This is a genomic window from Enterobacter cloacae complex sp. P38RS (assembly GCF_014930775.1).
In the GTDB taxonomy this organism is placed as follows: domain Bacteria; phylum Pseudomonadota; class Gammaproteobacteria; order Enterobacterales; family Enterobacteriaceae; genus Enterobacter; species Enterobacter bugandensis.
Map to the genome: position 1 here is coordinate 680,005 of NZ_JADBRS010000001.1, position 43,441 is coordinate 723,445.

Annotated in this window: 51 protein-coding genes and 2 pseudogenes (1 of these 53 cut by a window edge); 32 read left to right on the plus strand and 21 right to left on the minus strand. The window is 57.1% G+C overall.

Going from position 1 to position 43,441, the window contains the following annotated elements; translation table 11 throughout:
- Positions 1–155, minus strand: the beginning of a protein-coding gene (paaZ, locus tag IM303_RS03305) for a phenylacetic acid degradation bifunctional protein PaaZ (RefSeq protein ID WP_192971016.1). The gene continues 1,888 nt to the left of window position 1, outside the view; the window shows 155 of its 2,043 coding nt (coding positions 1–155); the start codon lies at positions 153–155; the stop codon falls past the left edge of the window.
- 285 nt (positions 156–440) lie between these two features.
- Here paaZ and paaA point away from each other — a divergent pair, with 285 nt between their 5' ends.
- From paaA to paaY, 13 genes are all read left to right on the plus strand, one after another.
- Positions 441–1,370, plus strand: a complete 930-nt coding sequence (gene paaA / locus IM303_RS03310) for a 1,2-phenylacetyl-CoA epoxidase subunit PaaA (protein WP_041910193.1) — start codon at positions 441–443, stop codon at positions 1,368–1,370.
- 12 nt (positions 1,371–1,382) lie between these two features.
- Complete coding sequence (paaB, locus tag IM303_RS03315; protein ID WP_192971017.1) at positions 1,383–1,670, plus strand: 1,2-phenylacetyl-CoA epoxidase subunit PaaB; 288 nt, start codon at positions 1,383–1,385, stop codon at positions 1,668–1,670.
- 8 nt (positions 1,671–1,678) lie between these two features.
- Positions 1,679–2,425: a 1,2-phenylacetyl-CoA epoxidase subunit PaaC gene (gene paaC / locus IM303_RS03320; protein ID WP_192971018.1), complete on the plus strand. Its 747-nt coding sequence runs from the start codon at positions 1,679–1,681 to the stop codon at positions 2,423–2,425.
- A gap of 11 nt (positions 2,426–2,436) precedes the next feature.
- Positions 2,437–2,934 carry a 1,2-phenylacetyl-CoA epoxidase subunit PaaD gene (gene paaD / locus IM303_RS03325; protein ID WP_028013029.1) on the plus strand — a complete coding sequence of 166 codons (498 nt, stop codon included), beginning with the start codon at positions 2,437–2,439 and terminating at the stop codon, positions 2,932–2,934.
- A gap of 7 nt (positions 2,935–2,941) precedes the next feature.
- Positions 2,942–4,012 (plus strand): 1,2-phenylacetyl-CoA epoxidase subunit PaaE, encoded by a 1,071-nt coding sequence (paaE, locus tag IM303_RS03330; protein WP_192971019.1) that lies wholly within the window; start codon positions 2,942–2,944, stop codon positions 4,010–4,012.
- Entirely contained in the window at positions 4,009–4,776 is a 768-nt protein-coding gene (gene paaF, locus IM303_RS03335; RefSeq protein WP_192971020.1) for a 2,3-dehydroadipyl-CoA hydratase PaaF, read from the plus strand. Before paaE ends, paaF begins: the two co-directional genes overlap by 4 nt.
- Positions 4,776–5,564 (plus strand): 2-(1,2-epoxy-1,2-dihydrophenyl)acetyl-CoA isomerase PaaG, encoded by a 789-nt coding sequence (gene paaG / locus IM303_RS03340; protein WP_193359601.1) that lies wholly within the window; start codon positions 4,776–4,778, stop codon positions 5,562–5,564. Before paaF ends, paaG begins: the two co-directional genes overlap by 1 nt.
- Before the next feature lies 1 nt (position 5,565).
- Positions 5,566–6,990, plus strand: coding sequence for a 3-hydroxyacyl-CoA dehydrogenase PaaH (paaH, locus tag IM303_RS03345; RefSeq protein WP_192971021.1), 1,425 nt, complete (start codon positions 5,566–5,568; stop codon positions 6,988–6,990).
- The gene (gene paaI, locus IM303_RS03350) at positions 6,980–7,402 is read left to right on the plus strand and encodes a hydroxyphenylacetyl-CoA thioesterase PaaI (RefSeq protein WP_028013034.1); all 423 of its coding nucleotides are present in this window, start codon (positions 6,980–6,982) and stop codon (positions 7,400–7,402) included. The genes paaH and paaI overlap by 11 nt, the downstream gene beginning before the upstream one ends.
- Positions 7,402–8,607 (plus strand): 3-oxoadipyl-CoA thiolase, encoded by a 1,206-nt coding sequence (gene pcaF / locus IM303_RS03355; protein WP_193359580.1) that lies wholly within the window; start codon positions 7,402–7,404, stop codon positions 8,605–8,607. Before paaI ends, pcaF begins: the two co-directional genes overlap by 1 nt.
- Before the next feature lie 27 nt (positions 8,608–8,634).
- Positions 8,635–9,951 (plus strand): phenylacetate--CoA ligase PaaK, encoded by a 1,317-nt coding sequence (gene paaK / locus IM303_RS03360; RefSeq protein WP_193359581.1) that lies wholly within the window; start codon positions 8,635–8,637, stop codon positions 9,949–9,951.
- An 84-nt stretch (positions 9,952–10,035) separates the two neighbouring features.
- Positions 10,036–10,971 (plus strand): phenylacetic acid degradation operon negative regulatory protein PaaX, encoded by a 936-nt coding sequence (gene paaX / locus IM303_RS03365; protein ID WP_021241337.1) that lies wholly within the window; start codon positions 10,036–10,038, stop codon positions 10,969–10,971.
- 9 nt (positions 10,972–10,980) lie between these two features.
- Positions 10,981–11,577: a phenylacetic acid degradation protein PaaY gene (gene paaY, locus IM303_RS03370; protein ID WP_028013037.1), complete on the plus strand. Its 597-nt coding sequence runs from the start codon at positions 10,981–10,983 to the stop codon at positions 11,575–11,577.
- On the opposite strand, the gene IM303_RS03375 is transcribed toward paaY, so the two are convergent.
- Positions 11,486–12,757 carry a serine hydrolase gene (locus IM303_RS03375; RefSeq protein WP_192971023.1) on the minus strand — a complete coding sequence of 424 codons (1,272 nt, stop codon included), beginning with the start codon at positions 12,755–12,757 and terminating at the stop codon, positions 11,486–11,488. The genes paaY and IM303_RS03375 overlap by 92 nt on opposite strands.
- A 136-nt stretch (positions 12,758–12,893) precedes the next feature.
- Between IM303_RS03375 and IM303_RS03380 the strand changes: the two genes are divergently transcribed.
- Positions 12,894–13,376, plus strand: coding sequence for a glutathione peroxidase (locus IM303_RS03380; protein WP_028013039.1), 483 nt, complete (start codon positions 12,894–12,896; stop codon positions 13,374–13,376).
- A 117-nt stretch (positions 13,377–13,493) separates the two neighbouring features.
- On the opposite strand, the gene IM303_RS03385 is transcribed toward IM303_RS03380, so the two are convergent.
- Positions 13,494–14,285: a sulfite exporter TauE/SafE family protein gene (locus IM303_RS03385; RefSeq protein ID WP_032674705.1), complete on the minus strand. Its 792-nt coding sequence runs from the start codon at positions 14,283–14,285 to the stop codon at positions 13,494–13,496.
- A 109-nt stretch (positions 14,286–14,394) separates the two neighbouring features.
- Between IM303_RS03385 and IM303_RS03390 the strand changes: the two genes are divergently transcribed.
- Positions 14,395–15,189, plus strand: coding sequence for a helix-turn-helix domain-containing protein (locus tag IM303_RS03390; protein WP_028013041.1), 795 nt, complete (start codon positions 14,395–14,397; stop codon positions 15,187–15,189).
- Positions 15,190–15,242: 53 nt separating this feature from the next.
- Here the strand turns inward: IM303_RS03390 and IM303_RS03395 are convergent, their stop codons facing one another.
- Positions 15,243–15,863: a LysE family translocator gene (locus IM303_RS03395; protein WP_193359582.1), complete on the minus strand. Its 621-nt coding sequence runs from the start codon at positions 15,861–15,863 to the stop codon at positions 15,243–15,245.
- A 127-nt stretch (positions 15,864–15,990) separates the two neighbouring features.
- Positions 15,991–16,593 (minus strand): helix-turn-helix domain-containing protein, encoded by a 603-nt coding sequence (locus IM303_RS03400; RefSeq protein WP_048998449.1) that lies wholly within the window; start codon positions 16,591–16,593, stop codon positions 15,991–15,993.
- A gap of 43 nt (positions 16,594–16,636) precedes the next feature.
- Between IM303_RS03400 and IM303_RS03405 the strand changes: the two genes are divergently transcribed.
- Together IM303_RS03405 and IM303_RS03410 are read left to right on the plus strand one after the other, a co-directional pair.
- A complete protein-coding gene (locus IM303_RS03405; protein ID WP_193359583.1) occupies positions 16,637–17,332 on the plus strand; it encodes a B3/4 domain-containing protein in 696 nt (231 codons plus the stop codon).
- Between the two features lie 21 nt (positions 17,333–17,353).
- Positions 17,354–18,247 (plus strand): dihydrodipicolinate synthase family protein, encoded by an 894-nt coding sequence (locus IM303_RS03410; protein ID WP_193359584.1) that lies wholly within the window; start codon positions 17,354–17,356, stop codon positions 18,245–18,247.
- A gap of 45 nt (positions 18,248–18,292) precedes the next feature.
- Here IM303_RS03410 and IM303_RS03415 read toward each other — a convergent pair whose 3' ends face one another.
- Complete coding sequence (locus IM303_RS03415) at positions 18,293–18,730, minus strand: VOC family protein (RefSeq protein ID WP_048959105.1); 438 nt, start codon at positions 18,728–18,730, stop codon at positions 18,293–18,295.
- A gap of 186 nt (positions 18,731–18,916) precedes the next feature.
- On the opposite strand from IM303_RS03415, the gene IM303_RS03420 reads away from it, so the two are divergent.
- Positions 18,917–19,843, plus strand: a complete 927-nt coding sequence (locus IM303_RS03420) for a LysR substrate-binding domain-containing protein (RefSeq protein ID WP_045261411.1) — start codon at positions 18,917–18,919, stop codon at positions 19,841–19,843.
- A gap of 42 nt (positions 19,844–19,885) precedes the next feature.
- Here IM303_RS03420 and IM303_RS03425 read toward each other — a convergent pair whose 3' ends face one another.
- Positions 19,886–20,356, minus strand: coding sequence for a hypothetical protein (locus IM303_RS03425; RefSeq protein ID WP_193359585.1), 471 nt, complete (start codon positions 20,354–20,356; stop codon positions 19,886–19,888).
- Positions 20,357–20,649: 293 nt separating this feature from the next.
- On the opposite strand from IM303_RS03425, the gene IM303_RS03430 reads away from it, so the two are divergent.
- Positions 20,650–21,126 carry a WbuC family cupin fold metalloprotein gene (locus IM303_RS03430; protein WP_028013049.1) on the plus strand — a complete coding sequence of 159 codons (477 nt, stop codon included), beginning with the start codon at positions 20,650–20,652 and terminating at the stop codon, positions 21,124–21,126.
- Positions 21,127–21,176: 50 nt separating this feature from the next.
- Here IM303_RS03430 and IM303_RS03435 read toward each other — a convergent pair whose 3' ends face one another.
- The 3 genes from IM303_RS03435 to IM303_RS03445 all read right to left on the minus strand — a co-directional run bounded on the left by IM303_RS03435 (position 21,177) and on the right by IM303_RS03445 (position 23,002).
- Positions 21,177–21,776, minus strand: a complete 600-nt coding sequence (locus IM303_RS03435; RefSeq protein WP_193359586.1) for an NAD(P)H-dependent oxidoreductase — start codon at positions 21,774–21,776, stop codon at positions 21,177–21,179.
- 74 nt (positions 21,777–21,850) lie between these two features.
- Positions 21,851–22,444: a TetR/AcrR family transcriptional regulator gene (locus IM303_RS03440; RefSeq protein WP_048998458.1), complete on the minus strand. Its 594-nt coding sequence runs from the start codon at positions 22,442–22,444 to the stop codon at positions 21,851–21,853.
- A 90-nt stretch (positions 22,445–22,534) separates the two neighbouring features.
- Entirely contained in the window at positions 22,535–23,002 is a 468-nt protein-coding gene (locus IM303_RS03445; RefSeq protein WP_048998459.1) for a nuclear transport factor 2 family protein, read from the minus strand.
- Positions 23,003–23,105: 103 nt separating this feature from the next.
- Here IM303_RS03445 and IM303_RS03450 point away from each other — a divergent pair, with 103 nt between their 5' ends.
- Both IM303_RS03450 and IM303_RS03455 read left to right on the plus strand, forming a co-directional pair.
- Positions 23,106–23,687, plus strand: coding sequence for a TetR/AcrR family transcriptional regulator (locus IM303_RS03450; protein WP_193359587.1), 582 nt, complete (start codon positions 23,106–23,108; stop codon positions 23,685–23,687).
- Between the two features lie 99 nt (positions 23,688–23,786).
- Positions 23,787–24,188, plus strand: coding sequence for a VOC family protein (locus tag IM303_RS03455; protein WP_028013054.1), 402 nt, complete (start codon positions 23,787–23,789; stop codon positions 24,186–24,188).
- Positions 24,189–24,255: 67 nt separating this feature from the next.
- Here IM303_RS03455 and IM303_RS03460 read toward each other — a convergent pair whose 3' ends face one another.
- Positions 24,256–25,032 (minus strand): hypothetical protein, encoded by a 777-nt coding sequence (locus IM303_RS03460; RefSeq protein WP_045261405.1) that lies wholly within the window; start codon positions 25,030–25,032, stop codon positions 24,256–24,258.
- A gap of 1 nt (position 25,033) precedes the next feature.
- Positions 25,034–25,231, minus strand: coding sequence for a hypothetical protein (locus IM303_RS03465; protein WP_024908361.1), 198 nt, complete (start codon positions 25,229–25,231; stop codon positions 25,034–25,036).
- Positions 25,232–25,488: 257 nt separating this feature from the next.
- Between IM303_RS03465 and IM303_RS03470 the strand changes: the two genes are divergently transcribed.
- The 8 genes from IM303_RS03470 to IM303_RS03505 are packed head-to-tail and all read left to right on the plus strand — an operon-like array spanning position 25,489 to position 31,369.
- Positions 25,489–25,923, plus strand: coding sequence for a nuclear transport factor 2 family protein (locus tag IM303_RS03470; protein WP_041910128.1), 435 nt, complete (start codon positions 25,489–25,491; stop codon positions 25,921–25,923).
- Complete coding sequence (locus IM303_RS03475; protein WP_192971032.1) at positions 25,920–26,639, plus strand: SDR family NAD(P)-dependent oxidoreductase; 720 nt, start codon at positions 25,920–25,922, stop codon at positions 26,637–26,639. The genes IM303_RS03470 and IM303_RS03475 overlap by 4 nt, the downstream gene beginning before the upstream one ends.
- On the plus strand, positions 26,636–27,895 hold the full coding sequence (locus IM303_RS03480) for an NAD(P)/FAD-dependent oxidoreductase (protein WP_193359588.1): 1,260 nt from the start codon (positions 26,636–26,638) through the stop codon (positions 27,893–27,895). The genes IM303_RS03475 and IM303_RS03480 overlap by 4 nt, the downstream gene beginning before the upstream one ends.
- Before the next feature lies 1 nt (position 27,896).
- A complete protein-coding gene (locus IM303_RS03485; RefSeq protein ID WP_048960632.1) occupies positions 27,897–28,619 on the plus strand; it encodes a DUF1365 domain-containing protein in 723 nt (240 codons plus the stop codon).
- A complete protein-coding gene (locus tag IM303_RS03490) occupies positions 28,616–29,836 on the plus strand; it encodes a cyclopropane-fatty-acyl-phospholipid synthase family protein (protein WP_193359589.1) in 1,221 nt (406 codons plus the stop codon). Before IM303_RS03485 ends, IM303_RS03490 begins: the two co-directional genes overlap by 4 nt.
- Positions 29,833–30,318, plus strand: coding sequence for a DUF2878 domain-containing protein (locus tag IM303_RS03495; RefSeq protein WP_192971035.1), 486 nt, complete (start codon positions 29,833–29,835; stop codon positions 30,316–30,318). Before IM303_RS03490 ends, IM303_RS03495 begins: the two co-directional genes overlap by 4 nt.
- Positions 30,315–30,839 carry a hypothetical protein gene (locus IM303_RS03500; protein WP_193359590.1) on the plus strand — a complete coding sequence of 175 codons (525 nt, stop codon included), beginning with the start codon at positions 30,315–30,317 and terminating at the stop codon, positions 30,837–30,839. Before IM303_RS03495 ends, IM303_RS03500 begins: the two co-directional genes overlap by 4 nt.
- A complete protein-coding gene (locus tag IM303_RS03505) occupies positions 30,836–31,369 on the plus strand; it encodes a DUF3833 domain-containing protein (RefSeq protein ID WP_028013063.1) in 534 nt (177 codons plus the stop codon). The genes IM303_RS03500 and IM303_RS03505 overlap by 4 nt, the downstream gene beginning before the upstream one ends.
- Here the strand turns inward: IM303_RS03505 and IM303_RS03510 are convergent.
- Positions 31,366–31,824, minus strand: a complete 459-nt coding sequence (locus tag IM303_RS03510) for a DMT family transporter (protein ID WP_028013064.1) — start codon at positions 31,822–31,824, stop codon at positions 31,366–31,368. The two genes, IM303_RS03505 and IM303_RS03510, sit on opposite strands and share 4 nt — an antisense overlap.
- A gap of 4 nt (positions 31,825–31,828) precedes the next feature.
- Positions 31,829–32,263 (minus strand): DMT family transporter, encoded by a 435-nt coding sequence (locus IM303_RS03515; protein WP_028013065.1) that lies wholly within the window; start codon positions 32,261–32,263, stop codon positions 31,829–31,831.
- A 95-nt stretch (positions 32,264–32,358) separates the two neighbouring features.
- Between IM303_RS03515 and IM303_RS03520 the strand changes: the two genes are divergently transcribed.
- Complete coding sequence (locus tag IM303_RS03520; protein WP_193359591.1) at positions 32,359–33,291, plus strand: LysR family transcriptional regulator; 933 nt, start codon at positions 32,359–32,361, stop codon at positions 33,289–33,291.
- Between the two features lie 5 nt (positions 33,292–33,296).
- On the opposite strand, the gene IM303_RS03525 is transcribed toward IM303_RS03520, so the two are convergent.
- The 5 genes and pseudogenes from IM303_RS03525 to IM303_RS03540 all read right to left on the minus strand — a co-directional run bounded on the left by IM303_RS03525 (position 33,297) and on the right by IM303_RS03540 (position 36,987).
- Positions 33,297–34,325: a methionine synthase gene (locus IM303_RS03525; RefSeq protein ID WP_048998482.1), complete on the minus strand. Its 1,029-nt coding sequence runs from the start codon at positions 34,323–34,325 to the stop codon at positions 33,297–33,299.
- A 23-nt stretch (positions 34,326–34,348) separates the two neighbouring features.
- A complete protein-coding gene (locus tag IM303_RS03530; protein ID WP_048956426.1) occupies positions 34,349–35,323 on the minus strand; it encodes a DUF1852 domain-containing protein in 975 nt (324 codons plus the stop codon).
- A 196-nt stretch (positions 35,324–35,519) separates the two neighbouring features.
- Positions 35,520–35,615 (minus strand): annotated as a pseudogene (locus IM303_RS22150) (type VI secretion system tube protein Hcp); the annotation flags it as partial.
- A 21-nt stretch (positions 35,616–35,636) separates the two neighbouring features.
- Positions 35,637–35,861: pseudogene (locus IM303_RS03535) on the minus strand (DUF4926 domain-containing protein); the annotation flags it as partial.
- Between the two features lie 10 nt (positions 35,862–35,871).
- Complete coding sequence (locus tag IM303_RS03540) at positions 35,872–36,987, minus strand: DUF6883 domain-containing protein (protein ID WP_048998486.1); 1,116 nt, start codon at positions 36,985–36,987, stop codon at positions 35,872–35,874.
- Positions 36,988–37,295: 308 nt separating this feature from the next.
- Here IM303_RS03540 and IM303_RS03545 point away from each other — a divergent pair, with 308 nt between their 5' ends.
- A complete protein-coding gene (locus IM303_RS03545) occupies positions 37,296–37,835 on the plus strand; it encodes a DUF2058 domain-containing protein (protein WP_059357036.1) in 540 nt (179 codons plus the stop codon).
- Between the two features lie 7 nt (positions 37,836–37,842).
- On the opposite strand, the gene IM303_RS03550 is transcribed toward IM303_RS03545, so the two are convergent.
- Complete coding sequence (locus IM303_RS03550) at positions 37,843–38,529, minus strand: RluA family pseudouridine synthase (RefSeq protein WP_193067064.1); 687 nt, start codon at positions 38,527–38,529, stop codon at positions 37,843–37,845.
- An 89-nt stretch (positions 38,530–38,618) separates the two neighbouring features.
- On the minus strand, positions 38,619–39,224 hold the full coding sequence (gene azoR / locus IM303_RS03555; RefSeq protein ID WP_008502313.1) for an FMN-dependent NADH-azoreductase: 606 nt from the start codon (positions 39,222–39,224) through the stop codon (positions 38,619–38,621).
- Positions 39,225–39,429: 205 nt separating this feature from the next.
- On the opposite strand from azoR, the gene hrpA reads away from it, so the two are divergent.
- Complete coding sequence (gene hrpA, locus IM303_RS03560) at positions 39,430–43,332, plus strand: ATP-dependent RNA helicase HrpA (protein WP_193359593.1); 3,903 nt, start codon at positions 39,430–39,432, stop codon at positions 43,330–43,332.
- Positions 43,333–43,441 lie beyond the last annotated feature (109 nt).

The window sequence follows — 43,441 nt, forward strand, 5'->3', positions numbered from 1 at the left end:
CCATGCTCAATGGCATAGCGACGGGCGGCCGCCATGTCCAGCCCTTCGCTGGTCACTTCCCAGAGTGCTTCGCCGCTGATGGCGTGATGAATCGCGCGTTCGCGGCCCCGGCCAGACTGCCAGGTACCGGACAAGAAGCTGGCTAACTGCTGCATCGCTTATCTCCAAATGTTTCGTGATTTCACTATTAATAGTTTGATCGCGAATCATAAAAATCAAGCTGTGTTTTTAATGAATTGTTAACGTTGTGATCTGGCTGGATGAATCGCGTCGCGTAAAGGCGCTTTGTAAAAGGCATGGCGTAAAAGCCTTGCGAGCAGCATCACAAAACCGGGAAACAATTCTTGGGGTTATATTTAACCTTTGTGTAACTTTTAAAAAACAAAGTGATTCAACATTTCGCTTTAATTTGCAAACTAACGAATCATAAAGGTGATGACGTGACGCAAGAACAACGGTTTGAGCAGCGCATAGCGCAGGAGACGGCGATTGAGCCTCAGGACTGGATGCCGGAAGCCTACCGTAAAACGCTGATCCGCCAGATTGGTCAGCACGCGCACTCCGAAATTGTCGGCATGCTCCCGGAAGGGAACTGGATAGCCCGCGCGCCGACGCTGCGCCGAAAAGCGATCCTGCTGGCGAAAGTGCAGGACGAAGCCGGACACGGGCTTTACCTCTACAGCGCGGCGGAAACGCTGGGCTGCGCGCGGGAAGACATCTACCAGAAGATGCTCGACGGCAAGATGAAATACTCCTCCATCTTCAACTATCCGACCCTGAGCTGGGCTGATATCGGCGTGATCGGCTGGCTGGTGGACGGCGCGGCCATCGTCAACCAGGTGGCGCTGTGCCGAACCTCCTACGGCCCGTATGCCCGGGCGATGGTGAAAATCTGTAAAGAAGAGAGCTTCCACCAGCGTCAGGGCTTTGAAGCCTGCATGGCGCTGGCGCAGGGCAGTGAGGATCAGCGTCAGATGCTGCAGGACGCCATCAACCGCTTCTGGTGGCCGGCGCTGATGATGTTCGGGCCGAACGACGATAACTCGCCGAACAGCGCCCGCAGCCTGGCCTGGAAAATCAAACGCTTTGGCAACGACGAGCTGCGCCAGCGCTTTGTCGACAACACGGTGCCGCAGGTGGAGATGCTCGGCATGACGGTGCCGGATCCGGACCTGCGTTTCGATGAAGAGAGCGGTCACTACCGCTTCGGCGAGATCGACTGGCAGGAGTTTGACGAGGTCATTAACGGGCGCGGCATCTGTAACCACGAACGTCTGGCCGCGAAACGCAAAGCCTGGGACGACGGGGCGTGGGTGCGGGAAGCCGCGCTGGCGCACGCCGAAAAACAACGTACCCGTCAGGCCGCATAAGAGGAAATAACCATGAGCAATGTCTACTGGCCGCTGTACGAAGTGTTCGTACGCAGCAAACAAGGGTTATCGCACCGTCACGTGGGCAGCCTGCATGCCGCCGACGATCGCATGGCGCTGGAAAATGCCCGTGATGCCTACACCCGCCGCAGCGAAGGGTGTTCTATCTGGGTGGTGAAGGCGAGTGAAATTGTGGCCTCCCAGCCAGAAGAGAGCGGCGATTTCTTCGACCCGGCGGAAAGCAAGGTTTACCGCCATCCGACGTTCTACACCATCCCTGACGGCATCGAGCATATGTGAGGCAAAGAATGAACTCAGTGACTGCCTATGCCCTGCGCCTGGGCGACAACGGTCTGGTGCTCTCCCAGCGTCTCGGCGCCTGGTGCGGCCACGCGCCTGAACTGGAAATTGACCTCGCGCTCGCCAATATCGGCCTCGACCTGCTGGGGCAGGCGCGCAATTTTCTGACCTATGCCGCGGAATTAGAAGGCCCGGGCGATGAAGACACGCTGGCGTTTGGCCGCGACGAGCGCCAGTTCCGCAACGTCCTGCTGGTGGAGCAGCCGAACGGCAGCTTCGCCGACACGATTGCACGCCAGTACCTGATGGATGCCTGGAACGTGGCGCTGTACGAACGCCTGACACAGAGCAGCGACGGCCAGCTTGCTGCCATCGCCGCCAAAGCGATCAAAGAGGCGCGCTACCACCTGCGCTTCAGCCGCGGCTGGCTGGTGCGGCTGGGCGACGGGACCGAAACCTCCGCGCAAAAAATGCAGCAGGCCATCGACAGCCTGTGGCGTTTTACGGCGGAGCTGTTTGACGCCGATGAGGTCGAGCTTGAGCTGATTGACGCTGGCGTGGCGGTGGATCCGCGAACCCTGCGCCAGCCGTGGGAAAGCGAAGTGTTTGCTGGTCTGAAAGAAGCCTGTCTGCAGGTTCCCGCAGAGGTGGCGTACCGCACCGGGGGCAAGAAGGGGCTTCATACCGAACATCTGGGTCCGATGCTGGCGGAAATGCAGTATCTCCAGCGCGCGTATCCCGGTCAGCAGTGGTAAAGGAGAACGCTATGCAACGCCTCGTCGACATCGCGCCTGCGCAAATTCCGCAGATCTGGTCGCTGTTAAGCCAGATCCCCGATCCGGAAGTGCCGGTGTTAACCATCACCGATTTAGGCATGGTGCGCAGCGTGAAGGCGCAGGGGGAAGGCTGGGTGATTGGCTTCACGCCAACCTACTCGGGCTGCCCGGCAACGGAACACCTGCTGGGGGCGATCCGCGAGGCGATGACCGCGCACGGCTTCACCCCCGTGCACATCGTGCTCCAGCTTGAACCTGCCTGGACCACCGACTGGATGACCGCCGACGCGCGCGAGCGCCTGCGGGCGTACGGCATCAGCCCACCGGTGGGGCATAGCTGCCACGCGCACGCCCCGGCAGAGGTGAGCTGCCCGCGCTGCGCCAGCACCGACACCTCCCTTATCAGTGAATTTGGCTCGACGGCCTGCAAAGCGCTCTACCGCTGCAATACCTGCCGCGAACCCTTCGACTATTTCAAATGTATTTGAGGCTGCCATGACAACGTTTCATTCATTAACAGTGGCAAAAGTGGAACCCGAAACCCGCGACGCGGTAACCATCACCTTCGCGGTGCCGCAGGCGTTGCAGGAGGCCTACCGCTTCCGCCCCGGCCAGCACCTGACCCTGAAAACGACGCTGGGCGAAGACGAGCTGCGCCGCTGCTACTCCATCTGCCGCAGCACCGCGCCGGGTGAGATCAGCGTGGCGGTCAAAGCCATCGACGGTGGGCGCTTTTCCCGCTATGCCCGGGATGAGATCAAAGCGGGCATGGCGCTGGAGGTGATGGTTCCTCAAGGGCAGTTTGGCTACCAGCCGCAGGCTGAACGCGAAGGCCACTACCTGGCAATTGCCGCAGGCTCCGGGATCACCCCGATGCTGGCGATTATCTCCGCCACGCTTTCAACCGAACCCAACAGCCATTTCAGCTTGATCTACGGCAACCGCAGCAGCCAGAGCATGATGTTCCGCCAGGCGCTGGCGGACCTGAAGGACAAATACCCGCAGCGGCTGCAGCTGGTCTCCATCTTCAGCCAGGAGCGGCTGGACAGCGACCTGCTCTATGGCCGCATCGACGGGGAAAAGCTGCAGGCGCTGGCGAAAACCCTGATCAACTTCCGCCAGTATGACGAGGCCTTTATCTGCGGCCCGTCGGCGATGATGGACGACGCCGAAGCGACGCTGAAAGCGCTGGGGATGCCGGAAAAATCCATTCACCTTGAGCGCTTTAACACCTCCGGAATCCCCGTTAAGCGCGCGGTGCACGTGCAGGCGGAGGGTCAAAAAGTGACCGTGCGCCAGGACGGGCGCGACCGTGAAATCACCCTGACGGCGGACGACGAAAGCATTCTTGATGCTGCCCTGCGTCAGGGAGCGGATCTGCCGTATGCCTGCAAGGGCGGCGTGTGCGCCACCTGCAAATGCAAAGTGCTGCGCGGCAAGGTGGACATGGCAACCAACTACAGCCTGGAGCCGGACGAGCTGGCCGCCGGGTACGTACTGAGCTGTCAGTCGCTGCCGTTAACCGCCGACGTGATTGTCGACTTTGACGCGAAGGGGATGGCATGAGCGAACTGATTGTTACCCGTCATGGCCGCGTGCTGCAGCTGACTCTGAACCGTCCGGAGGCGCGCAATGCCCTTAACAATGCGCTGCTGGCGCAGCTTGCGGAACAGCTTGAGGCTGCCGCCGTGGATGCCGACATCGCCGTCTGCGTGATTTACGGCAGCGAGCGCTGCTTTGCCGCCGGGGCCGATCTCAACGAAATGGCGGAGAAGGACCTGCCCGCCACCCTGAACGATATCCGCCCGCAGCTATGGGCGCGCATTAACGCGTTTAACAAACCGCTGATTGCTGCCGTGAACGGCTTCGCGCTGGGCGCAGGCTGCGAGCTGGCGCTGCTGTGCGACGTGATCATTGCTGGCGATAACGCCCGTTTCGGCCTGCCGGAAATCACGCTGGGCATCATGCCCGGCGCGGGCGGCACCCAGCGTCTTATCCGCAGCGTCGGTAAATCCCTGGCCAGCAAAATGGTGCTGACCGGCGAGAGCATTACCGCAGAGCAGGCGCTGGGCACCGGGCTGGTGAGCGATATCTTCCCGGCGTCTCTGACACTGGAGTACGCCCTGAAGCAGGCGGCGCTGATGGCGCGACACTCTCCGCTGGCGCTGCAGGCGGCGAAGCAGGCGCTGCGGCAGTCGCAGGAGGTGCCGCTACAGGCCGGTCTGGCCCAGGAGCGCCAGCTGTTTACGCTGCTTTCCGCCACCGAAGACCGCCGGGAAGGTATCGACGCCTTCTTACAAAAACGCACCCCCGACTTTAAAGGACGCTAATTGTGGAATTTATTCTCAGTCACGTAGAACAGGGCGTAATGACCATTACGCTGAACCGTCCGGAGCGTCTGAACAGCTTTAACGACGTGATGCACCAGCAGCTTGCCGAGTGCCTGAAGCAGGCCGAGCGCGATGACACCATCCGCTGCCTGCTGATCACCGGGGCAGGACGCGGGTTCTGCGCCGGTCAGGATCTGAATGACCGTAACGTCGACCCCAACGGCCCGGCGCCGGATCTGGGAATGTCTGTCGAAACCTTCTACAACCCGCTGGTGCGCCGCCTGGCAAAGCTGCCGAAGCCGGTCATCTGCGCGGTTAACGGGGTGGCGGCTGGCGCGGGAGCTACGCTGGCGCTCGGCTGCGACACGGTGATTGCCGCCCGGTCGGCCAACTTCGTGATGGCCTTCAGCAAGCTCGGCCTGGTGCCGGACTGCGGCGGCACGTGGCTGCTGCCGCGCGTGGCCGGACGCGCCCGCGCCATGGGGCTGGCGCTGCTCGGGGACAAACTCAGCGCCGAGCAGGCGCAGGCGTGGGGGATGATCTGGCAGGTGGTGGACGACGACCAGCTCTCCGCCACGGCGCAGCAGATGGCGCTGCACTTTGCCTCGCAGCCGACCTTCGGCCTGGGCCTGATCAAGCAGGCGATCAATGCTGCGGAAACCAACACCCTCGACGCGCAGCTTGACCTGGAGCGCGACTATCAGCGTCTGGCCGGTCGCAGCGACGACTACCGCGAGGGCGTCAGCGCTTTCCTCGCGAAGCGCGCGCCTAACTTTACGGGGAAATAAGATGCTCAACATACGGACTGTCGCCGTGATTGGCAGCGGCACGATGGGCGCGGGGATTGCAGAAGTGGCGGCCAGCCACGGGCATCAGGTGCTGCTCTACGATATTTCCAGCGATGCGATATCCCGCGCTATCGAGGGGATCCGCCAGCGTCTGGCCTCCCGGGTGACGCGCGGAAAACTCTCCGCCGATGCCGGGAGCCAGATCCTCGCCCGGCTGCTTCCCGTCACGGATATCGACGCGCTCTCCGCGGCCGAACTGGTGATTGAAGCGGCCTCGGAACGGCTGGAGGTTAAAAAGGCGCTGTTTTCGCAGCTGGCGGAAATCTGCCCGCCGCAGACGGTGCTGACAAGCAATACCTCTTCGATCTCCGTCACGGCGATTGCGGCGGACATCCACCATCCGGAGCGCGTCGCCGGGCTGCATTTCTTCAACCCGGCGCCGGTCATGAAGCTGGTGGAGGTGGTGAGCGGGCTGGCAACCTCCCCGGAAGTGGCCGACGCGCTGTGCGAGCTGGCGCTGAACTGGGGCAAGCAGCCCGTGCGCTGCCAGTCAACGCCGGGGTTCATCGTCAACCGCGTCGCGCGTCCGTTCTATTCCGAGGCCTGGCGCGCGCTGGAAGAGCAGGTGGCCGCGCCGGAGGTGATTGACGCCGCCCTGCGCGAAGGCGGTGGCTTCCCGATGGGCCCGCTGGAGCTGACCGACATGATTGGTCAGGACGTGAACTTCGCGGTGACCTGCTCGGTATTTAACGCCTTCTGGCAGGAGCGTCGTTTTCTGCCCTCGCTGGTCCAGCAGGAGCTGGTGCTGGCTGGCAGGCTGGGCAAAAAAAGCGGGAAGGGCGTTTATGACTGGCAGGGCGACAGGCCCGGGGTGCGCTGGGCTGATACCGTGAACGACAGCTACAGCCCGATGCGCGTGGAAAGAAAGCGTGACAGTGTCACAGAAATTGATGATGTGTACTTGATTGAAACGCAGGGCGAAACCGCGCAGGCGCTGGCGCTGCGGCTCAACGGACCGGTGGTTGTAGTAGACCGCATCGAGCGCGACGTCGCGGTCATCGCCGCAGCCGCCAGCAACCCGCATACGGCGACGCAAAAGGCCATCCGCTACCTGCAGCAGCAGGGGCTTCGGGTGGTGCAGATTGCCGATTATCCCGGCCTGCTGGTCTGGCGCACGGTGGCGATGATTGCCAACGAAGCGCTGGATGCTCTGCAAAAAGGGGTCGCCAGCGAGAAGGACATCGATACCGCCATGCGCCTGGGCGTCAACTACCCGAGCGGGCCGATCGCCTGGGGTGAGCGTCTGGGCTGGCAGCGCCTGCTGACGCTGCTGGAGAACCTGCAGCGTCATTACGGCGAAGAACGCTATCGCCCCTGTTCCCTGCTGCGCCAGCGCGCGCTTCTGGAGAGTAGCTATGAGTCATAACGCCTGGCACAACGCCCGCGCCATGTATGAACGAGACGCCTGCGCGCAGGCGATGGGGATGGACATTGTCGATATGGACGACGGCTACGCGGTGGTGTCCATGACCATCACACCGCAGATGCTCAACGGCCACCAAACCTGCCACGGCGGACAGCTGTTTTCGCTGGCAGACACCGCCTTTGCCTACGCCTGCAACAGTCAGGGGCTGGCGGCGGTGGCCTCCGGCTGTTCGATTGACTTTCTGCGTCCGGGCTTTGCCGGGGACACGCTTACCGCCACCGCGCGGGTGAAGCATCAGGGCAGGCTGACCGGCGTGTACGACATTGAAATTCAGAACCAGCAACAGAAAACCGTCGCCCTTTTTCGCGGAAAATCTCACCGCATCGGCGGCAATGTGACAGGAGAGGCCTGATGCGTGACGCATTTATTTGTGATGGCGTTCGAACCCCGGTGGGGCGCTACGGCGGGGCGCTTTCCGCCGTTCGGACTGACGATCTCGGCGCCGTGCCGCTGCGCGCGCTGCTGGCCCGCTATCCGCAGCTCGATCTGGAGCGAATTGACGACGTGATCTTCGGCTGCGCGAACCAGGCGGGTGAAGATAACCGCAACGTGGCGCGTATGTCGTCGCTGCTGGCAGGGCTGCCGCAGACGGTGTCCGGAACCACCATTAACCGCCTGTGCGGGTCGGGGCTGGACGCGATTGGTTTTGCCGCACGCGCCATTAAGGCGGGCGACGGCGACCTGCTGATTGCGGGCGGCGTGGAATCCATGTCCCGCGCGCCGTTTGTGATGGGCAAAGCCACTGCCGCGTTCCAGCGACAGGCGGAGATCTTTGATACCACCATCGGCTGGCGATTTGTGAATCCGCTCATGCATCAGCAATTCGGAACTGACAGCATGCCGGAAACGGCAGAGAATGTAGCGGAATTGTTAAATATCAGCCGTGCCGATCAGGACGCGTTCGCGCTGCGCAGCCAGCAGCGTACCGCGCAGGCGCAGCAGAACGGCATTCTGGCGCAGGAGATTGTGTCGGTGCAGGTGCCGGGGAAAAAAGGGGCGGTCAACGAGTTCAGCGAGGATGAACATCCCCGCGCGGACACCACGCTTGAGCAGCTTGCCGGGCTAAAAACGCCGTTCCGCAGGAATGGGGTGGTCACGGCGGGAAATGCCTCCGGCGTCAACGATGGCGCAGCGGCGCTGATCGTCGCCAGCGAGCAGATGGCGCTGGCGCAGGGGCTGGTCCCGCGCACGCGGATCGTGGCGATGGCGACGGCAGGCGTGGAGCCACGTCTGATGGGACTCGGCCCGGTACCGGCCACGCGCAAGGTGCTGGAGCTCGCCGGACTCAGCATTAACGAGATGGACGTGATCGAGCTCAACGAAGCTTTCGCCGCGCAGGCGCTGGGCGTGCTGCGTCAGTTGGGATTGCCGGATGATGCCGCGCACGTCAACCCGAACGGTGGCGCGATAGCGATTGGTCACCCGCTGGGGATGAGCGGCGCCAGACTGGCGCTGGCCGCGAGTAATGAACTGCACCGACGCGGCGGGCGCTACGCGCTGTGTACGATGTGCATCGGTGTGGGTCAGGGCATTGCCATGATCCTTGAGCGTGTTTGAGCATAAAAACAATGTGAGTACCCTACAATGACAAATACAACAAAGCTTGATCCGATTGAAACGGCCTCCCTTGACGAACTGCAGGCGCTGCAGACCGCGCGTCTGAAATGGACGCTGCACCACGCCTATAACAACGTGCCGATGTACAAACGCAAGTTTGATGCTGCGGGCGTTCACCCTGATGATTTCAACGAGCTGGCGGATATCCGTAAGTTCCCGTGCACCACCAAGCAGGACCTGCGGGATAACTACCCCTTTGATACCTTTGCCGTGCCGATGGAGCAGGTGGTGCGCATTCACGCGTCATCCGGCACCACCGGCAAACCGACGGTTGTCGGCTACACGCAGGGCGACATCGATAACTGGGCCAACCTGGTGGCGCGCTCCCTACGCGCGGCGGGCGGCAGCGCGAAGGACAAAATTCACGTGGCCTATGGCTATGGCCTGTTTACCGGCGGGCTGGGCGCACACTACGGCGCCGAGCGTTTGGGGGCGACGGTGATCCCGATGTCCGGCGGCCAGACAGAGAAACAGGCGCAGCTGATCCGTGATTTCCAGCCGGACATGATCATGGTGACGCCGTCCTACTGCCTCAACCTGATTGAGGAGCTGGAGCGCCAGATGGGCGGCGACGCCAGCGCCTGCTCACTGCGCGTTGGCGTTTTCGGCGCGGAGCCGTGGACGCAGGCCATGCGTCGCGAAATCGAAAAACGCTTAGGCATTACGGCGCTGGATATTTATGGCCTCTCCGAGGTGATGGGGCCGGGCGTGGCGATGGAGTGTATCGAAACCGCCGACGGCCCAACCATCTGGGAAGATCATTTCTACCCGGAGATCGTCAACCCGAACGACGGCACGCCGCTGGATGACGGCCAGCAGGGCGAACTGCTGTTCACCACGCTGACCAAAGAGGCGCTGCCGGTGATCCGCTACCGCACCCGCGACCTGACGCGCCTGCTACCGGCAACCGCGCGCAGCATGCGCCGTATGGACCGGATCGGCGGACGCAGCGACGATATGCTGATCATCCGCGGCGTCAACGTTTTCCCGTCGCAGCTGGAAGAGGAGATCGTGAAGTTCGAACACCTTTCTCCGCACTATCAGCTGGAGGTGAATCGTCGTGGGCATCTTGATTCACTTTCCGTGAAGGTGGAGCTGAAAGAGAGCAGCTTAACGCTGACGCACGAGCAGCGTTGCCAGGTGTGCCACCAGCTGCGCCACCGCATAAAGTCGATGGTCGGGATTTCCACCGACGTGATGATTGTGAACTGCGGCAGCATCCCGCGCTCGGAGGGGAAAGCCTGCCGGGTGTTTGATCTGCGTAAAGTTGCGGCTAACGGTTAAAACACCTGGCCATCTCCCCTTTGGGGAGAGGGCCAGGGTGAGGGACTTATGCTATGATTCATCCAGGACAAAAATAACAACAGAATGAATCACATGAATAAACTCGATGCCTTTATCCAGCACGCGGTCAGCTCGGTTCCCGTCAGCGGAACGTCGCTTATCTCCTCGTTATACGGTGACGCGCTTTCCCACCGCGGCGGCGAGATTTGGCTCGGCAGCCTGGCCGCCTTACTGGAAGGCATGGGATTTGGCGAGCGCTTCGTGCGCACCGCGCTGTTTCGCCTCAACAAAGAGGGCTGGCTGGACGTCTCCCGCATCGGGCGACGCAGCTTTTACCGCCTGAGCGATAAGGGGCTGCGGCTGACGCGTCGCGCGGAGAATAAGATTTATCGCGCAGAGCTGCCCGCCTGGGACGGCAAATGGCTGCTGCTGCTTTCCGAAGGGCTGGATAAAACTACGCTCGCGGATGTGAAAAAACAGCTCATCTGGCAAGGATTTGGCACGCTGGCACCGAGCCTGATGGCCTCGCCGTCCCAGCATCTGGCGGACGTGCAGTCCCTGCTTCATGATGCCGGCGTGGCGGAAAACGTGATCTTCTTCGAAGCCCACTCGCCGCTGGCGCTCTCCCGCGCCGCGCTGCGTTCGCGGGTGGAAGAGTGCTGGCAGTTAACCGAGCAAAACGCGATGTACGAGTCGTTTATCAACTCGTTCCGCCCGCTGCTGCCTCTGCTGAAGGAGGCCGCGCCGGAGGAGCTGACGCCGGAGCGTTGCTTCCAGATCCAGCTGCTGCTGATTCACTTTTATCGCCGCGTGGTGCTGAAAGACCCACTGTTGCCGGAGGAGTTACTGCCCGCGCACTGGGCGGGGCAAAGCGCCCGACAGCTCTGCATTAATATCTATCAGCGTGTCGCGCCGGGGGCGCTGGCGTTTGTCAGCGAGAAGGGCGAAACCTCCGTGGGTGAACTGCCCGTGCCCGGCACGCTCTACTATCAACGCTTTGGTGGTCTTACAAGCGCATAAGGAGTGAAGATGCCAGTTTATCAAATTGACGGTCTGACGCCGGTGGTACCTGACGAAAGCTATGTTCACCCAACGGCGGTGCTGATTGGCGACGTAATTCTGGGTAAAGGCGTTTATGTTGGCCCTAATGCCAGCCTGCGCGGTGATTTTGGCCGTATCGTGGTGAAAGATGGCGCGAACATTCAGGATAATTGCGTGATGCACGGTTTCCCGGAGCAGGACACGGTGGTGGAGGAAGAGGGGCATATCGGCCACAGCGCCATCCTGCACGGCTGCATCATCCGCCGCAACGCGCTGGTGGGTATGAACGCGGTGGTGATGGATGGGGCAGTGATTGGTGAAAACAGCATCGTCGGCGCGGCGGCGTTCGTGAAGGCGAAAGCGGAGATGCCTGCCAACCACTTGATTATTGGCAGCCCGGCGAAAGCGATTCGCGAGCTGAGCGAGCAGGAGATGGCGTGGAAGCGGCAGGGCACGCGGGAGTATCAGGTGCTGGTGGAGCGCTGCAAGCTAACTATGCACCAGGTTGAGCCGCTGCGCGAGGCTGAGCCTGACCGGAAACGGCTGGCGTTTGACGAGAACTTAAGGCCGAAGTCGGCGATGTAGCGGTAAGGCCGTCTTTTTTCGCCATATCCATCAGTAGCGCGATGCCAATATAGTTGCTCCAGTTAAAGATATTTTGCAGCACCACCACCGCATTGCCTTTCTCTTTGTCATAGCCGATGAAGCTGGAGTAGCCGCCGATATAGCCGACCTGATAGGTGATTTTTTCCAGACCGATAAAGTCGGTGGTCCAGGCAATGCCCTGCACCCCGTCGGGGCGTTGAATATCGGTATTTCTGACTTCGTCAAAGACGCTGTCCAGCAAGGGATTGTGGGTCGTAGAGACGTGATAGCGGGCATAGGCCGCCAGATCTTCGGCGTTACTGTACAGGCTTGCTGCCGCCACCATGTTGTTGGAAAAATGCCAGTCTGGCGTCAGCTGCCCGCGCGGGATGAATTTTGGCTGATCGCCCGCGTGGCCGAGCGCCCGCTGGGGGTATCCTTTGAGCTTCTGGGGCGTAAAGCTGCTGTTAACCATGTGCAGCGGACGGAAAATATAGCGTGACGCTAAACTCTGAATATCTTCGCCGGTTTTGTGCTTCAGGATATAGCCAATCAGGGCGTAGCCGGTATTCGAGTATTGCGGCGTTTTATCTCTCGGCGCGCGCCAGTTCGCCAGATAACGCAGCACGTTATCGCTGTCCAGTTCACCGTAGAAATTATCACCCGTGCCTAAGTAGCGGATGAATTTTCCGAGCATCGGAACATCCATATTCTGGCGCGGAAGGCCGGAGGTGTGGGTTACCAGCTCCAGCAGGGTGATTTTTTGTGCATCCTTACTTAGCGGCGTTCCCGGCGGTAGCAATGTCGCCAGGCTGTCGTTCCAGTTCAGTTGCCCCTCACTCACCAGACAGGCCACCACTTCCGCCGTGATCCCTTTGCTGAGCGAGCCGAGCGCAAACAGGGTATCGGGCCTGACCGGGTAGCGGTTGACCGCATCGGTAACGCCCCAGGTGTAAAACTGAGGTGAGCCGTGATTATGGATTACCGCGACCGTCATTCCTGGAACCGACTTTTGTGCCATGTAGTGACGCACCACGCTGTCAACGTCGCCATCCAGCGATTCATGGGTGAGGAGTTCCTGGGTATCTTCCGGGGAGGACATTTGCGAGAGCGTGCCACAACCGCTGAGGAATGGGATAGCAAGCAGAAGCCAGCGAATTTTTTTTGTGATGTTCTGCATACCTGATAGCGAGTGTGGTGGTCATTGGCGCGGCGGGAATGTATCACACTTAGCCTGTTTGAATGTAAACTTTCTGTACGGAGGCCGCCGCGTGGGTGGTCATAGCGGCTTTTCGGCCTGCTTTGAGGATTTCAGCATGACACGCTTTCATCAGCTTACCGCCACCCGCCTGGATGGCAGTCTTATCTCAATGGCCGACTATGCGGGGAAGGTGGTTTTGGTCGTCAATACCGCCAGCCAGTGCGGCTTTACGCCCCAGTATGCGGGTCTCGAAGCGCTATACAAGAAATACGCCGAACAAGGGTTAGTGGTGCTGGGCTTCCCCTGCAACCAGTTCGGTAAGCAGGAACCCGGCGACGCCGATGAAATCTCAAAGACCTGTTACATTAACTACGGCGTCAGTTTTCCCATGTTCGGGAAAGTTGAGGTCAATGGCGCTGAAGCACATCCGATGTTTCGTTATCTGAAAAGCGAATTGCCTGGCGTGCTGGGTGGGCGGATCAAGTGGAACTTTACCAAGTTCCTGGTCGGACGCGACGGAAAGCCGCTCAAGCGTTTTGCACCGATGACGACGCCAGAGAAAATGGAGGGGGCAATTGTTGCGGCACTGGGAAGGTGAGTGTTTTTGTCGCCAGAGCCATCCATTTGCCGGGTATAGCCGAAATTCATTATGTCCGCTCTGTGCCAGGAGCGGACGTTGGTACAGGTAGCCCAGTAGTCGCCGCGATGGATGGGTTTACTGGAGCAGCATCGCCAGTAGCACCAGGCACAGCAGTATTACATAGATTCGTGCGTGCCATATGTCAGGTAAAGCAGGTATAACCCGACGGCTAAAAACTATTCCAGCCCAGCCCGTCAGTACCAACAGGCCTAAAATTTTCAGGCTGATAAAACCGAGAAATCCGCTCACCGGAATATTTTGCCAACCAATGACCGCATACGTCACGGCACCACACAGCGCGACAGGCAGAGAAAGCGGGTTAGAAGCGCTAATACATTCACCCATCGCATAGCCGTGTCGCCGTAATAATGGCACTGTCATCACGCTGCCACCCACGCCCAGCAATGCGGCTATCATGCCGATGATCACTCCGCCGCCCGTTACCACTGAAAGTGACAAGCGACGCGGGGAACTGCAGCTAAAAAAACCTTTGCGCAACAAACAATCGCCAATGGTTACCAGCATATAAAGAATGAACAGTGCGCGAACAATATTCTCGCTGAAGACTCCCGCCAGACAGGAACCCACGACAGCCCCGATAGCGATAAACCATAATAATGGGAACAATGTCTGCGCTGAAAGTTTGCCGGCGCGCCAGTTTCGGTAGCTGACCCAGCCCGCGTTAAAAATCATCACCGCCGTTGAGGTAGCAACCGCGATATGCATGGCGTTTCCTGCCAGCTCAGACTGCCGCAGCATCAGTTGATAAACAAATGGCACCACGACAAAACCGCCCCCAAAACCAAAGAGCACCGTGGTGATACCGGTAGTAAAGCCTGCCAGTGCAATAATTGCGATATCGTTCAAGAGAATATCCCCGACCTGAAAATGAGCGAGCAGCTTATACCGGTAGCATCCTGCTTCCCATTTGCGCAGCGCTCAATTACCTTTGTAAATCGTTCAGACGGAGACCGGTGTGCGCAACGTAAAAATTGAAGATGTCGATAAGCTCGATCGTGAAGTGGTGGCGTTAGGCAATGACTATGCGCAGGGATTTATACTGCCACAACACCAACATCGCCGCGCGCAGCTGCTGTATGGTGCAACGGGTCTCATGTACGTCTCAACCTGTAACGGAGAGTGGGTTGTTCCCCCACAACATGCAGTATGGATCCCACCCGAAACCCCTCACGCTGTCCGGTTTGTAGGTGTGACCACGCGTAGCTTATATATTGAACCAACATGCGTGACGGGATCGATTAAGTATCGACACTGTAAGGTGATCAGCGTATCGCCATTGTTACGTCAGTTGTTGCTTGATGCCGTGGATTTGCCGCTGATGTATGACAGCGCACGCGACCGTGCGCTGGTAAATCTGCTGTTACTGGAACTGGCGGAAATGCCGGTTCGCGAATTCGATATTCCGCTGCCACAACATCCGGCTCTGTTGGCTCTTTGTCAGGCGTTTTTACTCAACCCCTCAATCCATGATCCTGCTGAGCGCTGGGCCAGTACGCTGTTTATGAGCGCCAGTACCTTTCGTCGACTTTTCTTACGGCAAACCGGCATGTCATTTTCTGCATGGCGACAGCGAGCCTGTGTCGTCAGTGCGCTGACGTTGCTGATAACAGGTAAACCGGTGAATGAAGTGGCACTCACTCTCGGATACGACAATGCATCATCTTTCGCCACGATGTTCCGCCGTGTCACGGGACAGCCGCCTTCGTATTATCGGCTTGATTTCAAAAGCTTCACAGGGCACCGTTCATAACATCAGTTATGTGACCACAGCGGACGTTCTGAGCTGTGTTAGCGTTAATCAGGTTATCTTGTGCTGAGTGCAAGTTTAGCTGCAAAGCACAAAAACAATCCTCCTGTAGCTCTGTCCATTCCCCTGATAACACTGCTTTTCTTCAGTATGGCTGATGCAAAGTGCGTGGATAAAATGAGCGTGACTGACCACATTGTCCCTATTGCGACATGAATGCTGACAAGTATAAAAGTCCATACAAAGGGGGAATGTCCGGCAGGTATGAATTGAGGTAAAAAAGAGACATAGAAAATACCCATTTTAGGATTGAGTACATTTCCCAGCATTCCTTTTATAAACCAGTTCCCCGCTGAAGGATTAACGCCATCGCCGTGATTGAAAGATGAACGTGGCCGCCTCAGCAGTTGTAAACCCAGCCAGCAAAGGTAAGTCGCACCACAAATTTTCAGCATGGTATAAGCGAGCTCTGACACCGCCAGCAGCGCTCCCAGTCCCAGCGCAACAAGTGCGCCCCAGATAAAACAGCCAGTATCAATTCCAAGAGCTGCCTGAAAAGCCTTCTTTCCACCTTCAGCACATGCCGTTCGTAGAATGAGTGCCGTATCCAGGCCCGGAGTGAGGGTGAGCAGTAGTGCCGCGAGAGAGAAGGCAAGGAGAGAATCAGTAACAGACATTTTCTTTATCCGAAAGAGTGGATGTTACCCCCTTACTTTGCGCCAATCAATTAGACAAAGGCAGTTATGTGAATAAATTGTAAATTGCTTTAATGAGAAAAGCCCTGCTGGCATACCGGGCTACAACTCAGGACGCTTTCTCATGCACTGTCATGATGAATACCAATGGGTCCTTCTCCCGGTTTTCATAGAAATGAGGAACGTCCGTTCTGGCAGTTGCCGAACAGCCAGTTTTTACCTGATACACGTGATCCTGTACGCCGAGTGTGAGCGTGCCCGACTGAACATAAAACAGTTCTAGCGTTCCTTCCGCGTGGCCGGGTGACGCAAACTTTTCCCCGGGCTGCATTTCCCACATCCAGAGCTCGGTCATATCAGGGCCGCCCGATCCTGCGAGCAATCTTGCTCTCCCGCCTGTTTCACCTTGCCACAATTCTGGGATCTCATCTTCAGCAATGAGATGCACGGTCGGTTTGGCACTGACATCCACAAAATCAGCCACCGAAACCCCCATCGCGGCAGCCAGGCGACATAACAGGGCAATGCTGGGATTCGCCCGGCATCCCTCTATCTCAACCAACGCTCCCTTACTTACACCCGCCTGACGCGAGAGTTCATCAAGGGAGATTTTCTTTTGCTTACGATACAGTTTAATTCGCTGCGATACGGCTTCATTCACGGAGCTGGCGATCGAATTTGCATCGGTCATTAAATTGACTTTTTTGGTCATTGGTCATTATCATGGAATAAATTGGTCATTACAGGATTATCACGTGTTAACAGTATCTCCGTCAATTTCTCCTGAAATTTATCGTATTGCTCCCGGTTTTCGGGCGCTCAGTATCTGCATAAAAGCTGCACCAGTGCTTAATCCCGGCACTGGAGAAACGGCGCTGCGAGAAGCCTGTGAGGCGGTTCTGGCCGGTGAGCCTGCCTGGGCGGATTCTCATCTGGCGGCATGGGCCGACGTTTTTCAAAAATTTGGGGCTAAACCTAAACGCACCCCTTGCTCAGCGGATGCGTTACGCAAGCGCGTCTTACGTGACGGAACGATGCCAGCGCTCGATCCTGTCGTTGATCTTTATAATGCCGTCAGTCTCCGCTATGCCGTTCCGGTTGGTGGAGAGGATCTCTCTGCCTATCAGGGGGCGCCGCGTCTGACTGTGGCCAAAGGAACAGAACCTTTTGATACGGTCAAAGAGGGAGAGACCACCGTTGAGTATCCTTCACAAGGCGAGGTTATCTGGTGTGATGATATCGGCGTGACCTGCCGTCGCTGGAACTGGCGACAGGGGATCAGAACCCGCTTAGGCGTGGAAGCGCAGCAAATGTGGTTCATTCTGGAGAGTCTCCCGCAGATGCCGCTGGAGATGCTTCACGAAGCCGGAAAAATGCTGACCGACGGCCTGGAAAAAATGATGCCCGGTCTGTGGTTTGACGTTGCTCTCATCGAAGAACCACAGCAGTAATATCCTTCAGGAGAAACATGTATGTTTACCGGCTTGTCGGCATTTCCATTAACCCCAGTCACCGCCAGCGGCGTGGATGAAAAGGGTTTCAGCCATATCCTTTCCCGTCTTACAGACGCTCGGGTTGATTCAATGGGCATCCTGGGGTCAACCGGAAGCTACGCCTATCTCACCCGGGAGCAGCGCAAGCGCGTAGCAACGCTGGCCAAACAGCATGCAGGGAACATCCCCGTGATGGTGTGTGTGGGAGCGGTCAGTACCGATGCCATTCTGCATCTGGCAGATGATGCACAGGCCGCTGGTGCAAATGCGCTGTTACTCCCGGCGGTCAGCTACCAGCCACTCCGTGACGAAGAAGTCTTCTCACTCTTTGAGACCGTTACCCGGCACGTGTCTGTACCGGTGTGTATCTATGATAATCCGGGCACGACGCATTTTACCTTTACGGATGAACTCCACGGTCGTCTCTCATCACTTGAGGGTGTTCGCTCGGTCAAGATCCCTGGCGTCCCGAATAGCCCCGCTGCAGCAACTGAGCGGGTGAAGGCGTTACGTCAACATCTGCATCCTGGCGTAACAATCGGTATCAGTGGCGACGCTTATGCGGGACTGGGATTAAACGCCGGTTGTGAAGTGTGGTATTCCGTGTGTGGCGGTCTGTTCCCTGAGATGGCGAAACAAATCACTGAAGCCGCGGCGGCAAACGATCGTCAACGCGTTACAGCCCTGACAACCCGCCTTGAGCCATTGTGGTTGCTGTTCCGTAAACATGGCGGAAGTATTCGCGTTATTGCCGCTGCGGCTGGCGTGCTTGGTCTTACCGACATGGATTGCCTGCCTCGACCTCTGCAACCATTGTCAGCTGGCGACATCGCGGATATTGCCCATGTGATAAGCACGCTGGAGCTGAAGTGATCTCCGCAGGACTGGGTGTCTACCGGTCCTTACAGCAAAATTTTATTATTGAAGTGACTCTTCTTCGCCTGATAGCTTATCTGCATCAGGAGAATAATGCTGGCAAACGCACGCCAGTTTATGCCCGTCAGGATCGCGCAGATAGGCAACATAAAAGTCGGGGCCGTAGGCGGTTCGTATACCGGGTACGCCTTCATTTTTCCCACCCGCACGGAGGCCCGCTGCATGGAAGCGTCTGACAATGTCCGCGTTATCTGCTCTGAAAGCGAACATTGTCCCGTTTCCCGCCGTCGCGGGTTGCTGGTCAAAAGGAGGACAAATGCAGAAGCTAAATTCGTCATCCGGATGATTTTCGTTTCCCCACATTGCCCAGCTATCAGTCCAGGCGGGCAGACGTGTATAGCCCAGCACGTTAAAAATAGCGTCATAAAAGTTCACGGCGCGCTGAAAGTCATTTGTCCCTATCGTGATATAAGCCAGCACTTAAAACATCCTCTTTTCTGTTAGTCTGAACAGAGATTATCGCAAAGTAGCTATCTTCATCACCACCCAGGCCAGGATCATCGGCATACCTCAGCTGGACGCCTCGGCGATAAAAAATGTTGGCTGACGTCGCCGTGTGCCGATAATACAAAAACTGTATGATTACACCTTCCAAAAAGGGAATGTATGTCTTTACCGCCACTGTATGCGCTGCGCGCGTTCGAAGTTGCCGCACGGCTGAACTCGTTCAGCAAAGCGGCTGAAGTCCTGAATATCACGCCGGGGGCGGTCAGCAGGCATGTCCGCACGCTTGAGATGTGGTTCGACTGCGAGCTGTTTAAACGGCAGGGACCGAGAGTGGAAGTCAGCGACGCCGGGCGTATTCTGGCCGGGCAGCTTAGCGAAAGTTTCTCGAATATTGAGTGGGCCTGTCGCGCATTCAAAAGTGAAAACCATCTTCTGCGCCTCAAGGCCCCCAGCACCCTGACGATGCGATGGCTTCTCAATGTGCTTAAATCCTTTCGGGAGAATCATGCGAAGCCGAAAATCGAAATCGCCAGCGTCTGGATGGACTTCGACACCGTTGACTTCAGCCGCGAGCCCTACGATTGTGCGATCCTCCTCGGTAACGGCTATTTCGGCGAATCAACGGAGAGCAGGCTGCTGTTCAGCGAATGGCTTATTCCGGTTTGTACGCCGTCTTTGCTCGAGCCTGCCCGGCATCAGCTTCCTGAGTGCGATCTTATTCATCCGTCACCGGACCGACGGGACTGGAAGCGCTGGCTGAAAAGGACGGGCTTATTCCCCGGCCTCGACATGAGCGGTGGGATCGTGTTCGACACCCTGGAGCAGGGAAGCCTTGCGGCCATGCACGGACACGGCGTGGCGATGGCCGATCTCCGGCTCACGCTCGACGCGCTGAAAAGCGGCCTGCTCGCGCTGCCCTTCCGGGAGGCGATAGCAACAGGGGACGGTTACTATCTTGTCTGGCCGAAAAATTCGCTCAGAGGACAGAGTATTGAACGGTTGCTGGCCTGGCTTAACCTCAATTCGCCGGTCGTTCCTTCGCTGGATATCGTCTGTCTTGAGTATAATGAAAAGCGGCTGTCTTAAATTAAACAGGATATTCCTTACGGACTATCCTGTTTAATAAGTTTACGCGTAGGGTATATTCGCCATCTTTTTATATCTTTCCGGCAGTGCGCTATTCAGGTTAAGTAATTTATCCAGAATATAAAGCGCTGGCGTCCCCTTTGCGCGCTCTTCGTCGATCAGCGAAGAACGTAGCACATTGGCAGCCGAGGTCATTTTACGAAAATACTCTTCTGATTCCGGCGTCTGTATTTCACCGGACTCGGCGTAACGCACCCGCGGCCAGTCCGCGAAGTCAGGCTGGGGTAAGAGTCCGACGTCTTTTGTAATATGTGCTGAGAGTAGCTCCTCGGCATTGCCAGGAGTGTTCTGGGCAAATGAGAGCAGGTGCAGTCGATGTATAAATGGCGAAAGCGCTTCTGAACGATGACTTTCTGAGGAAAGTAAGGTGATTAGCGCAGGTATTTTTTCATCAGCGGTGCTTTTTTCTGGTGAGAGGGTTTTCAATAAATGGAATAAAACATCGAGTGTCATAGGTGCTCCATATCCGCACATTATTATTTATTGTTTTTACGTCGCTATCTGTTTTTGACAGCGGTATACCAGGGGTAAATGGATGGTATTTCAGTGCGGTTATGTTTGAAAAACGATAAATAGTTGGCATTAATGTGAGTTTTACTCAATGTGGCGCTCTGGGCTCCAACATTTCAGATCCTCTCACGGCAGCGTTTTGTTTCACAAATGCCTTAGCTTATCGGCTTTTCAGGATGGTATAACGTCGTGCAGCAATCGGCTTGCCGTTAATCGCCACATTCTCAAAGGCTTATATGAAACAAATTACTTTTAGTGACCTGCAGCAGCAAAGCGAGCAGGCCGCACATTCTCCTCGCTTACGCGCACACCGTAATTTACACCCTGACCTGAGCGACCCGGTGCAGCGCCTGGCCATTGCAATGGAACCCGGTACCTATGTCCGCCCCCATCGCCATCCGCACACGTTTGAACTGCTGACGGCGCTGAGCGGTCGCTTTCTGGTGCTGAATTTTGACGACAGCGGAAACGTGACCCGGCGCGTGGTGTTAGGCGAAGAGTGTAAAGTCCTGGAGATGGATGCCGGAACCTGGCATGCCGTGCTGTCGCTGGATAAAGGCGGCGTCATTTTTGAGGTAAAACACGGGGCGTATCAGCCCGTGCCTGAGCACGATACCGCCCCGTGGTCGCCTGCTGAGAACGCGCCAGGTACTGTAGAGTTGATGAAATGGTACGCCCAGGCGCAGGTGGGTGATAGGCGTTTTACCCTGTAATTTTCCTGTAGTGTTCCCGGCGCGCAGAAAGCGCGCCAGAACCGTATGGTTTACTGGATGCCGCCGAGTCTTTGCAGGAATTCCTCAACCTGCTCGGGCGTAGCCGTGTCTGCCTGGTAAAGGATTTCGAGCTTAACGTTCTTCAACCCGCAGAAGCCAAATACCCCTTCGATTATCTGCGTCTGAATCGCCGTCGAATAGCCGTGTTTGTCGAAGCCGGTAAGATCGCTACCGCCGGTGGCAATCAGGCGGACGGGAACATCACGTAAGTTGCCCACAATCCGGCCGTCGTCGGCCACCTTATACGCCCAGTTCAGGGTTAACACGCGATCGAACCAGCCTTTCAACAGCGCGGGAACCGACCACCAGTACACCGGGAAGACGAATACCAGCATATCCGCGCGCTCGACGCGCTTTTGCTCGCGCAGAATATCGTCGGTGAGGGCGCTCGGATCGCCGTGATACAAATCGAGATCGGCGCGGGTCATCGCCGGATTAAACCCTTCAGCATGCAGATCGGCGATCTCAATCTGCGTACCTTCCTCGCGTAATATCCCGGCAATACGAGCTGCCAGCGTATTGGATAACGAATTGTCGATCGGGTGTGCCGTCACGATCAGCGCGTTTTTAATGGCATGGGTTGCAGACATAGCGACCTCCAGATGGGGGAGAAGTGATACCTATATTACTATTGGTAACTTAGGTGTCAATCCGCCCCCGGCGATCATTTTGTGCTATTCGCGTAGGTCTCAAGCACCCCGGTCATGACGCCGCAGAGCATATCTTCTGCCACATTCCGGGCGAGCACGCCGTTGCCCGCCGAGGTGCTGAGCGCCTCCGCCGCACCAATGATGGCCGTCAGCGCCGCTTCTCCCTGAACGCCTTTCAGCACGAGGAACGGGGACAGCGCGGTACGCAGACAGTCGGCACATTCAGCCACGCACGCCTCGCGGAACGTCTGCAATGCGCGGGAGCCGGACAGCGCCGCCGCAATCGGCCCGGTTTCCGGCCCGGCGGTAATGGCGCAGTCGATATAGGCGGCGCTGAAAAAGCGGATCGTCTTGTCCAGGGTTTTGCTGTCTACCGCCAGCGTCTCCCTGAATTTCGCCAGCTGCCGATCGCTATAGTCTTGATACAGTGCCATCAGCAGCCCCTCACGATCGCCAAAGTGGTCGTAGGGGATAGGCTTGGTCACGTTGGCCCGTTCTGCCAGATAGCCAAGGGTCAACGCCTCCGTGCCTTGCTGACGCACGATCCCTCGCGCAACCTCCAGCAGCTGCACGCGGCGATCCTCTTTTCTTAAGCGCTTAACAACCATGCTTTCCTCGGTTTTGTTATCTACTCATGGTAGTTTACACGTTTTCGGCAGGCTGCTGCACCCGTTGTTCCACAGAGCGGATCCGGCACTTTATAGCCCCAGATCGCTCAGAGAAGGGTGATCGTCCGGGCGTCTGCCCAGCGGCCAGTGGAACAGGCGTTCAGATTCTTTTATCGGCATGTCGTTTACGCAGGCAAAACGACGCTTCATCAGTCCGTCCGCTTCGAACTCCCAGTTTTCATTGCCGTACGAGCGGAACCAGTTGCCGGAATCATCATGCCATTCATAGGCATAGCGCACCGCGATCCGGTTGTCCGTAAATGCCCAGAGCTCTTTAATCAGGCGGTAATCCAGCTCTTTTTTCCATTTCCGCGCCAGAAACGCCTGGGCTTCCTCGCGGTTGGTGGCGAACTCCGCGCGGTTTCGCCACTGGGTGTCCAGCGTGTAGGCCAGCGCGACTTTTGCCGGGTCGCGACTGTTCCAGCCATCTTCGGCCAGTCTGACTTTTTCGATGGCGCTTTCGCGAGTGAAGGGCGGTAATGGAGGACGAGTGTTCATAGCGATAACCTCAGTGTTATATGATGTAGACAGGTCTGTCTACTTACGCTAATCTATGCCTGAAAAATAACGCTGTCAACATCCGTTTTGAGGCTACCGAAAAGTGAAAACCGAGCACGCAGGCAACGAAGCAAAAATCAGCGTCAGGGATAAAATATTACTGACGGCGCACGATCTGTTTTATTCTAATGGCTTCAGGGCGACGGGGGTGGATACGCTGATTAAAGAGGCGAAGGTGACCAAGGTGACGTTTTATCGCCATTTTCCGAGTAAAAGTTTACTTATTCTCGCCTACCTGCACTATCGACATGAAATATGGATTAACTGGTTTGAGACCACGCTGCGTCGACATCTTGATGAAGGCGAAATACCTTCTGATGCGATATCTGCAACCCTTTATGAATGGTTTATTTCGCCCGAGTTCCACGGCTGCGCGTTTATTAATGCCAGCGCAGAAGCCAAATCCGAGGATATAGAAAGCGAAATAAAAGCGATATGCCGCGATCATAAAATCGAAACTAAAAATATGATTGCGTCGCTGACGAAGATCGCTGATGAGCGCGTCGTCAATGAAATCACGCTGCTTATTGACGGCGCCATTATTCATGCACAAATGGGCATGGATTCAGAGACGGTAATAAATGTGTTAAAAAGTGGGTTAGAGGCGTTGACCGGTCAGAAATAAGTCCTGAATCTGCCGCAAGCGGCGTGGAGCAAGTATTACGGTAGCTGGAATATCGACTCACCGAATCGGTAAGCTATTTATGCAAAGGAAACGAAAAATATGAGAACGCAGAAACGATGCCTGGGATGCGTGGCTATCGTGGTTGATGACTACGATCGCGCCATTGAATACTACACCGACAGGCTGGGTTTTACCCTCGTAGAGGATACGCCCCAACCGGGGAAACGCTGGGTAGTCGTCTCACCCAACCCGGAAAGCGACTGCAATATCCTGCTGGCTCGTGCCTCTAACGAAAGGCAGGAAGGTTTTATCGGTAATCAAAGCGGTGGCAGAGTTTTCCTGTTCCTTCAGACGGATGACTTTTGGCGCGATTACCATGCCATGAAAGCAAAAGGCGTTCATTTCTGCGAAGAACCGCGTGAGGAAGAGTACGGTACGGTGGTGGTGTTTGAAGATATTTACGGCAACCGCTGGGATCTTTATCAGAATGCGCAACCGTGAATATCACCATAAATGATGTGTCATTCGCCTTTCGTCGTGCACGCTTCCCAGCAGAGCGTACTCAACATTATGGGGACGTCTGGCTCTCGTCCCGCTGTGCCAGCGACAGCGCGCTGGCGCTGGCAGGATCGAACAGCGAGATGCTCTCAATCTGATTAAGCAAAATCACCTTGCGGAATGACATGGCGCTGCGGGGTTCAGAGTCGAGCGTAATATCATGTTCCGCATACCACCTGCTGTAATTATTCTCGATACGCAGATTCATCGTCTTCGCATCCCGGTACCCGCTCAACATTGGGATCAGCACGATATTGGCCGTTTTTTCATATTCCAGCGTCGCGGTGTGGATCATGCCGACGTAAATCCGCCGCGACCGGAGTGTGACCTGCGCCAGCTCGCCTTGCTCCATACACTGATAGAGCAGTTGTTCAATCCCGCTCGCCTGCGCAAGCCGTTTGTAGAGCTTTTTCCGGCTCTCGCCGTCCAGCCTGGCGCTCCCTGCCCAGTTAGAGCGGTAGAGGCAAAACAGAATGGCAAACGCCAGCATTACGACCACCGGCGCCTGAATGCCTAAAAAGCTCCAGTTCATAAAGTCGATTTGCCAGTCGGTGTATTTCGGTGAGGCAAAGTGAAAAGCGTTGTTGGCGGCGGAAAGGGCGAACAGCAGCAGCCAGAGCAATCCCGTGGCGATTACGCCCTGCAAAACGAAAATACAGCCGTAAAGCGCGACGAGAAAATAGACGTCCCAGCCAAAGGAACGCTTGATTTTAAAGCGGGTCGACAGGTCGCGGCTGGTGTACCAGTACCCGCAGACCATCAGCACCATAAATATCGCCGTTCCCATATCAGGCCCTCTTCAGCGTGTTGACGTGACGCAGAAAGTCCTGCCGCACCTCGTTGCTCTTGTAGTTAACCGAGGCGTTCCCGTCCTGGTCGATAATGATGCGATCGCCATCTTCCACGGCTTCAATAATTTCCTGCTGACTCATCACCTGCAGTAAGGATTCCGGGCTTGAGAATAGGGAGAGAAAGAAACGTTTCATGTCAGGCATCCTTATGAATAAAAAGGATAAGCCTGGAAGATGACGGCTGAATTTGCCTTAAGGATAACCTGAAAGTGAAAGCCGGGTGGCGGCTACACCTTACCCGGCTTATAAAAGCGTCAAATGATCGAGTTTTCAAATTGTTGATATTTATGGGTAATAAAAAATAAACTTGCACAAACTTGGACAAATAACGTTAATTGTGTAAGTTTTAATTATGCGATTACGCCACGTTGTTTACAGCCAGGATGTGACCCATGAGCACTTTGCCCTCTGTCGTGAGTCGGTTTATTGAGTACTACGCCGCACTGGATAGCCAGCCGCCGACCGCGCTGGTCGGGCTTTACCATTCGAATGCCACTCTTATCGATCCGTTCGGCGAGCACAACGGTATTTTCGCGCTTCAGCGCTATTTCACCCATCTGCTGGCAAACGTCGAGAAATGCCGTTTTGTCATCGATCCGCCACTGTGCAGCGGGAACCGGTTTGTTGTCACCTGGGTAATGCACTGGTCGCATCCGCGCATTGCCGGAGGCGAGCCGCTTGAACTACCCGGATGTTCGGTGGTGGACACCGAAAACAATCTCATCACGCGTCAGCGGGACTTCTACGATGCGGGAGAGATGATCTACGAACACCTCCCTCTGCTGGGCTGGGCGGTACGCGGCGTGAAGCGGAGGGTCAAATCATGAAGACGGTGCTGGTTACCGGCGCAAGCTCTGGCATCGGCGCGGGGCTGGCGAAGTCCTTTGCCGCTGACGGCTACCACGTGATTGCCTGCGGGCGCGATCCGGCGCGGCTTGAAGCGCTACATCAGACCTGCCCCAATCTCACCGTTCACCCGTTCGATATGACAGACAGGGACGCCTGTCGCCAGGCGCTGAGCGGCGTTTACGCCGATCTGGTTATTCTATGCGCCGGTACCTGCGAATATCTCGACGGCGGCGTGGTGGATGCGGCGCTGGTGGAGCGGGTCATGACCACCAATTTTCTCGGGCCAGTGAACTGCCTGGCCGCGCTGCAGCCGCAGCTGGTTGCCGGTAACCGCGTGGTGCTGGTGAGCTCGATGGCTCACTGGCTTCCCTTCCCGCGGGCAGAGGCCTACGGCGCGTCCAAAGCGGCGCTGAGCTGGTTTGCCGACAGTCTGCGTCTGGACTGGGAGCCAAAGGGGATTGCCGTGACGGTCGTCTCTCCGGGATTTGTCGATACCCCACTGACGCGCAAAAACGATTTTGCCATGCCGGGTAGGGTGAGCGTTGACGAAGCGGTAAAGGCGATCCGTACCGGGCTGGCAAAGGGCAAAATGCATATCGCGTTTCCGGCCGGGTTTGGCCTTATTTTGCGGCTGCTCTCCGGGCTGCCCGCATTTTTGCAGCGCACGCTGCTGCGCAGGATGGTGCGCTCATGAACATTGCAATTATCGGCAGCGGCATCGCCGGGTTGACCTGCGCCTGGCGGCTGGCAGGGCATCATCAGGTAACCCTGTTTGAAGCGGGCACCACGCCCGGCGGCCATACCGCGACGGTTGACGTCTCAACGCCCCAGGGCACATACGCGATCGATACCGGGTTTATTGTCTACAACGACCGCACCTATCCGCGCTTTATGGGTCTGCTCAGCGAGCTCGGCATCAGCGGGCAAAAAACGCAGATGAGCTTTTCAGTACACAACCCCGAGACGGGGCTTGAGTACAACGGCCACACGCTGACGTCGCTGTTTGCCCAGCGCCGAAACCTGGTAAATCCGGCATTCTGGCGGCTGCTCGGTGACATCGTCCGCTTTAACCGCCTGGCGAAACAGGCGCTTGAAGGGGAGGTCGATCCGAACGCAACGCTGCAGACGTTTCTGGACCAGCACGGCTTCACGCCGTTTTTTGCGCGCCACTACATTCTGCCGATGGGGGCTGCGATCTGGTCGTCGTCACTGCAGGAGATGAAGCGTTTCCCGCTGCCGCTCTTCCTGCGCTTCTTTCATCACCACGGCCTGCTGGATATCACCCAGCGTCCGCAGTGGTACGTGGTGCCGGGCGGCTCGCGGGAGTATATCCGCGCCATGCTGCAAAAACTGGGCGACCGCCTGACGCTGCACCTGAACACGCCTGTTCTGCGGGTGAGCCGCCACGCGCGCGGGGTCACGCTCCAGCTTGAAAACGGCAGCCACACCTTCGACCAGGTGATATTTGCCTGCCACTCCGCCCAGGCGCTGGCCATGCTTGAGGATCCTACGCCCGCGGAGCGCGAAGTGCTGGGCGATATCGGCTGGCAGCGCAACGAGGTTGTTTTGCACAGCGATCCGCGCTGGCTGCCGGTGCGGCAGCGCGCCTGGGCCAGCTGGAACTACCGACTGAGCGCGCAGGAGCAGGCCAGCGCCTGCGTCACCTACAACATGAACATTCTGCAGGGTCTGCCTGCGGGCAGCCCACTGTTCTGCGTCACCCTGAACCCGGACGAGCCGGTGGATGAACGCTTCGTCCTGCAACGCTTTGTCTATGAGCATCCGCTGTTTAACCCGCAAAGCTGGCGTGCGCAGGCGCGCCGTGGGGAGATCAACGGTCATCACCGGAGCTGGTTCTGCGGCGCTTATTGGTACAACGGTTTTCATGAAGACGGCGTGCGCAGCGCGCTGGACGTTGTCAATGAAATAGCCGCCGGGGAGGGGAACTGACATGAACAGCTGCCTCTATCACGGCGTATTGCGCCACCGCCGCCTTCAGCCGAAAACGCATGAATTCAGCTACGGCGTTTTTATGGCCTGGCTGGATCTTGATGAACTGCCGCTGCTGGCGTCCGTCGGCGTGCGGCGCAACCGCTTTGCCGCCGCCGCGTTCCATGACGCGGACTATCCGCTCGGCACGCCGCTTAAAGAGAACGTGCTGAACAGGCTGGAGAGCCTGACCGGGGAACGTCCCGCAGGGCGGGTCATGCTTCTGACGCAGCTGCGCTACTTCGGGTTTCATTTCAATCCGGTCAATTTTTACTACTGCTATGACCAGGAAAACACGCTTCGCTGGGTGTTGGCGGAGGTGCGCAACACGCCGTGGAACGAGCGCCATTATTACGCGGTCGACGGGCAACATGCCCGGCCCACGGAAAAAGCGTTTCACGTTTCCCCCTTCAACCCGATGGACATGGTCTACCACTGGCGCTTCAACAACCCGGACAACACGTTGCATATGCACATTGAAAATCATCAGGAGGCGAAGGTCTTTGACGCCACGCTGGCCCTGCGCCGGGAGCCTCTGACCCGCCCGGCGCTGCGCGCGCTGCTGCTGCGCATCCCGCTGATGACTCTGAAAACCGTTTTCGCCATTTACTGGCAGGCGCTGAGGCTGTGGCTCAAGCGCGTGCCGCTGTATAACCATCCCGTCAGCAGGAGTGAACGCTCATGACCGATCCCGTCTTTGCGCTAGAACCCGATATCCCGCGCAACGTCCGCATCGCGCGATGGCTGCTGTTTCGTCTGTTAAGCGGCATTCGCGGCGGCTCACTCACCCTGCGTGAAGGGGCGCAGACCTTCCATTTTGGCGAGACATCCTCCGCGCTGCACGCCGACGTGCAGATCCTCACGCCCGGCGTCTACTGGCGCGTCTTAACGGGCGGTAGCCTTGCCGCCGCAGAAGCCTGGATGGACGGCGAATGGGAGACCGCGCAGCTTACGCCGCTTCTGCAAATCCTGGCCCTCAACGGCGAGGTGCTTGGTCGTCTGGAGAACGGGTTCCGGCTGCTTGGCCGACCGCTGGAGCGGCTGCGCCACTGGACGCGGCGCAACTCTCGTGCCCAGGCCCGCGAAAATATTGCCGCCCATTACGATCTGGGCAACGCTTTCTATGCCCATTTTCTGGATAAGGAACTGCTTTACTCCAGCGCGCTGTTTACCGCGGACGAGCAGGATCTGACGGCGGCTCAGCAGGCCAAAATGGCTCGCCTGTGCGAGCAGCTGGCGCTAAACCCGGGTGATCACCTGCTGGAAATTGGCACCGGCTGGGGGGCGATGGCGGAATACGCTGCCCGTCACTACGGCTGTCGGGTGACCACTACCACGCTGTCGCAGGAACAATATATCTGGGCGACCGAGCGCATTGCCCGCGCCGGGCTGCAGGATCGGGTTGAGGTACTGTTCTGCGACTATCGCGACCTCACCGGGCAGTACGACAAGCTGGTCTCGATAGAGATGATTGAAGCCGTCGGGCAACGCTATCTGCCCACGTTCTTCCGTACCTGTCAGGCGCGGCTGCGCCCCGGTGGACGGATGGCGATTCAGGCCATCACCATCCAGGACCAGCGCTACCGCGACTACAGCAAAAGCGTCGATTTTATCCAGCGCTATATTTTCCCCGGCGGCTTCCTGCCGAGCATTACGGCGATGAACGAGCTGATGACGCGCCACACCGATTTTGTGGTGCGCAATCTCTTCGACATGGGGCCGGACTACGCCCGCACACTGGCCCACTGGCGGCAGCGCTTTGTCCACGCCTGGCAGGAGATTGAAAAGCTTGGCTTTGATGAACGGTTCCGCCGCATGTGGCTGTACTACTTCGGCTACTGCGAAGCCGGGTTTAACGCCCGCACCATCAGCGTGGTGCAGCTGACCGCCGAGCGCGTATGAGACGCTACCTTCAGGTCTTTCTGCTGGCCGTCGCGTTCGATCTCTACTGGGCGCTGGTAGTGCTGTTTCGCGAACAGGGCCTGATTATCTGGCTCGGGCTGGCGATCCTGGCGTGCTTGCTCTTGCCGTCAGCATACCGTCTTTACGCCATTGTGCTGGCCGCGGCGGGCAGCCTGCTGGATGCGCTCTGGGCGCTGACGGGGCTGATTGCCTTCACGGGCGACTCCCTGATGCCGCTATGGATGGTGGCATTGTGGCTGATGTTCGCCGTGGTCTGGACGCAGCTTGCGCGTACCACCACATTACCCGGCTGGCTGCTGACCCTGCTGGCGGCCGTGGGAGGCCCGGTGGCCTACCTGATTGGCGAGCGGTTGGGCGCCATCACGTTTCTGGAGCCAACCTTTATCGTCGTCAGCTGGATGGCGCCGGGCTGGCTGGTGCTGATGCTGTTTTTCCACCTGCTAATGGGGAGACAAAAATGAGGGCTGCGGTTCTGCTGTTTTGGCTCATGCTGGTTGTTCCTGGTGCTCAGGCCGCCGACTGGCTGGCCTGGCGCAAGGTGGGCGACGCCACGCTGACCTGGGGGCCGTTCACGGTCTATACCTCTCAGCTCCGCACGCCGGATGGCCGTTACAGCCGGGACGATCAGGATCAGGCGCTGATTATTACCTACGCGCGCGACATAGATCGCGATGAACTGGTTGAGGCGACCCGCGACCAGTGGCAGGCGCAGGGGATCCTGACGCAGGAACCGCAAAGTGAAGCCTGGCTAAGGATGCTCCAGTCCCTGTGGCCGGATGTCCGACCGGGTTCACAGCTGGCGTTTGTTCTCAACGATAAGCAGGGGCAGTTCTGGTACCGCGCGTCGTCGGCGCAAAAATCTTTTATTCCGCTCGGTCCGCGCCAGTCAGAAGCGTTCAGCACCCGCTTTCTGGCCATCTGGCTCGATCCCCGCACGCAATATCCTGAGCTGCGTCAGCAGCTAATCAGAGGCAAAAAATGAAACGAATCCTGACGCTGGCGCTGGCATTCACGATGCTGCTGGCCGGCTGCAGTACGGAGGTGTCCGAGTATCGTCAGCAGCAGCCGCGGCTTGATATCTTCCACTACTTCCAGGGCAAAACCGAAGCGTGGGGCATGGTGCAGGATCGCAGCGGCAAGCAGATCCGCCGCTTTCACGTTGAGATTGCCGGGGACGTCATCGGCGATACGCTGACGCTGAACGAGCGCTTCGTTTACGACGACGGCGAGAAGCAGCAGCGGGTCTGGCACATTCGCCGCGTGGGGAACGACCGCTACGAGGGAACGGCAGGTGATATTGAAGGGGTTGCCACCGGGCAGGCCGCAGGCAACGCCTTTAACTGGCATTACAGCATGAACGTGAAGGCCAACGGCAAAACGTGGCTGCTGAACTTTGATGACTGGATGTACCTGCAGGATGAGACGCATCTGTTCAATAAAACCGAGATGAAGAAATTTGGCGTCACCGTCGCCACGGTGACGCTGTTCTTTACCCGGAATACGGAAGCTTAGTCGCGAACATCGCCGGTTTTGCTGCTGGAGTAAATGAAGTACAGGGCAATCCCCAGGCACACCACCGCGCCCAGACGGCTCGGTGAAAACGGAATAGCGGGATTGTTCAACCAGCCAAAGTTATCTATCAGCATGCTCATGGCGAGCTGGCCGAATATCACCGCCACCGTGGCGACGGCGGTGCCGATGCGCTGCACGGCGAGCACCATGATCACAATGTAGGGCACGCCGAACATCGCCCCGAGGAGCTGCCATTTCGGCACGTCCAGCAGCGTGACCGTCTGCTTAGGCTCAAAGAAGAAAATGAGCAGGGCGGTCACCAGCGCGCCGACGGAAAACGTCAGAAACGCGCTCTTGAAAACGCCCACGCTGCTGCCGAGCTGTCCATTAATTGCGGCCTGTATGCTCAGCGTCGCGCCGCCGCAGATGGCCAGAATTATCATCATCAGTGTCATGTGTTTACCCCTTTGCGACCAGTACCAGTGCGGCAATAATAAAAACCAGCGCCACGATGCGTCTTGCGTTTATCTTCCTGTGCGGCGTACCCAGCAGGCCAAAGTGGTCAATGATCAGGCTCTTAAAAACCTGACCTGCCAGAATGCCGATCATCGTCAGAGCGATGCCGATAGCGGGGGTGGCGATAGTCAGAATGACAACGTAAACAGGACCCAGCACGCCGCCAAGCAGCTGCCAGCCGGGCTGTGCGAAAAACGACGGACCGTTGCGCGGGCTGAAAAACAGCATCAGCAGAAAGGTCAGCGCGGCGCCGACCCCGAAAATGCTGAACGTGGCCCATAAATCGCCTACTTCTCCCCCTAACGGCCCCAGCAAACCCGCCTCGACGGAGAGGCCCATCCCGCCGGCAATCACCAGTAAAATCAATACAAACTGCATTATGCTTCCTCCATTTTCAGGCGAAGAAGATTACGTCGGTAGACATGTGAGAAAAATGCCATAATGCAGGAAACACCTTTGCAGGAAATGCATTAATGTCAGATGCCGGAAGCATGAACCTTCGCTCACTGCTGCTGTTTATTGCCGTCTATGAAACGCAGAACTTTTCCGTCGTTGCGCGACGGGAGGGAATTTCTGCCTCGCAGGTGTCGCGGATTATTCATCAGCTTGAGGACGCGCTCGGCCAGCAGCTGTTCTATCGCAATACCCGGGCGGTGATCCCCACGGAAAACGGGCATCTTTTTCTCCGCTATGCCCGGGCGATGGTCGATAACTTCGAAGAGGCGCGTCGGGAGCTGGATGAACGTTCGACCGAACCCTCCGGCACGGTACGCATTAACGGGCCGGTATTTTTTGGACAGAGGCATGTTGCACCCGGCCTGGCAGGCCTGGCCGAGCGTTATCCACGGTTAACCATAGAGCTGACGCTGACCGATGACTTTATCGACCCGCACCGGGATGCCGCCGACCTCATTTTTCGCATCGGCACGCTGACGGACTCGACGTTCCACGCCCGCATCTTGGGGCAGCAGCGCTACCATCTTGCCGCGTCGCCCGCGTATCTGCGTCAACACGGCGTACCGGCCGACCCGGCCGAGCTGAGCCAGCATAAATGCCTGGTGTATCGCGGTTCGTCTGGCCCTAATCGCTGGCTTGTGCGACGCAAGGGGGAGAATTGGGTGCACTATCCCGTCGCGCCGCTGATGACGTCCAATAATGCGGAGTCGCTGCTCATTGCCGCGCTGGGTGGAATGGGGCTCGTCCTGTTTCCGGACTGGCTGATTGGCGACAGGCTGCAGCGGGGGGAGCTGGTCGCTCTTATGCCGGAAATGGCGTGCGCTATCAATACGGAGCCGCTGAATATTGCGGCGATCTATCCTCACGCACGTCATCCGCCCCTGAACGTCAGGGCGGTGATTGATTATTACGTGGCGTTTTTCGGCTCGCCGCCGTACTGGCAAACGTAAGGCAATTACGCGCCGAGCTCCTTGCGGATAATTTCTGCGCCGGCGCTGAGCGCTTTCAGCTTACCGTTAGCCACCTGACGGGAGAGGGGAGCCATGCCGCAGTTGGTTGAGGGGTAAAGCTTGTCGGCGTCGACGAACTGCAGCGCTTTACGCAGGGTGTCGGCGACCTCTTCTGGCGTTTCGACGGTGTTGGTTGCCACGTCAATCGCCCCAACCATCACCTTTTTACCGCGAATCAGCTCCAGCAGATCCATCGGAACGCGGGAGTTGTGGCACTCCAGGGAGATGATGTCGATGTTAGAGGTTTGCAGCTTAGGGAAGGCCTCTTCATACTGGCGCCATTCTGAGCCGAGCGTCTTTTTCCAGTCGGTATTGGCCTTGATGCCGTAGCCGTAGCAGATGTGTACCGCGGTTTCGCATTTCAGACCCTCAATGGCGCGCTCGAGCGCGGCGATACCCCAGTCGTTGACCTCATCAAAAAAGACGTTAAACGCCGGCTCGTCGAACTGGATAATATCCACGCCCGCGGCTTCTAATTCGCGCGCTTCCTGGTTGAGGATTTTGGCGAATTCCCAGGCCAGCTTTTCGCGGCTTTTATAATGCGCGTCGTAAAGGGTGTCGATCATGGTCATTGGCCCAGGCAGGGCCCATTTGATCGGCTTGTCCGTGAGCTGGCGCAGGTATTTTGCATCGTCCACGAATACCGGCTTCTGACGCGCAACGGCAGAAACCACGGTAGGCACGCTGGCGTCGTAGCGGTTACGAATGCGCACGGTTTGGCGATTTTCAAAATCGACGCCGCTCAGGTGTTCAATAAAGGTGGTGACGAAGTGCTGACGGGTCTGTTCCCCGTCGCTGACAATATCGATTCCCGCACGGATCTGCTCGTCAAGAGACAGGCGCAGTGCATCCTGTTTACCCGCCAGTAATTCCTGATCCTCCAGTTTCCACGGAGACCAGAGCGTTTCAGGTTGCGCAAGCCAGGTCGGCTTAGGCAGGCTGCCAGCCGTAGACGTCGGGAGCAATGTTTTCATAATAAAAGACCTTTTTTGATGAATTAAAGCGTGTAGTTATCAGACCACTGCTCGAGAATGTGTTTATAAGGCTTAATGAAATATTCTTCGGTAAATCGACCCTGTTCAATCGCCAACCGGCTTCGCTCTTCGCGGTCGTAAACAATTTTGGTTAATGAATGATCCTGCTGGTTCAGGTCCGGGCGATAAAACAGTCCCGCCGCCGAGTTCGCGTTATAAATTTCCGGGCGATAGATTTTCTGGAATGTCTCCATCGTGCTGATGGTGCCGATCAGTTCCAGATCGGTGTAATCGCTCAGCAAGTCTCCGGTAAAGAAGAACGCGAAAGGTGCCACGCTGTTCTCCGGCATGAAGTAGCGGACCTTCAGGCCCATTTTGGCGAAGTACAGTTCCGTTAACGACTCGCCATCCGGCGCGTACTCAATACCCAGAACAGGGTGCTGGTTACCGGTGCGGCGATAGGTGTCTTTGCTCGAGACGCTCAGGCAGATCACCGGGCCCTTTCTGAAGTTCTCTTTGTATTCCGGCGAGTTCACAAAATGGCGGAAAATATTGCCGTGCAGTTCGCCAAACTTTTCCGGAATACTGAAGTGCTGCTGGTTCTTGTTGTGCTCCAGCAGCAGGACGCTGAAATCATAATCCCGCACGTAAGAGGAGAAGTTATTCCCGACAATGCCTGCGATACGCTGGTTATTTTTTTTGTCGACAATATACGTCTGCAAAATCTCAATGGCCGGGAACGGCTTTTCCGCGCCAATGTTCAAATCGACAGAGATGATTTCAAGCTCAACCGCGTAGCGATCGGCGGTCGGGTTATCCCAGCGCGCCAGGGCGTTAAAGCGGTTGTTGATCATCACCAGCGTATTGCGCAGGTTTTCTTGACGTTTTTCCCCACGCGCCAGGTTGGCAAAGTTGGTGGTCGTACGCGTATTTTCTGACGGATTGTAATTCTCATCGAAGCAACTGCGCTTAAGGGTATATGTGAAAGCTTTGCTCATTGTGGTTATGCATCCTAAGTTCATGTTGCTAATAAGTTACTAATGCATAATTTATGCCTGAGCCCGCGGCGCAGGGGAAGTGACTTAATTTCAATGCAACATGAGGGAAGTTCATGAACAGGGAGACGCTGAGTGGAAACTTCAGATTGCTTCAGGCATGGAAGTGAAAGAGTAAGGGGCATCGGGCCCCTTTGGGCTATGCTGTAGGACGTTCGTCCCAGGCGTCGCTGTGCATGATGTTCCCAGCGGCGATGCGCCAGGTAATTATTTCATACTGCAGGCTTACGCTTTCAAACACGCTTTATTCGGGGCGAACCAACCGCGTTTTGAGGGTGCCAGGAATGAAATAACTCTTTAGCTGAGCGGGTAGCAAAGCAGGCATTGCTATTGTTCTTCCTTCCTCGTCGCAAAATTCGACAAGATAGCCCAGTGTCGGGGTATCGAAAACCATAACAATCGTACCAACAGCCCCTTTTACCAGTCCTTCATTAGGTAAATCCTCGTCTAAAACCACAACGTCTAATTCGGCTCTTTTCATTTTTGTTTTCTCATTTAACGAATAGGGTTGTCAGGCGAGGAACTAGCGCGTCAGTTTCATACATCCAGCCTGTACGCACGATCGCTGTTTCACCGTTGACGCCTAAAATGGGCATATCGACAGCCATTGTTTGACCGTAATTGTTGGCCTGCAACACTTTTGCTGGGACCGATAATACGCCTTCCTGAATTCTTGCTGCTAAAACATCTGCATTAGTTGGGTTGTATCCCAGCGCTGACTCAAACACCCTGGCTTTGTGCCCACCTGTAGGATGTGTTGAATCTAAAGCATAGGTGGCGAGCTTTTTCGGATCGATAATGGCGTGTTCAGCGTTCACTAACGTACCGCTTTCAGATGTGAAACCTTTTACATATGGGCTTTCAAACGTTGGTATTTTACTGAGACCCGATATTTCATCTATCTCGCTTAGAGGATTCAACCTGCCCATTGTTAATCCTGCTGCAATAGAGGCACCCGTAATAATTAACCCTTTGTTATTCATCACTTGATCGTAACCCGCTGGAGCATCACCGCCAAGCTGCTGCGCGGTTTCATGAAACCCTTCAATGTTGCCGTTATATACACCGCCAGCGGCCAGCAGGCGGCCAACGGTTTTACTGTTCAGCGTTTTCCCCGATCGTGCAGTTGTTGGTCCGTAATAATCATAATGTATCCGTTGAGTGGGGGCAGGCTTCCTGCCTTGCCGATCGGCAATAACGTGCCGGTAGGCACTCATGATTTCGTCCTTATACCATGCATGCCAGGATGAGGCTGTTGGAGTAAACATCAGATCGCCGTTGTCGTCGATGTAAAATGGATTCCGGTCGCTGCTCCAGCGCCTGGAGGTATCTACACCAACAAGCCAGCCAATTTGCAGCTCTTGCTCAACTTCATCATAAATCGGATCTGCGTAGCCGCGACCTTTTCGCTCATACGGCCTTTTATATGGGAACACGCTGTATATTTTTTTGGGAAGACCAAAAGAGAGGCTTTGACCGTTCGCTTCATAAGACAGATCATAATGTATACATGCCTCTTTCAGCGAACCTGCTGGCGTGAGAATGTATTGAAAATCTCCAGGGCTTAATTGCCGTGTTAAATCATGTGACCGGTAGAGTCGGAACATGCCGAATCCTTATCGTTAAGCAACATTGTTTCTTTCAAGGGCATATTTTTTCATTCTTTAATAAGAAAAAGCAGCCTACGCCTGAAGCGAACACAGATATTCAACCCACATCAAATTTATGAACTGCTCATTTTTTTTAAGAAAATAACCTGGCAATTTTTAACCATTTTTTTAGGCGTTAGCGTGAGTATATGTTGAATCAATAATGAACCAGATTCAGGCAGCTAAACGCCATATCTGCTTCTCTGGTACACCATCCCCAATTCCCGCTATAATCCCCAAAATTTCCAACCGGTTTAGAAACGATCATGACAAAACTCACCTTACAAGAGCAGATGCTGAAAGCGGGCCTGGTCAGCAGCAAGAAAGCGGCGAAAGTGCAGCGCACGGCAAAGAAATCACGCGTTCAGGCACGTGAGGCTCGGGAAGCGGTAGAAGAGAATAAGAAGGCGCAGATCGAGCGTGACAAGCTGCTGAGCGAGCAGCAGAAGCAGGCCGTACTCGCTAAAGAGTTTAAAGCGCAGGTGAAGCAGCTGATCGAGATGAACCGCATCACCGTGGCGAAGGGCAACATCACCTTTAACTTCACCGACGGTAATCTGATCAAAAAAATTGAGGTCGACAAGCAGACGCAAACCCAGCTGATCAACGGCCGTCTGGCCATTGCGCGCCTGGTGCTCAATGCAAACGGCGATTGTGAATACGCGATCATTCCGGCGGTGGTGGCTGATAAAATTGCCCAGCGCGATGCCGACAGCATCGTGTTAAACAGCGCGCTCAGTCAGGAAGAGCTGGACGAAGACGATCCGTACGCGGACTTCAAAATTCCTGACGATTTGATGTGGTAAACCGCGTTCAAAACGGGGCGGCGTGGCGGGCGTTAACCGGCTCTCCGCTCACGGGATGAATAAAATTCAGCTCGCTGGCATGCAGCATCAGCCGGGGCGTTTCCTTAGCCCCCGGCGCGTCAAGACCGCCATACAGATCGCAGCCCAGAATAGGGTGCCCGAGCTGTTGGCAGTGGATGCGCAGCTGGTGGGTTCGCCCGGTTTCCGGCGTCAGTTCCACCCGCGTTAACGGCACTCCTGTCCCCCGAAAAAAACGTTCCACCACCCGATAGCGGGAACGGGCGGGTTTACCGTTGATGGCGCAGATCGACATCAGCGGGAACAGCGCCGGGTCTTTGGCAATGGGCGCGTCTATTATTCCCTCGTCGTTTTCCAGATGCCCATAAAGCAGGGCGCTGTAGACTTTCTCCACGCTGCGCTGGCTGAACTGCTGGCAAAGCGCCGCGTTGATGGCCTTATTGCGCGCAACCACCATCAGCCCGGACGTGCCGAAATCCAGACGGTGTACCAGCGTGCAGCCGGGGAACGTCTGGACCAGACGATAATGGACAGAATCGAGGTTTTGCGGGTTTTTGCCCGAGAGGCTGAGCAGGCCAGAAGGCTTATTAATCACCAGCAGATGATCATCCTGCCAGAGGATCTCAATGTCGTCGTGACACGGTGGGGCAATAAAAGAATCGATAATCGCAGACATCAGGCCGCCCGGCTGGAGAGTGGATGCGGATGATAGCGAAATGCGGGGAAAAGAAAAACCCTCCCACCGGGCGGTGAGAGGGGGAAATCTTACGCGGCTACCAGGCTGTCGATGGCGGCTTTCGCGTCGGTCTGCGCTTTGGTCGCCACTTCAGGACCGTAAGCGATGCCTTCCGCGAACACGAAGTTCACGTCAGTGATGCCGATGAAGCCCAGGAACAGGCTCAGGTACGGCGCAACCAGGTCAGTTGGGGTATCTTTATGAATACCGCCACGGCTGGTCAGGACGATCGCACGCTTGCCTTTTACCAGACCTTCCGGGCCGTTCTCGGTGTAGCGGAAGGTTACGCCAGCGCGCGCCACCAGGTCGAAGTAGTTCTTCAGCTGGGTAGGAATGTTGAAGTTGTACATTGGGGCGTTGATGACGATAACGTCGTGCGCCTGCAGCTCAGCAATCAGCTCGTCGGACAGGGCCAGGGCTTCCTGCTGACGCGGGGACAGTGGCGCATCGCTTGGGCGCAGCGCGCCAACCAACTCGCCGTCCAGCACAGGAATAGGGTTTGCTGCAAGGTCACGCACGGTGATTTCGTCTGCAGAATGCTGTTCACGCCACTGTTCAACGAAGTAATCAGACAGCTGACCAGACTGAGAGTACCCTGCCAGAATACTGGATTTCAAAACTAATACTTTGCTCATGGGTGATTCCTGTTGTTGCATTTGATTGAAGGGGGGTGCCCCGTTGCTTGTTGACACTTTATTCACAATCCTGCCACAGAGATAGCGCAATATATCGAAGTCTATGTTCGAATTTTTTGAATAAGGCGCTAAAAGCGTCAATGTGGTACTCTATAGCAATCATTAAAAAGAGATTTTATCCGGCAGAGCACTGCCCGTTAACGCTATGACAGAACAACAAAAATTCACCTTCCCGATGCTCCTGCAACAGCTCGATTCTCTGACGCTGCGCGATAAACAGCGCTTCGCCCGCCGTCTGCACGGCGTGAAGAAGGTTAAAAATCCTGATGCACAACAGGCCATTTACCAGGAGATGGCCAAAGAGATTGAACAGGCGGCAGGGAAGGTTGTGCTGCGCGAAGCTGCGCGCCCGGTGATTACCTACCCGGAAAACCTGCCCGTCAGCCAGAAGAAACAGGACATCCTTGAGGCCGTCCGCGATCACCAGGTGGTGATTGTCGCGGGGGAAACCGGTTCGGGAAAAACCACCCAGCTGCCGAAAATCTGTATGGAGCTGGGCCGCGGGGTGAAGGGGCTGATTGGCCACACCCAGCCGCGTCGTCTGGCGGCGCGCACCGTGGCGAACCGTATTGCCGAAGAGCTGCAGACGGAGCCGGGCGGCTGCATCGGCTACAAGGTGCGATTCAGCGACCACGTCAGCGACAACACCATGGTCAAGCTGATGACGGACGGTATCCTGCTGGCGGAAATACAGCAGGACCGCCTGCTGATGCAGTACGACACCATCATCATCGATGAAGCGCACGAGCGCAGCCTGAACATCGACTTCCTGCTTGGCTATCTTAAAGAGCTGCTGCCGCGTCGCCCTGATCTGAAAATCATCATCACCTCCGCGACCATCGACCCGGAGCGCTTCTCAAAACACTTCAACAATGCGCCAATTATTGAAGTGTCGGGCCGCACCTATCCGGTGGAAGTGCGCTATCGCCCGATTGTGGAAGAGGCGGACGATACCGAACGCGATCAGCTGCAGGCCATCTTCGACGCCGTTGACGAGCTGGGCAACGAGAGCGCGGGCGACATCCTGATCTTCATGAGCGGCGAGCGCGAAATTCGCGATACTGCCGATGCGCTCAGCAAGCGCGACCTGCGCCACACCGAGATCCTGCCGCTGTACGCGCGCCTGTCGAACAGCGAGCAAAACCGCGTCTTCCAGCCACACAGCGGACGCCGCATCGTGCTGGCGACCAACGTGGCGGAGACCTCGCTGACCGTACCGGGGATTAAATACGTGATCGACCCGGGCACGGCGCGCATCAGCCGCTACAGCTACCGCACCAAGGTTCAGCGGCTGCCGATTGAGCCCGTCTCCCAGGCGTCTGCTAACCAGCGTAAGGGCCGCTGTGGCCGCGTGTCGGAAGGGATCTGTATTCGCCTCTATTCCGAAGACGATTTCCTGTCGCGTCCGGAATTTACCGACCCGGAAATTCTGCGCACCAACCTGGCGTCCGTAATCCTGCAGATGACGGCCCTGGGGCTGGGCGACATCGCGGCGTTTCCGTTTGTCGAAGCGCCGGATAAGCGCAACATTCAGGACGGCGTGCGTCTGCTGGAAGAGCTCGGGGCGATTACCACCGACGAGCAGGCAACGGTCTATAAGCTGACGCCGCTGGGCCGCCAGCTCAGCCAGCTTCCGGTCGACCCGCGTCTGGCGCGCATGGTGCTGGAAGCGCAAAAGCACGGCTGCGTGCGCGAGGCGATGATCATTACCTCGGCGCTCTCTATTCAGGATCCGCGCGAGCGGCCGATGGACAAACAGCAGGCGTCGGACGAAAAGCATCGCCGCTTCCACGACAAAGAGTCCGATTTCCTCGCCTTCGTGAACCTGTGGAACTACCTCGGCGAGCAGCAGAAGGCGCTCTCTTCGAACCAGTTCCGCCGCCAGTGCCGCGTGGATTTCCTCAACTACCTGCGCGTGCGCGAGTGGCAGGATATCTACACCCAGCTTCGCCAGGTGGTGAAAGAGCTGGGCATTCCGGTGAACAGCGAGCCGGCAGAGTACCGCGAAATCCATATCGCGCTGCTGACCGGCCTGCTGTCCCACATTGGGATGAAGGACGCCGAGAAGCAGGAGTATACCGGCGCGCGTAACGCCCGTTTCTCCATCTTTCCCGGCTCCGGCCTGTTCAAAAAGCCGCCAAAGTGGACCATGGTCGCGGAGCTGGTGGAAACCAGCCGCCTGTGGGGACGCATTGCCGCTCGTATCGATCCGGAATGGGTGGAGCCGGTGGCGCAGCATCTGCTTAAGCGCTCGTACAGCGAGCCGCACTGGGAGCGCGCGCAGGGCGCGGTGATGGCGACCGAAAAAGTGACCGTTTACGGCCTGCCGGTGGTCGCCGCGCGTAAGGTCAACTACAGCCAGATCGATCCGGCGCTGTGCCGCGAGCTGTTTATCCGCCACGCGCTGGTGGAGGGCGACTGGCAGACGCGCCACGCCTTCTTCCGTGAAAACCTGAAGCTGCGCGCCGAGGTGGAAGAGCTTGAGCACAAGTCCCGACGCCGCGACATTCTGGTGGACGATGAGGCGCTGTTTGAGTTTTACGACCAGCGCATCAGCCATGATGTTATCTCCGCCCGCCACTTTGACAGCTGGTGGAAGAAGGCCAGCAAAGCGACGCCGGACCTGCTCAACTTCGAAAAGAGCATGCTGATTAAAGAGGGGGCGGAGTCGGTCAGCAAGCTCGACTACCCGAACTTCTGGCATCAGGGCAACCTCAAGCTGCGTCTGACCTACCAGTTTGAACCGGGCACCGACGCGGACGGCGTAACCGTCCACATTCCGCTGCCGCTGTTAAACCAGGTCGACGAGAGCGGGTTTGAGTGGCAAATTCCCGGCCTGCGCCGCGAGCTGGTGATTGCGCTGATCAAATCCCTGCCGAAACCGGTGCGGCGCAATTTTGTGCCAGCGCCAAATTATGCGGAAGCGTTTCTGGGCCGCGTCACGCCGCTGGAACTGCCGCTGCTGGACGCGCTGGAGCGTGAATTCCGCCGCATGACCGGGACGACCATCGACCGCGACGACTGGAACTGGGATCAGGTGCCCGATCACCTGAAAATCAGCTTCCGCGTGGTGGACGATAAAAACAAAAAGCTGCTGGAAGGGCGTTCCCTCAGCGAGCTGAAAGAGGCGCTGAAAGGCAAAGTTCAGGAGACGCTCTCTGCGGTGGCCGACGACGGCATCGAGCAGAGCGGGCTGCATATCTGGAGCTTTGGCCAGCTTCCGGAAAGCTACGAGCAGAAGCGCGGCAACTATAAGGTTAAAGCCTGGCCGGCGCTCGTGGACGAGCGCGACAGCGTGGCGATCAAGCTGTTTGATAACCCGCAGGAACAGCAGCAGATGATGTGGCGCGGGCTGCGCCGCCTGCTGCTGCTCAACATCCCGTCGCCGATCAAGTATCTGCACGAGAAGCTGCCGAACAAAGCCAAGCTGGGGCTCTACTTTAACCCGTACGGCAAAGTGCTGGATCTGATTGACGACTGCATCTCCTGCGGCGTGGACAAGCTGATCCACGAGGCGGGCGGCCCGGTCTGGACGGAAGAAGGTTTTGCGAAGCTGCATGACAAGGTTCGCGCCGAGCTGAACGACACCGTGGTGGAGATTGCCAAACAGGTCGAGCAGATCCTCACCGCCGTGTTCAACATCAACAAGCGCCTGAAGGGGCGCGTGGATATGACCATGGCGCTGGGGCTGTCGGACGTGAAGGCGCAGATGGCGGGGCTGGTGTACCGCGGCTTTGTCACCGGCAACGGCTTTAAGCGTCTGGGCGATACGCTGCGCTATCTGCAGGCGATTGAAAAACGTCTGGAGAAAATGGCGATCGATCCGCACCGCGATCGCGCGCAGATGCTGAAGGTCGAAAGCGTGCAGCAGGCGTGGCAGCAGTGGTTAAACAAGCTGCCGCCGGCGCGCCGCGACGATGAAGATGTGCAGGAGATCCGCTGGATGATCGAGGAGCTGCGCGTCAGCTTCTTTGCCCAGCAGCTCGGTACGCCGTATCCGATTTCGGATAAACGTATATTGCAGGCGATGGAGCAGATTTCCGCTTAACGTCCTTGCCCGGTTTTCTCCCTCTCCCACAGGGTGTACGGTCCGGGGACATAGTGAACACTTGTTCGGGGACATGGTAGACACTTACAACTGAGGCATAAGAACCCGT

Bases quoted from the DNA above. Each gene is read 5' to 3' on its own strand.
- IM303_RS03495 (WP_192971035.1), top strand. From the start codon at position 29,833: ATGAGACGCTACCTTCAGGTCTTTCTGCTGGCCGTCGCGTTCGATCTC.
- paaX (WP_021241337.1), top strand. From the start codon at position 10,036: ATGAATCACATGAATAAACTCGATGCCTTTATCCAGCACGCGGTCAGC.
- IM303_RS03545 (WP_059357036.1), top strand. From the start codon at position 37,296: ATGACAAAACTCACCTTACAAGAGCAGATGCTGAAAGCGGGCCTGGTC.
- paaC (WP_192971018.1), top strand. From the start codon at position 1,679: ATGAACTCAGTGACTGCCTATGCCCTGCGCCTGGGCGACAACGGTCTG.
- IM303_RS03490 (WP_193359589.1), top strand. From the start codon at position 28,616: ATGACCGATCCCGTCTTTGCGCTAGAACCCGATATCCCGCGCAACGTC.
- IM303_RS03445 (WP_048998459.1), bottom strand. From the start codon at position 23,002: ATGAACACTCGTCCTCCATTACCGCCCTTCACTCGCGAAAGCGCCATC.
- IM303_RS03440 (WP_048998458.1), bottom strand. From the start codon at position 22,444: ATGGTTGTTAAGCGCTTAAGAAAAGAGGATCGCCGCGTGCAGCTGCTG.
- IM303_RS03540 (WP_048998486.1), bottom strand. From the start codon at position 36,987: ATGTTCCGACTCTACCGGTCACATGATTTAACACGGCAATTAAGCCCT.
- IM303_RS03400 (WP_048998449.1), bottom strand. From the start codon at position 16,593: ATGACCAAAAAAGTCAATTTAATGACCGATGCAAATTCGATCGCCAGC.
- IM303_RS03460 (WP_045261405.1), bottom strand. From the start codon at position 25,032: ATGGGAACGGCGATATTTATGGTGCTGATGGTCTGCGGGTACTGGTAC.
- IM303_RS03550 (WP_193067064.1), bottom strand. From the start codon at position 38,529: ATGTCTGCGATTATCGATTCTTTTATTGCCCCACCGTGTCACGACGAC.
- IM303_RS03510 (WP_028013064.1), bottom strand. From the start codon at position 31,824: ATGACACTGATGATGATAATTCTGGCCATCTGCGGCGGCGCGACGCTG.
- paaI (WP_028013034.1), top strand. From the start codon at position 6,980: ATGAGTCATAACGCCTGGCACAACGCCCGCGCCATGTATGAACGAGAC.
- paaY (WP_028013037.1), top strand. From the start codon at position 10,981: ATGCCAGTTTATCAAATTGACGGTCTGACGCCGGTGGTACCTGACGAA.
- azoR (WP_008502313.1), bottom strand. From the start codon at position 39,224: ATGAGCAAAGTATTAGTTTTGAAATCCAGTATTCTGGCAGGGTACTCT.
- IM303_RS03500 (WP_193359590.1), top strand. From the start codon at position 30,315: ATGAGGGCTGCGGTTCTGCTGTTTTGGCTCATGCTGGTTGTTCCTGGT.
- pcaF (WP_193359580.1), top strand. From the start codon at position 7,402: ATGCGTGACGCATTTATTTGTGATGGCGTTCGAACCCCGGTGGGGCGC.
- IM303_RS03430 (WP_028013049.1), top strand. From the start codon at position 20,650: ATGAAACAAATTACTTTTAGTGACCTGCAGCAGCAAAGCGAGCAGGCC.
- IM303_RS03485 (WP_048960632.1), top strand. From the start codon at position 27,897: ATGAACAGCTGCCTCTATCACGGCGTATTGCGCCACCGCCGCCTTCAG.
- IM303_RS03425 (WP_193359585.1), bottom strand. From the start codon at position 20,356: ATGACACTCGATGTTTTATTCCATTTATTGAAAACCCTCTCACCAGAA.
- IM303_RS03375 (WP_192971023.1), bottom strand. From the start codon at position 12,757: ATGCAGAACATCACAAAAAAAATTCGCTGGCTTCTGCTTGCTATCCCA.
- paaK (WP_193359581.1), top strand. From the start codon at position 8,635: ATGACAAATACAACAAAGCTTGATCCGATTGAAACGGCCTCCCTTGAC.
- IM303_RS03455 (WP_028013054.1), top strand. From the start codon at position 23,787: ATGAGAACGCAGAAACGATGCCTGGGATGCGTGGCTATCGTGGTTGAT.
- IM303_RS03395 (WP_193359582.1), bottom strand. From the start codon at position 15,863: ATGTCTGTTACTGATTCTCTCCTTGCCTTCTCTCTCGCGGCACTACTG.
- paaH (WP_192971021.1), top strand. From the start codon at position 5,566: ATGCTCAACATACGGACTGTCGCCGTGATTGGCAGCGGCACGATGGGC.
- IM303_RS03420 (WP_045261411.1), top strand. From the start codon at position 18,917: ATGTCTTTACCGCCACTGTATGCGCTGCGCGCGTTCGAAGTTGCCGCA.
- IM303_RS03465 (WP_024908361.1), bottom strand. From the start codon at position 25,231: ATGAAACGTTTCTTTCTCTCCCTATTCTCAAGCCCGGAATCCTTACTG.
- IM303_RS03435 (WP_193359586.1), bottom strand. From the start codon at position 21,776: ATGTCTGCAACCCATGCCATTAAAAACGCGCTGATCGTGACGGCACAC.
- IM303_RS03480 (WP_193359588.1), top strand. From the start codon at position 26,636: ATGAACATTGCAATTATCGGCAGCGGCATCGCCGGGTTGACCTGCGCC.
- paaB (WP_192971017.1), top strand. From the start codon at position 1,383: ATGAGCAATGTCTACTGGCCGCTGTACGAAGTGTTCGTACGCAGCAAA.
- IM303_RS03530 (WP_048956426.1), bottom strand. From the start codon at position 35,323: ATGAGCAAAGCTTTCACATATACCCTTAAGCGCAGTTGCTTCGATGAG.
- IM303_RS03475 (WP_192971032.1), top strand. From the start codon at position 25,920: ATGAAGACGGTGCTGGTTACCGGCGCAAGCTCTGGCATCGGCGCGGGG.
- IM303_RS03525 (WP_048998482.1), bottom strand. From the start codon at position 34,325: ATGAAAACATTGCTCCCGACGTCTACGGCTGGCAGCCTGCCTAAGCCG.
- paaF (WP_192971020.1), top strand. From the start codon at position 4,009: ATGAGCGAACTGATTGTTACCCGTCATGGCCGCGTGCTGCAGCTGACT.
- IM303_RS03410 (WP_193359584.1), top strand. From the start codon at position 17,354: ATGTTTACCGGCTTGTCGGCATTTCCATTAACCCCAGTCACCGCCAGC.
- IM303_RS03470 (WP_041910128.1), top strand. From the start codon at position 25,489: ATGAGCACTTTGCCCTCTGTCGTGAGTCGGTTTATTGAGTACTACGCC.
- hrpA (WP_193359593.1), top strand. From the start codon at position 39,430: ATGACAGAACAACAAAAATTCACCTTCCCGATGCTCCTGCAACAGCTC.
- IM303_RS03380 (WP_028013039.1), top strand. From the start codon at position 12,894: ATGACACGCTTTCATCAGCTTACCGCCACCCGCCTGGATGGCAGTCTT.
- paaE (WP_192971019.1), top strand. From the start codon at position 2,942: ATGACAACGTTTCATTCATTAACAGTGGCAAAAGTGGAACCCGAAACC.
- IM303_RS03520 (WP_193359591.1), top strand. From the start codon at position 32,359: ATGTCAGATGCCGGAAGCATGAACCTTCGCTCACTGCTGCTGTTTATT.
- paaD (WP_028013029.1), top strand. From the start codon at position 2,437: ATGCAACGCCTCGTCGACATCGCGCCTGCGCAAATTCCGCAGATCTGG.
- IM303_RS03515 (WP_028013065.1), bottom strand. From the start codon at position 32,263: ATGCAGTTTGTATTGATTTTACTGGTGATTGCCGGCGGGATGGGCCTC.
- IM303_RS03505 (WP_028013063.1), top strand. From the start codon at position 30,836: ATGAAACGAATCCTGACGCTGGCGCTGGCATTCACGATGCTGCTGGCC.